The sequence below is a fragment of the Humiphilus diazotrophicus genome (assembly GCF_059726315.1).
In genome coordinates, this window is the sequence record NZ_AP040870.1 from 1,772,475 (window position 1) to 1,830,145 (window position 57,671).

41 protein-coding genes and 1 tRNA gene are annotated in these 57,671 nt (G+C 51.9%); 24 read left to right on the forward strand and 18 right to left on the reverse strand.

Translation table 11 applies throughout. The features are described 5' to 3' along the window. Positions 1-15 precede the first annotated feature (15 nt). Positions 16-2,415, reverse strand: a complete 2,400-nt coding sequence (locus tag AC6I7T_RS08530; RefSeq protein ID WP_497792935.1) for a lytic transglycosylase domain-containing protein — start codon at positions 2,413-2,415, stop codon at positions 16-18. Between the two features lie 261 nt (positions 2,416-2,676). On the opposite strand from AC6I7T_RS08530, the gene AC6I7T_RS08535 reads away from it, so the two are divergent. The 3 genes from AC6I7T_RS08535 (at position 2,677) to AC6I7T_RS08545 (ending at position 5,515) form a co-directional block, all read left to right on the forward strand. After that, positions 2,677-3,303 (forward strand): sigma-70 family RNA polymerase sigma factor, encoded by a 627-nt coding sequence (locus AC6I7T_RS08535; RefSeq protein ID WP_497792936.1) that lies wholly within the window; start codon positions 2,677-2,679, stop codon positions 3,301-3,303. Next, entirely contained in the window at positions 3,300-3,536 is a 237-nt protein-coding gene (locus AC6I7T_RS08540; RefSeq protein ID WP_497792937.1) for an anti-sigma factor family protein, read from the forward strand. Before AC6I7T_RS08535 ends, AC6I7T_RS08540 begins: the two co-directional genes overlap by 4 nt. A gap of 113 nt (positions 3,537-3,649) precedes the next feature. After that, a complete protein-coding gene (locus AC6I7T_RS08545; protein ID WP_497792938.1) occupies positions 3,650-5,515 on the forward strand; it encodes a glycoside hydrolase family 35 protein in 1,866 nt (621 codons plus the stop codon). 132 nt (positions 5,516-5,647) lie between these two features. Here AC6I7T_RS08545 and AC6I7T_RS08550 read toward each other — a convergent pair whose 3' ends face one another. Continuing rightward, positions 5,648-6,724 (reverse strand): M48 family metallopeptidase, encoded by a 1,077-nt coding sequence (locus AC6I7T_RS08550; RefSeq protein WP_497792939.1) that lies wholly within the window; start codon positions 6,722-6,724, stop codon positions 5,648-5,650. Between the two features lie 539 nt (positions 6,725-7,263). Here AC6I7T_RS08550 and AC6I7T_RS08555 point away from each other — a divergent pair. Together AC6I7T_RS08555 and AC6I7T_RS08560 are read left to right on the forward strand one after the other, a co-directional pair. Further along, positions 7,264-7,710, forward strand: a complete 447-nt coding sequence (locus tag AC6I7T_RS08555) for a Fur family transcriptional regulator (protein ID WP_497792940.1) — start codon at positions 7,264-7,266, stop codon at positions 7,708-7,710. Between the two features lie 44 nt (positions 7,711-7,754). Next, complete coding sequence (locus AC6I7T_RS08560) at positions 7,755-8,690, forward strand: arginase family protein (protein WP_497794576.1); 936 nt, start codon at positions 7,755-7,757, stop codon at positions 8,688-8,690. Positions 8,691-8,712: 22 nt separating this feature from the next. Here the strand turns inward: AC6I7T_RS08560 and AC6I7T_RS08565 are convergent, their stop codons facing one another. Together AC6I7T_RS08565 and AC6I7T_RS08570 are read right to left on the reverse strand one after the other, a co-directional pair. After that, on the reverse strand, positions 8,713-10,128 hold the full coding sequence (locus AC6I7T_RS08565) for an ATP-binding protein (RefSeq protein ID WP_497792941.1): 1,416 nt from the start codon (positions 10,126-10,128) through the stop codon (positions 8,713-8,715). Between the two features lie 2 nt (positions 10,129-10,130). Further along, complete coding sequence (locus AC6I7T_RS08570; protein ID WP_497792942.1) at positions 10,131-10,841, reverse strand: response regulator transcription factor; 711 nt, start codon at positions 10,839-10,841, stop codon at positions 10,131-10,133. Positions 10,842-11,031: 190 nt separating this feature from the next. On the opposite strand from AC6I7T_RS08570, the gene AC6I7T_RS08575 reads away from it, so the two are divergent. Further along, complete coding sequence (locus AC6I7T_RS08575; protein ID WP_497792943.1) at positions 11,032-13,932, forward strand: TonB-dependent receptor; 2,901 nt, start codon at positions 11,032-11,034, stop codon at positions 13,930-13,932. A 71-nt stretch (positions 13,933-14,003) separates the two neighbouring features. Here AC6I7T_RS08575 and pelA read toward each other — a convergent pair whose 3' ends face one another. The 3 genes from pelA to AC6I7T_RS08590 all read right to left on the reverse strand — a co-directional run bounded on the left by pelA (position 14,004) and on the right by AC6I7T_RS08590 (position 17,641). Then, on the reverse strand, positions 14,004-15,326 hold the full coding sequence (gene pelA / locus AC6I7T_RS08580; RefSeq protein ID WP_497792944.1) for a pectate lyase: 1,323 nt from the start codon (positions 15,324-15,326) through the stop codon (positions 14,004-14,006). 194 nt (positions 15,327-15,520) lie between these two features. After that, on the reverse strand, positions 15,521-16,867 hold the full coding sequence (locus AC6I7T_RS08585; protein ID WP_497792945.1) for an inositol-3-phosphate synthase: 1,347 nt from the start codon (positions 16,865-16,867) through the stop codon (positions 15,521-15,523). A 135-nt stretch (positions 16,868-17,002) separates the two neighbouring features. Next, positions 17,003-17,641 carry a DedA family protein gene (locus AC6I7T_RS08590; RefSeq protein ID WP_497792946.1) on the reverse strand — a complete coding sequence of 213 codons (639 nt, stop codon included), beginning with the start codon at positions 17,639-17,641 and terminating at the stop codon, positions 17,003-17,005. 232 nt (positions 17,642-17,873) lie between these two features. Between AC6I7T_RS08590 and AC6I7T_RS08595 the strand changes: the two genes are divergently transcribed. The 4 genes from AC6I7T_RS08595 (at position 17,874) to AC6I7T_RS08610 (ending at position 25,035) form a co-directional block, all read left to right on the forward strand. Beyond that, positions 17,874-20,063 carry a hypothetical protein gene (locus AC6I7T_RS08595; protein WP_497794577.1) on the forward strand — a complete coding sequence of 730 codons (2,190 nt, stop codon included), beginning with the start codon at positions 17,874-17,876 and terminating at the stop codon, positions 20,061-20,063. A gap of 4 nt (positions 20,064-20,067) precedes the next feature. Continuing rightward, positions 20,068-21,300, forward strand: coding sequence for an FtsX-like permease family protein (locus AC6I7T_RS08600; RefSeq protein WP_497792947.1), 1,233 nt, complete (start codon positions 20,068-20,070; stop codon positions 21,298-21,300). A 160-nt stretch (positions 21,301-21,460) separates the two neighbouring features. After that, positions 21,461-22,288: an ABC transporter ATP-binding protein gene (locus AC6I7T_RS08605; protein ID WP_497792948.1), complete on the forward strand. Its 828-nt coding sequence runs from the start codon at positions 21,461-21,463 to the stop codon at positions 22,286-22,288. 290 nt (positions 22,289-22,578) lie between these two features. Next, positions 22,579-25,035, forward strand: a complete 2,457-nt coding sequence (locus AC6I7T_RS08610; protein WP_497792949.1) for an ATP-dependent Clp protease ATP-binding subunit — start codon at positions 22,579-22,581, stop codon at positions 25,033-25,035. A 201-nt stretch (positions 25,036-25,236) separates the two neighbouring features. On the opposite strand, the gene AC6I7T_RS08615 is transcribed toward AC6I7T_RS08610, so the two are convergent. After that, entirely contained in the window at positions 25,237-25,497 is a 261-nt protein-coding gene (locus AC6I7T_RS08615; RefSeq protein ID WP_497792951.1) for a YtxH domain-containing protein, read from the reverse strand. An 815-nt stretch (positions 25,498-26,312) separates the two neighbouring features. Here AC6I7T_RS08615 and AC6I7T_RS08620 point away from each other — a divergent pair. After that, a complete protein-coding gene (locus AC6I7T_RS08620) occupies positions 26,313-27,428 on the forward strand; it encodes an ATP-binding protein (RefSeq protein WP_497792952.1) in 1,116 nt (371 codons plus the stop codon). Between the two features lie 154 nt (positions 27,429-27,582). Here AC6I7T_RS08620 and AC6I7T_RS08625 read toward each other — a convergent pair whose 3' ends face one another. From AC6I7T_RS08625 to eat, 7 genes are all read right to left on the reverse strand, one after another. Continuing rightward, positions 27,583-29,835: a M28 family metallopeptidase gene (locus tag AC6I7T_RS08625; protein WP_497792953.1), complete on the reverse strand. Its 2,253-nt coding sequence runs from the start codon at positions 29,833-29,835 to the stop codon at positions 27,583-27,585. 110 nt (positions 29,836-29,945) lie between these two features. Next, complete coding sequence (locus AC6I7T_RS08630) at positions 29,946-31,928, reverse strand: hypothetical protein (RefSeq protein ID WP_497792954.1); 1,983 nt, start codon at positions 31,926-31,928, stop codon at positions 29,946-29,948. A gap of 189 nt (positions 31,929-32,117) precedes the next feature. Next, complete coding sequence (gene rhaT / locus AC6I7T_RS08635) at positions 32,118-33,149, reverse strand: L-rhamnose/proton symporter RhaT (RefSeq protein ID WP_497792955.1); 1,032 nt, start codon at positions 33,147-33,149, stop codon at positions 32,118-32,120. A gap of 208 nt (positions 33,150-33,357) precedes the next feature. Then, positions 33,358-34,620 carry an L-rhamnose isomerase gene (locus tag AC6I7T_RS08640; protein ID WP_497792956.1) on the reverse strand — a complete coding sequence of 421 codons (1,263 nt, stop codon included), beginning with the start codon at positions 34,618-34,620 and terminating at the stop codon, positions 33,358-33,360. Positions 34,621-35,267: 647 nt separating this feature from the next. Next, positions 35,268-36,032: an ethanolamine ammonia-lyase subunit EutC gene (eutC, locus tag AC6I7T_RS08645; protein WP_497792957.1), complete on the reverse strand. Its 765-nt coding sequence runs from the start codon at positions 36,030-36,032 to the stop codon at positions 35,268-35,270. Beyond that, positions 36,029-37,423, reverse strand: coding sequence for an ethanolamine ammonia-lyase subunit EutB (locus tag AC6I7T_RS08650; RefSeq protein ID WP_497792959.1), 1,395 nt, complete (start codon positions 37,421-37,423; stop codon positions 36,029-36,031). Before AC6I7T_RS08650 ends, eutC begins: the two co-directional genes overlap by 4 nt. A 5-nt stretch (positions 37,424-37,428) precedes the next feature. Next, positions 37,429-38,796, reverse strand: a complete 1,368-nt coding sequence (eat, locus tag AC6I7T_RS08655) for an ethanolamine permease (protein WP_497792960.1) — start codon at positions 38,794-38,796, stop codon at positions 37,429-37,431. A gap of 375 nt (positions 38,797-39,171) precedes the next feature. Between eat and AC6I7T_RS08660 the strand changes: the two genes are divergently transcribed. Together AC6I7T_RS08660 and AC6I7T_RS08665 are read left to right on the forward strand one after the other, a co-directional pair. Next, positions 39,172-39,246, forward strand: a tRNA-Gly gene (locus tag AC6I7T_RS08660). A 186-nt stretch (positions 39,247-39,432) separates the two neighbouring features. Next, positions 39,433-39,954: a hypothetical protein gene (locus AC6I7T_RS08665; protein WP_497792961.1), complete on the forward strand. Its 522-nt coding sequence runs from the start codon at positions 39,433-39,435 to the stop codon at positions 39,952-39,954. A gap of 203 nt (positions 39,955-40,157) precedes the next feature. Here AC6I7T_RS08665 and AC6I7T_RS08670 read toward each other — a convergent pair whose 3' ends face one another. From AC6I7T_RS08670 to AC6I7T_RS08680, 3 genes are all read right to left on the reverse strand, one after another. Continuing rightward, positions 40,158-40,499 carry a DnaJ family domain-containing protein gene (locus tag AC6I7T_RS08670; RefSeq protein WP_497792962.1) on the reverse strand — a complete coding sequence of 114 codons (342 nt, stop codon included), beginning with the start codon at positions 40,497-40,499 and terminating at the stop codon, positions 40,158-40,160. Between the two features lie 190 nt (positions 40,500-40,689). Continuing rightward, positions 40,690-40,845 (reverse strand): DUF3309 family protein, encoded by a 156-nt coding sequence (locus AC6I7T_RS08675; protein ID WP_497792963.1) that lies wholly within the window; start codon positions 40,843-40,845, stop codon positions 40,690-40,692. Positions 40,846-40,951: 106 nt separating this feature from the next. Next, positions 40,952-41,659, reverse strand: coding sequence for a uracil-DNA glycosylase (locus AC6I7T_RS08680; RefSeq protein ID WP_497792964.1), 708 nt, complete (start codon positions 41,657-41,659; stop codon positions 40,952-40,954). A gap of 162 nt (positions 41,660-41,821) precedes the next feature. On the opposite strand from AC6I7T_RS08680, the gene AC6I7T_RS08685 reads away from it, so the two are divergent. The 11 genes from AC6I7T_RS08685 (at position 41,822) to AC6I7T_RS08735 (ending at position 57,479) form a co-directional block, all read left to right on the forward strand. Then, positions 41,822-43,021, forward strand: a complete 1,200-nt coding sequence (locus AC6I7T_RS08685) for an aldose 1-epimerase (RefSeq protein WP_497792965.1) — start codon at positions 41,822-41,824, stop codon at positions 43,019-43,021. A 310-nt stretch (positions 43,022-43,331) separates the two neighbouring features. Next, a complete protein-coding gene (tig, locus tag AC6I7T_RS08690) occupies positions 43,332-44,720 on the forward strand; it encodes a trigger factor (protein WP_497792966.1) in 1,389 nt (462 codons plus the stop codon). A 110-nt stretch (positions 44,721-44,830) separates the two neighbouring features. Further along, positions 44,831-45,421: an ATP-dependent Clp endopeptidase proteolytic subunit ClpP gene (clpP, locus tag AC6I7T_RS08695; protein WP_497792968.1), complete on the forward strand. Its 591-nt coding sequence runs from the start codon at positions 44,831-44,833 to the stop codon at positions 45,419-45,421. Between the two features lie 29 nt (positions 45,422-45,450). Then, positions 45,451-46,725, forward strand: a complete 1,275-nt coding sequence (gene clpX / locus AC6I7T_RS08700) for an ATP-dependent Clp protease ATP-binding subunit ClpX (protein ID WP_497792969.1) — start codon at positions 45,451-45,453, stop codon at positions 46,723-46,725. A gap of 652 nt (positions 46,726-47,377) precedes the next feature. After that, positions 47,378-49,786, forward strand: coding sequence for an endopeptidase La (gene lon / locus AC6I7T_RS08705; protein WP_497792970.1), 2,409 nt, complete (start codon positions 47,378-47,380; stop codon positions 49,784-49,786). 132 nt (positions 49,787-49,918) lie between these two features. Continuing rightward, positions 49,919-50,512 carry a ribosome biogenesis GTP-binding protein YihA/YsxC gene (gene yihA, locus AC6I7T_RS08710; protein ID WP_497792971.1) on the forward strand — a complete coding sequence of 198 codons (594 nt, stop codon included), beginning with the start codon at positions 49,919-49,921 and terminating at the stop codon, positions 50,510-50,512. A 194-nt stretch (positions 50,513-50,706) separates the two neighbouring features. Next, positions 50,707-51,009, forward strand: coding sequence for a DUF3303 domain-containing protein (locus AC6I7T_RS08715; RefSeq protein ID WP_497792972.1), 303 nt, complete (start codon positions 50,707-50,709; stop codon positions 51,007-51,009). 169 nt (positions 51,010-51,178) lie between these two features. Then, positions 51,179-51,628, forward strand: coding sequence for a hypothetical protein (locus AC6I7T_RS08720; protein ID WP_497792973.1), 450 nt, complete (start codon positions 51,179-51,181; stop codon positions 51,626-51,628). Positions 51,629-51,812: 184 nt separating this feature from the next. After that, positions 51,813-53,048, forward strand: a complete 1,236-nt coding sequence (locus AC6I7T_RS08725) for a hypothetical protein (RefSeq protein ID WP_497792974.1) — start codon at positions 51,813-51,815, stop codon at positions 53,046-53,048. 376 nt (positions 53,049-53,424) lie between these two features. Further along, positions 53,425-55,785: a beta-glucosidase BglX gene (bglX, locus tag AC6I7T_RS08730; RefSeq protein ID WP_497792975.1), complete on the forward strand. Its 2,361-nt coding sequence runs from the start codon at positions 53,425-53,427 to the stop codon at positions 55,783-55,785. A gap of 128 nt (positions 55,786-55,913) precedes the next feature. Next, complete coding sequence (locus AC6I7T_RS08735) at positions 55,914-57,479, forward strand: carboxylesterase/lipase family protein (protein ID WP_497792976.1); 1,566 nt, start codon at positions 55,914-55,916, stop codon at positions 57,477-57,479. Positions 57,480-57,671 lie beyond the last annotated feature (192 nt).

Consider the following 57,671-nt stretch of genomic DNA (forward strand, 5'->3'; position numbering starts at 1 on the left):
AGACACCACTTTCATTTACTTTCTAGATTCTTGGTTCGAGGTTTGGGTTGGCAAACTCGACCTGGCGCTCTGCAGGTGATCCAAAGCTCTGTAGATTTCTTCATTCCGTAAAATCGCCTGCACATACTCCCGAGTCTCGGTAAACGGAATCGACTCTACAAATTCGTCAATACCGTGATAGCCACCTATCGATCGCCAGTCCGTAACGCGGTCGTCACCAGCGTTGTAGGCCGCAAAGGTATACTCCGGTACCCCGCCAAACCTGTCCAAGGTCTGTCGCAGGTAGCGGGTTCCGAGCTTGATATTGGTCGCCGGATCTAGCAGCTGATTCGTGTTGAACCGGGACAGGCCTTCCTGTTTAGCCATCGACTTCCCGACAGATGGGAGCAACTGCATTAGCCCGTACGCACTTCTATTCGAAACTGCCGAAGGATTGAATTCTGTCTCCTGTCGAATCAGAGACGCCACCATATAGGGATCCAGGCCGTTCTTTCCTGCCTCTTCCTTGATGATGTTCCAATACGCTTGAGGAAAGAGAATTCTCCAGTATCCCAAGGGGATGCTATCGATGGACGCCGAGGTATAAAACGGAATGGCGCGCTTCATCATTCTCATCGCGCGGAAGTTTTCGCCATAGGATGCATAAATTTCCGCCTCCGCGAAGGCTCCCCATTCCTTACTTCCGTCACCAGCTGCTATTTCCGAAGCGATATACTCGTTCAACCCCGCGTTAGCCAGCAGCTTGGCTTTCACAACATGAGGATCGTCTTCCGGAACGTCATCACTCAACGTCGGAATCTCTTCAGCCTTAATGTGAGCGAGTTGAGGAGCATCAGCAGGAGTTACATTTCCTAAAGTTGCCAGCCTTTGCCGTGCCAACTGGCTGTAATAGTAGTGATCGTAAGCAGCCAGGAGTGTGCGGTAGTATGCCGCTGCCATATCCGGGCGGTTTTCCTGTTCGGCATAGACCTTGGCTCTCCAGTAGAGAGCAGCGGAAGTCTCCTTCCCTCCGGCATAAAGACTCAATTGTTCATCGAAATACTTTGCGGCTTCGGAGTAGTGCCCCAAACGATAGTTCAACCACCCCGCACGCCAGTGAGCACTGGGAGCATACCTGTGGCGTGGGAGCCGCCGGGCCAGATCCCCATAATATTGGATTGCGTACGGATAATCCTTGCGCAGCAAATACATATTGCCACTTGAGTAGAGAGCCTCAGCCAACCACGGACTCTGCGGGAATCGCGTCTGCATTTGCTCAACGATCTTCCGCTGGCCTTCTCCGTCATCTCTATTCCGGGCCAACTCCATCAGGATATACAGACGCTCCGCTCCAGCCTCGTCATTGGTATCAGCCAGTGCTTCGGCCTCTCGCTGTGAAAGGCGCTTGGTCTTCAGGTCACAGACCGCCGCTTTCGCGAGTAAGAGGTTGCGAGTATCAGGGTCCAGAATTCCAGCCAATGAGCGATATTCTTCGGCCGCATCGTTGTAGCGCCCAGCGTTATAGAGAGCATCGGCATGAGCCCGTCGCTCGGCAGGAGACAGTGAGGCAAGGACTCCAAGTACTCCCATCTGGGTTTTGGCCTGCTGGGCCTCTCCACTCAAAGGAAAACCAAGAAACACGTGTTTAAAGATCCGCCCCGCTTCTTCAGACTGCCCCGACATCTGCTTGGCCTTGCCAAGGGCCAACTGGTAGTCGACGTGATTGGCAAGAGGTTCGCTGGAGTGAGCCGTCAGGACTTTGAGGGCCATCTGGGGGTTGTTCTCCTGCAACCACAGATTCGCTTCCAGAACGGGCACGGTATTCACGAAAATGCTGTCCGGATAACGCTGCACAAAACCATTCAGGAAGGTCTCGGCCTCCGGAAGCCGAGACGACTGGAGCGCTGCCTGGGCAGCCAGATAATCGGAGTAATCGTCTAGCAACTTTCCTTGAGTCTTGGCATGGGAGAAGCTCTCAATGGCCTCAGTAAAGCGACGATCAACAAGATAGGCATGGCCCAAAGCAAGGTAGGCTGTTGCACTCGCATCCCCGGTATGAGAATGAGCATAGGCTGACACTGCCTGGTAGGCCTCGGCGCTTCGGAATTGGATCAGCTGCTGCGCCATAGGTCGCAACTGAGAGGAGGCTACAAAGGCACGATGCAGCTTTAGACTGTTGGCTTTAGCTTTGGCCGAAAGAGGACGCCGCTTCTGCTTCTTCCCTGACTTCTTCGAAGTGGCAGCCCGTCGGCTTTTGCTCGTTGATCCTGACTTATGGGCTATACGACCTGAAGAAGAAGCCTTATGCGTCTTGTGTGCCGAAGTTTTGCTCTTTGCAGACTGGCCTGTTGAAACAGTCGGACTCCCGACCCATAGCGCTGCAGCCAAAATGGCAGCAGCCAATCCCATCTCTCGAATGGCCCTCGACACCTTCATCTGTACTCACAACTCCCTATGTATGACTCTAAGCGGAAAATGGGCGTCTTTGTTGCCCAAGAACGCAATTGCCGAACCCTATCCGTCAAGGGAGTCACGTATCAGGAAAAACCCTTTCTGGGAAGAAAAGCTGTGTTTGCCAGGCCCTGAAGAACAATTTTTGCCGGAACTGAGGCTTCCAGTTACACTTACAAGAGAAGCTGGGGTTGATTGCCTTCGCTTTTTACTTTAAAGAGAGCAATATTTCTGAAGCCTCACACCATGTCTACCATCCAAACACCAGAGACACAGGAGATTCACCCCGACGTAGCACTGGTGGCACGGGCTCGGGAAGGTGATGTACAGGCCTTCGAAAAGCTCGTCAAGCAGTACGATCGTCAGGTTTTTCGAATCGCCCAACATATCACGCAGAATCGGGAGGATGCCGAGGACGTCGTTCAAGACGCGTTCCTTAAGGCATACGAGAAACTTGATCAGTTCCAGGGCAACTCGAAATTCTATACATGGCTGGTCCGTATCGCGGTCAACGAATCGCTTATGCGACTCCGTCGCCGCCGCACCGGCAAAATGGTTTCCATTGATGAAGATGTCGAGACAGACGAAGGCTCGATGCCTCGTGACCTTGCCGACTGGAGCCCCGATCCGGAGCAGCTTTACGGCCAATCCGAACTCGCCGATATCCTCCGAAAGACAATCCAGGGTCTACCCCCCGGATTCAGGATCGTCTTTGTATTGCGAGATGTGGAAGGACTCTCAACAGAGGAAACAGCAGAGACACTCGGTCTTAGCGTTCCTGCAGTCAAGTCCCGCTTATTGCGAGCCCGGCTGCAGCTTCGTGAACGGCTCAGCCGCTATTTCCGGAAGCAGAATAAGGGTGGTGTAAAGTGACCTGCTCGGAATTTCTCGCTCAGCTCGATGACCTCATCGACGATCAAGTAACCACTCAGTTGCGAGCGGATTTGGAAGCACATTTGCGTGACTGTGAACACTGCGTCATAACGCTGAATACAACACGCAAAACCATTGAGATTTACAGGAGCCATGAGCTGTACCAGCTCCCGGACACTCTCCGTGAACGGCTTCACTCGGCAATTTTGGCTAAGTGCAAGAAAGGCTGCTGATTCCTCAGCAGCCTTTTTATTGATGTGCTACTTTGCCGCAACAGGCTGGCAGCTCGCCAGCCCTAATGCATTTATGATGACTTCACGTCCTTTCTATCGGAGTCATCAGCACCATGCGCAAGACCATTTCTTTCCTTTTGTGTTTCTCATTCCTTTTCCTTTCGGGGCTGCAGCTCTCCGCAATAGCCTCCAGCACCCTCGCTGACCATAAACCGCATACATTCCGGACCGAGGGAAATCATTTTGCACTGGATGGCAAGCCGTTTCAGATCATCTCCGGCGAGCTGCATTATCCCCGTATCCCTCGGGCATATTGGCGCGACCGACTTCGCAAAGCTCATGCGATGGGGCTGAACACAATATCGACCTATATTTTCTGGAACGTCCATGAGCGCCAGCCAGGGACTTTCGACTTCTCAGGAGATAACGATGTTGCCGAGTTCATCCGCGAAGCGCAGCAAGAGGGGCTTTATGTAATTCTTCGCCCCGGTCCATATTCCTGTGCGGAGTGGGAACTGGGTGGATATCCCGCATGGCTTTTCAAAGAACGAGATATTGTTTTGCGCAGCTCCGACCCAAAGTTCATGGCTCCAGCGGCTCGTTGGATCAAGCGGCTGGGTCAAGAGCTAGCACCTCTCCAGATCGGTAATGGCGGACCGATCATCGCAATTCAGGTCGAAAACGAGTATGGCTCTTTCGATAAAGATCACGCCTACATGGAGCAGATCCATCATCTGCTCGTGGACAGCGGCTTCAATAAGGCCCTGCTCTATACAGCCGATGGGGCCGATGTTCTTGCAAACGGAACGCTTCCAGAGCTGCCGGCAGCGATCAACTTCGGACAGGGAGACGCCAAGCGCTCTTTTGGCCTGATGGATAAGTTTCGCCCCAACACCCCGCGGATGTGTGGCGAATACTGGGCAGGATGGTTTGACCATTGGGGAGAAAAGCACCAGACGACTGATGCAAAGATCCAGACGGATGAGCTTGCCTGGATGCTAAGCCAGGGATACTCGGTCAACTTCTACATGGTCCATGGCGGAACCAGTTTTGGCTGGATGAATGGAGCCAACATCAGCGATGGGAAATATCAGCCAGACGTCACCAGCTACGACTATGACGCTCCCATAGATGAAAGCGGACGCCCAACGGCGAAATACTACAGTTTCAGGGACGTCATCGCCAAAGTAACCGGGATTCAGCCACCACCAGTGCCCGAAACACCTGCAGCATCAGCAGTACAGACAATCGCATTGCAGAGTTCGGCTTCTCTCTGGAAGTCGCTTCCGAAACCCGTGCTGTCCCAAGTGCCCCTCTCCATGGAAGATGTTGACCAGTCCTACGGATACATCCTCTACCGGACAACGACGCAATCGTCGGGAGACGGTCAATTAGTCATCGAAGACCTGCATGATTATGCTCGGGTATATCTGGACGGAGTACTAGTAGGCAGTTTGGATCGCAGGCTCAAACAGAATCAGCTGCAACTGCACATTGCCCATCCAGGACAGCGGCTGGATATCCTCGTCGAAAATTCAGGCCGAATCAATTTCACCAAAACCATTCTCGGGGAACGTGCCGGCATCACGAAGCAGGTCCTCTTTAGCGGAGTACCGTTGGCCAATTGGGAAATCTACCCCCTTCCAATGTCCCAAACAGAGAGCTTTGCTTATCAGGCCTCGCCTTGCGAGGGCCCCTGCTTCTACCGCGCCACATTCTCTCTGGCAAAGCCTGCAGATACGTTTCTCGATACTCGCAAGCTAAGTAAGGGCACAGTGTGGATTAATGGAAAGGCTCTGGGCAGGTTCTGGAATATTGGTCCCCAAGCGACACTGTATCTCCCTGGCTCCTGGCTGAAGCAGGGAACAAATGAGGTAGTTGTCTTCGATCTTGACGGCAAAGAAGGATTAACACTGGAAGGACTGAAGAACCCAATTCTCGATCAACCCGTCAAACCGGAACCAACAGACAAGCAATAAGCAAACATTCTGCCTGCAGAACATTACCGCAAAAGAAGAAAGCCGGAAGCGGGACAACAGCCCTCACGCTTCCGGCTTTTTTACTCGCACTCCGTGCCCAACAATCTATCACTGTTGAGCAAATATTCCGACTTAATTATCTCGACGATGCAAGGTCGGACGATCATCCGAATTATTCCCATTACCCTGATCGCCACTGTTTCCCGAACTTCCAGAGTCAGGATTCGAACTGGCCCTGCGTAGTGTCGGCTTCTTTTCCTTCGAGTCTGTCAGACGACGTTTATTCTGAATTCGAGCCAAACGTGCCTTAACATCGTCAAACTCTGAAGTCGTGACAATGTACTCGGGACGAGGTGGCAGTATTTTCGCAATCTCTTCCTGAGAATGTCCAATGCGATCCGGAGTCTGAGGATGCGTAGAGAACGCCTTAGATAGCGATCCGGGTTTACGCTTCTCTAATGCCTGAATCTTCTCAAAGAAGGAGATAAAAGACTGCGGATCATATCCGGCACGGTAAAGATACTGCACACCGAGGTAATCAGCCTGAGATTCAAACTCGCGAGAAAAGTGCAAGAAGGCTAGAGGAATGCCGATCTGTGCTCCCTGGTAGACGCCGTATCCGGTCCAACCACCGATGAAGATCATCGCCGGAATCGTCCCGATCTGAGCCCAATTCATTCGCGTCTGCTCGCGAACTGCATGGTGCGCCGCCACATGTGCAATTTCATGTGCCATAACACCAGCTAATTCAGCCTCTTCATCCGCCGCCAGGATAAGACCGGAATTGACATAGAAGAAACCGGGAACTTTGGCATCGGAGTTCTTCACCAGATTCTGACCGATACGATTCACATATTCAGTAACAACCGGATCCGTGATGAACTTTGTACTTCGCTCCAACTCAGCCGCGTATTGCTTACCAATCTTGATTTCGCCTTCGGTGGAGTACCAGTTCCCCAAGCCTCGGCCGCCGATATCGCGGGTTCCCACAGCACTTACGTCGTCAACGCTGCCGGGCTTAACACCCTTCGGAACTCCCCCTTCTGCGGGTGCGGGCGTTCCATTGGCATCAGGACCATTCGTAGCAGCCGGCGCGCTTTGAGCTGGAGAAGTCTGGTTCGAAGCTGGATTATTCTGTCCCCAGGCCACGGCAGATGCCATTAGCATTCCGGCCAGAACCATTTCGTTAATCTTGGTTATTTTCCTCATATCGCCGCCTTGTCTCGCCCCGCTGGCGAGCACACTCTCGCTGACTATTTGACGCTTGTATGCAAGGTTTCGCTAGTTTTCTCTACAAGCTTCTGAGAAAAATCTTACCCTTCCTGCTCCACAACAAAAATAGAACAGTAGCAAAAGTTAGCCGATCTCCCTCTTTTTCATATACTTTTAGCTCTCACGCCGGTTGGAGCACCAAAATCTCCCCAGAGGGATAAATCAGGGAGTAAACCTGCGCCCCTCCAACTCATGCAATTGCTGCCAAAAGGTCAACCTCCATTCCGATGAACAATGACCGGTCCGCTCTGACAGTTAAAGTGTGTCCCCTTTTCCTCGCGTGGACCACACTCTTTTGCTTTAATATAGCTAAATATTTATTCAATAATAAGTTATCATTATTATTGCAACAGTGTTGCAATGCACTCCAATGACGAACTAGAATAGTTCTCGATATTAGACAAGACTTTTCTCCTTGCGCGTGAAGATTTTGTTGCAAGTTAATTGCATAGAATTGCAATAGGAGCTAGGACGACATGCCTTTACCCCAAACAGAGACCCCGGGACATCTACAGCTAGAGCTATTGAAGAGAGGGGTCCGTCTGACCCGTCAGCGTCGCGCTATTCTCGGCGTAATCGAAACCGCCTCCCGGCACCTGGATGCCGCGCAAATCCTGCGGAAGGCGCAGAAGATTGAGCCTTCGGTCGATCGCGTTACCGTTTATCGGACTCTTTCTCTGTTGAAGCGTCAGGGCCTGATCGACGAACTAGACCTCATGCATGTCGGTGGTGAAGGGCATTATTATGAACGGCGCACCGGCAGAGACCACGTCCATATGACCTGCCTTCGTTGCGGAGCTGTACAGGAGTTTGAATCTCAATACCTGGAGGACATCAAGAACCAGGTCACGAGTGAATGCCGCTTCCACATTGAAGTCGCACGTCTTGAAATTGGCGGCTACTGCGCCAAATGCCGAAAGTAACACTCCTGCTCAGTTACAAATCGAACGACTGAGGATTCGCTGTGATGACCACCCGGCTGGCAGACGCGATATCGGAAACAGTTGGCGGCCGCAGATTGGCAGTCCTCGACGCACCCTCCAATCTGGGGCTTAGGCCTCCGGCACCGGGGGAAGAGCCGGGGGTAAAAGAGATGGCTCGCGTACTCAGGTCCCATGGCTTGCTGCGTCATCTGCATGCTGCCGATGCAGGTACTGTCGTCCCGCCCCAATACTTTGGCAAAATAGACCCGGCCACCAGAGCGCGGAATGTAGCAGAAATTCGAAAATATAACTTACAGCTCGCGGAAAAAATACAGGAACAACTCGCTCAAAGCTTCTTCCCTATTGTCATCGGCGGTGATTGCAGCATTCTGCTTGGAATAGCTCAAGCTCTCCACCGAAGAGGAAGATACGGTTTACTTTTCATCGATGGGCACTCCGACCTGTTAACGCCGGAAACCTCCCAAACAGGAGGAGTCGCAGGAATGGATCTGGCAATTGTCACCGGAATGGTAGCCAATCTAGCGTCAGAACTTGGCATCGAGCAGAATTGCATCAAACCTCAAGATACAGTCGTCTTTGGCTATCGCTGGCCTGAACCAGGAGAGCAAAGTTCCGCCACACCGACTCCGCCATTCACCTCATTGCCATTAGACCGGATTCGCCAACAGGAAATAGCAGCAGCAGCGAAGAATGCAATCACCTATCTGGAAAAATGCGGAGAAGGATTCTGGCTCCATCTAGATGCCGATGTGCTGTCTCCGGAGTGGATGCCGGCAGTTGATTCTCCCGACCCGGGCGGAATGACCCCGGAGGAGTTGCTTATCACTCTTAAAATCGCATTGAGCTCCACACACTGTGTAGGCATGAACGTAACAATCTACGATCCTACGCTCGATCCGGAAGGAAAAGGAGCAAAGCTCCTCGTCAATCTTTTGACAGACAGCTTTGCTCAACTTTAGAACGGTACCCGCAAAATTATCTTCAACTCATCTTTCCCACCAACCTGAGGGCTGGTTTCTTCCCTCCGTTGTCTGCAAGAGGCAAGCGCACTTGAATGGTGGCTCCTCCTCCGGAACGATTGAACGCATGCAGCTCTCCGTTATGTAGTTTCACGGCTCGTTCGGCAATCGCGAGTCCGACGCCGAAGCCTCCGGTATGCGAACTGCGTGCGGGATCGATGCGATAGAACGGACGGAAGATCGCATTGAGTTCACTCTCCGGAATACCAGGGCCATGATCGCTCACTTCGATAATCGCCGAGCGCTTCCCTTGCTCCTGCAAAGTTTTGAGCTTGATTTCAATGGCGGTACCCGTTGCGGTGTATCGAATGGCATTGCGCACAATGTTCTCGATGGCCCGATGCAGCAGTTCCTTATTTCCTAGAATTGTGCATTCCTCATTTGCGGAAAAGACAACAGAACTCTCCCTTTGTTGAGCCTCGTACTTGGCATCGGGAATCATTCGTTCTACTAACTGATTCAGCGAAACAGGAGCAAAATTCTTGATATTCTCAATCGCTTCGAGTGAGGAGAGAGTCAGCAATTGACCAATCAATTGATTCAGCTTCTCCGCTTCCCTTTCAATTCGTTCCAGATGTGACTGCATGGAAGGATTGGCATCTTCTCTGGCCAACTCCAAGGCCACACTAAGTCTCGCTAATGGGGAACGGAGCTCATGCGAAACATCGCGAAGCAAAAGTTGCTGAGCACCGACCAAAGACTCGAGTCTTTCGGCCATATGATTGAAATCCTGAACAAGAGCCTGGATCTCATCCCCTTCAAAGAGGCGGACACGGGAAGCAGGATCAACGACTCTTGTGCTCAAATCTCCCTGAGCTAACGCCCGTGCGGCCGTCCGCAGCCTCACCACCGGACGGGTTACCACAAGCACCAGAACAAAGGTAGTGATTCCACCTACTACAATCGCAACTGGTAATTGGGGTGTGGAGAAATGTAAGAGGTCACGATACCAATTCACTCTTTCCTGTATGTGTGACCGGCTTATCTGAAAAACATACTGCCGTCCATTCGAAGAAACTACTGGCACGCTCCAGACATACTGCAGCCCCACTTGCCGCCCCATAATATGCGAAGGAACCTTACCATCCGGTAACGCCCCCAAGTCGCTTCCGGAATTACATAGATACCCGCCAGAGGCATCCCGCAAAGCAATTGATTGTTCAACCGTGTCGCCGTACTTTCGAAAGGCTTCACAACCACCAGTTTCAAAAGCCTTCAGGGCGTTCTTTGCTTCGTTACGAAAGGTACTATGCAGAGCATCGAAGACAGCCCCGGGACCCTCAAACCGGTGCCGGATAATCAATGCCGTCGAGACCACAAAGATGACACTCTGCGCGATCCAGAAGATGATGAAGACCTTGAAAAATAAGCCACGCATCGTTAGTCCTTTGCTCCCGAATGACCCCGATGAATCACCAGCTGATATCCGATTCCACGAATCGTCTTCACCAAGTCGTCAGAACAGTCATTTTCACTGAGCTTTCGACGCATGCGGCTTACATGCATATCCAAGCTTCGATCAAAGGGATGGAACTTTCTGCCAAGCACATTTTCGGCCAACTCTTCGCGAGTTACGACCTTTCCCGGAGAATGCATCAAGGCTTCCAGTAAGCCGAACTCAACATCGGTCAATTCGACCTTATTGCCATTCTGCAGAACCGTTCTAGCCGCAGGATCAAGCTCCAACCCTTCTACCCGCAGAACGGAGCTCTCACTCTTCGCCTCGGGAGTCCCAGCTCTTCGCAATACTGCCCGCATCCGAGCCAATAGTTCTCGAGGGTTGAATGGCTTAGGGAGATAATCGTCGGCTCCGATTTCCAGACCAACAATGCGATCAACATCCTCACCCCGGGCAGTAAGCAAAAGAACATTTATCGACGAAACCGCCCTGATCCGTTTCAAGACCTCAAATCCGTCCAGTCCGGGGAGCATTACATCCAGAAGAACCAGTGCATAAGGTTTCGCCAGTGCCACCTCCAGGCCTGTATCCCCCCGATGCACAGAGGTAATGCGAAATCCATAGCGGCCCAGATAATCGGTCAGCATCGAGCAAAGCTCAACATCATCGTCAATGAGCAGAATGTCGTCCATTGGTCTATTTCCAGCGTTTCTCTCGCATTTTTGAGCCTACGCTTTCCCCCACAAGAAAGGACCAGCAGAAATGTAACAAATCGTCACGAATGATGCGACACCCCGTTACAAACCTTTACCCAATGTGACCGCATGGATGCCCGAAGTGCAGTCTCCTGAATATGGCTGTTTTGTCAAAGCGAGTGAATTTATGACTAAACGATTCTTTTTCGGGAGCCTATGGATATTGCTCCTCTATTTTGCTTCTGCCGCTACTCTCTTCGCAGAGGTGCAGACAGGTAGCATCCACGGAACGGTTGCCGATCCTACAGGCGCAGTCATTCCCTCGGTTGAGATCGTGGTTTCCAACCATGACGGCTTTTCAAAGACGATCACCAGCGATGCGAGTGGAATCTATTCGACAGATCGCCTGGTTCCGGGCCGGTATTCCATCTCCGTCACAAAAGACGGTTTTGCCACCTTCCAACTGGACAATGTAATGGTCTATGGCGGCAAAACAACGTCTCAAAATATCTCTCTGAAATTGGCTGTCGAGCAGCAACAGGTTACGGTAAATGACCAAGGTTTAAGTCTGGATACAAGCTCCGACAATAACGCCAGTTCTATCGTCATTAAAGGAAAGGCTCTGGATGCTCTCTCCGATGATCCGGACGAGTTGCAGAACGAGCTGAACGCTCTGGCTGGCCCCGCGGCCGGACCAAGTGGCGGGCAAATCTACATCGACGGATTTACCGGGGGACAACTGCCCCCGAAATCGTCAATTCGCGAGATCCGCATCAATCAGAACCCTTTCTCCTCGCAATACGACAAGCTGGGCTACGGGCGTATTGAGATCTTCACCAAACCAGGAACAGACAAATTCCACGGCATGATCATGACCAGTGGAAACGACTCGTCCTTCAATTCGCTGAATCCCTTCGTAACCAATGAACCGCCGTACTACAGCACATTTTTCGCTGGAAACGTAAGCGGAGCACTCACGCAAAAAGCCTCTTGGTTTGCCAACATCTTTCGTCGTGACAACCAGACAAACTCGATTGTGAATGCAGAGCTTCTCGATAGCAATAACAAGTCCTATAACTACACCTTAGCCGTTTCCAATCCGCAGTCACGCCTTAATTTCAGCCCGCGATTCGACTTCCAACTCGCCCCCAACAATACGTTGAGCGTGCGCTATATGTTTGACCGCAGTAAAGCAACAAACAGCGGAGTCTCGCAGTTTGCGTTGCAGAGCCAGGCTTACGACACGCTCAACAAGGAAAACACGATCCAGATAAGCGATACACAGTCTTTCGGCTCGAACGTTGTCAATGAAACACGATTCCAGTACAGCCGCCAAAGAGACAGCCAAGTATCGCGAAGCTCCGCCCCTACTATCACCGTGCAGGAATCATTTACAGACGGTGGAAACAGTATCGGGACAGTTCGAGACAATCAGGATCGCTACGAACTCCAAAACTACACCACCTGGATAAAAGGAAACCATTCTCTAAACTTCGGAACCCGTCTGCGCCTCACTCATGCCTCGAGCTATTCGACTTCCGGATTCAATGGCACCTATACCTATTCTTCGCTAACAGTTCCGAAATCTTCTACAAGCACAGCCACTGAAGTGACGGATAACAGCTACGAATCCAAGAAGCCCGCGCAGTATAGCGTGACAACGGGAAATCCGAGTGCGAGTTTGAATTCTTTCGACGCAGGCTTTTTCCTGCAAGACGATTACAAGCTTAGCTCGAACTTTACAGTTGGCTATGGTCTGCGCTTCGAATCGCAGAACCGGATCAACGACCAGGCGGACTGGGCACCTCGTATTTACTTTGCCTATGCTCCACACTTCGGCGGAAGCACCACGAACAAGACAGTTATTCGTGGCGGCTATGGCTGGTTCTATGACCGGTTTGGATCGTCCTATCTACTCGAAGCGATTCGTTATAACGGAACGAACCAACAGCAATACGTGATCAAGAATCCATCGTTTTATCAAAACGCTCCGTCAGCTTCTGAACTCGCTACGCTCAGCAATGTCGCTCCCACTCTCTACCAGATATCGCCGAAGCTGAAAGCATCTGTGAATATGCAGGCAGCGATCGGGGTTGAACATCAGTTTGGGAAGGTAGCAACGATTGCTGCTACCTACATCAATTCTCACGGAGTCCACCAATACTTCACCAATAACATCAACGCCTACTTGCCAGGGACCTACAACTCAACGACCCAAACAGGTACGAGACCGAATGGCATCAACGAGAATATTTATCAATTCCAATCCGGCGGGATCTATAACCAAAACCAGCTGATGATCAATTACACGATCAGAGCGAAGAAGGTTTCTCTCTTTGGCTTCTATATGTTGAATTACGCCAATGCGAATACCTCCGGGGCAACATACTTCCCCTCCGATCCATACAACCCTAAGGGGGACTATGGCCGTGCCAGCTTCGACGTTCGTAATCGTTTCCTGCTCGGCGGAAACATCCAAGCGCCCTATGGTATCTCCTTCAGTCCGATGATCGTGACGAACTCGGGAACACCCTTCAACATCACGATCGGGCAAGATCTGAATGGCGATAATCAGTTCAATGATCGTCCTGCATTTGCGACTGCATCTACTAGCGACCCGGTCACTACAAAATACGGCACCTTTGATGCGAATCCCGCATGGAACCAGAGCCGCATTCCCTATAACTATGGCAACGGTCCGGGACAATTCAGCACAAACCTTCGCATCAGCAAATCATTCGGTATTGGACCGAGAGTAACAGCGGGATCGAGTGGCTTTGGAATGGGTCCGGGAGGACCGCCTCCAGGAGGTGGTCCTGGTGGTGGCGGACCGGGTGGCGGAGGACTTGGCCCTGGGGGACTGAGCAGAAGTGGTGGACCGCCGAAGCTCGATCAGGAATTGCCCCGTCGCTACACAATGACCTTTGCTGCTATGGGAAGGAATGTCTTTAATAGCGTCAATCTTGCTCAACCGGTTGGCACTCTTAACTCGCCACTATTCGGCAAGTCCAATGCACTCTCAGGAGGATTCTTCTCTTCATCCTCCGCAAATCGCAGTATCGACTTGCAAGTAACATTTAGCTTCTGAAGATACGAAAAAGGCCGCGGCTCTCATGAACCGCAGCCTTTTTCTATGCCTTACAGGTTAGCTACTATCGCTTATTTATTCCGGTCTTCTTTACCCGCTACAGGAAGATTCGCAATAACCGCGCGCTGCCACTTAGCATAGCGATCAAGTGCGCTCTCCGGCTGATTGCTGTACCACGCATAGCCATTCCGACGTTCTTGCGAGAGGTCCTGCACAGCATCATGAATCGTTCGATCCCTGTCTCCAAAGATTGGACGATCCGTTCCGATCTCGTAGTAACGAGCCCACAGAGGCATAGCTCCGGAGACAGGGACGAGAGTGCGTACTCCATTCTGAGGCTTCCAGGCATGATCCCGAATCTCCGTCTTTCTCAACCATGCAGCACCAGCGTTGATGGCCTCTACAATGGAAGCCTTTGGATGACTCAGTCCCATGAGAAATTCCAGGAGGCGAGCACTTTCCGCAGCACTCTCAGCAGGCGGTTCGAAATTTCTTGCCGAGGTCGCCTGCAGGGTTAAAGCGTCATGCTGTTGTGCCCAGGCTGTCTTGTGGCCATTCACGACAATTTGAGTCGACAGGATGCAATCGATTCCCTTCCCGACGCCTTCAGCAGCCTTAGTCCGCAGATCCGCTTCTACGAATCTGTACTGACCACGAGCAATTTGCTGCAACAATTCCAGTACCTGGACCATGGCATCATCGTTATAAGTAATTGCGTCATGGTATCCGCCCTCCAGAGGCCACACCTGAGGCCAACCACCATTCGGGAATTGGGCTTCCAGTAAATACTGCACTCCACGCTCGAAAGAAGCCCGATATCGATCTCCATCCTTCCCTTTCAGCCGGTCTCCCATCCTGCCTAGAAATGCAATCTCCGTAGTCGTCGCATCATTATCGATGGTTGCAATGTAGTGCCACGAAGGCTCCTGAGGACGGTCATAATCCACCCCGCTCAGGAAATTGGAGCCATTCTCGGAAGCCCACAATTCTCCCGGTTTCCGGGCGTGATCTCTCAGGTTGATGTTCTTGCTCCATCCTCCCGATGGCGTCTGAAATGAAACGACAATATCGGCGAGTCGGCGAGCTTCGGCGCTCTCATACCAGATGTCGGGTTCTTCATCTCCTGGAAGACTACGGGCGTTATGCCCAAGAGGAGGAATCAGGGGAGTCTTCTGCCCAGCAGCCTTCAGTTCGGTCTGAAAAGCCGCTTTATCTTCGGCTTTTCGTCTTTCCGACCTTTCCAGATATGCTCCCCAGGCGGCTTGCTGCGCTTGAGGCAAAGTGGCAATTCGAGCTTCGGTTACGGGATAGGAAGGAGTGTTATTTCCGATGACGGATGCTCCAACTGGAATCCCCATCAGCAAGGCAGAAAACAAAAGGCCGGTAATTTTCATATGGTCTGACCAATTTCCAGATCGACTTCTCTGATATCCGGTCCGGATAACGGCTGTCAACGGAGAAATCACCATTCGATATGGCAGAACCATTTTGGCGCTGGCTGCATTTCTTTAGCAGCTACAGGCCAGAAAGAATGATGAAGCCCCGCCAAGGCGGGGCTTCGGACAGCATCCATTGAAGGTCAGACGAACTAGTCGTAGTACTCGAGGCCAAGGTGAGTGATCAGATCCTCGCCCTTGATATGGCGCAGAGTGTTCTTCAACTTCATGGACTGAATAAAGAGGTCGTGCTCTGGATAGAGCCCTTCTGGAGTCATTGGAGACTTCAGGTAGAAGCTCAGCCATTCCTGAATGCCAAGAGTGGACAATTCCGGAGTCCGCTTCGCCAGATCCATGAACAGAACGAGATCCAGGGCGATAGGTGCAGCCAGAATCGAATCGCGGCAGAGGAAGTCAACCTTGATCTGCATGGGGTAACCCAACCATCCGAAGATGTCGATGTTGTCCCAGCCTTCCTTATTGTCTCCACGCGGCGGATAGTAGTTGATCCGAACCTTGTGGAAGATGTCGCCATAGAGATCGGGATAAAGATCAGGCTGCAGGATGTACTCCAGCACGCCCAGCTTGGACTCTTCCTTCGTCTTGAAGGATTCAGGATCGTCCAGAACCTCGCCGTCACGGTTGCCCAGGATGTTAGTGGAGTACCATCCGGAGACACCCAACAGACGAGCCTTGAAGGCCGGAGAAAGAACGGTCTTCATCAGAGTCTGACCGGTCTTGAAGTCCTTGCCGCAGATCGGAGCCGCATTCTGCTTCGAAAGCTCGATCATGGCGGGGATATCGACCGTCAAATTCGGTGCACCGTTTGCGAAAGGAACGCCTTCCTTCAGAGCCGCATAAGCATAGATCATGGAAGGAGCAATGTTGATGTCGTTCTCTTCGAGACCCTTCTCAAAAGCGGCGATCGTCTGGTGCACAGGAGCCTGTTCCAGGAAGATCTCGGTCGAACCACACCAGATCACTACAACGCGTTCCACCGTCTTCTTAAAGGCCTGAATGTCAGCACGAACCTGGTCAGCCAGATCCTTCTTATTCTTGCCCTTCTTGACGTTGGTACCATGCAGGCGCTTCACATAATACTGATCGAAGACAGCGGGCATCGGCTTAATGGTTTCGAGGAAGGGCTTGATCTTCTCAAGTAAATCCTTCTCCAGAACCTTGGCGTTGCTGGCAGCTTCGTAGACGTTGTCCTCATAGATGTCCCAGCCGGTAAAGACCATGTCATCCAGAGAGGCCAGCGAGACGAAGTCCTTAACGAGTGGGGCATTGTTATCGGTTCTCTTGCCGAGCCGAATGGTTCCCATCTGGGTCAGGGAGCCAATCGGTTTGGCTAACCCTTTGCGCACGGCTTCTACGCCGGCGATAAATGTAGTGGCTACGGCCCCCAGGCCTACCACCATCACTCCAAGTTTGCCCTTTGCGGGCGCAATCTGTGATCCGGCAGCTACCTTCTGGCCGCCGTCCTTGGAATTTGCCATTGCTTACTGATCCGTCCTCTCTCGCTATGTAAATAGTTAAAACTTAAGGTCAATGCAATTGCATAGTCTCTTCTCTTTGTCTCGACTTGGCAAACCAGCTGAGCCCAACCGCAAGAAAGTGACCTTTAACGGTCGCTACGCTTCACTCGACCGTTGGCGATTCTTCAAATGAGACCACAGGAAAAATGCAAATCCGGCCACAAGTAGGACGACAATCACCATATGAAACCGGTGGAAAATCTCCTGAAACCGGGGATCTGTATGCCATCTCTCTCCCAGTTTTTGTCCTGCATAAGCCAGCGCGTAGCACCAGGGCCAGGAACCCAGGAACGTATAGAGGTGGAAACGCCACTGCGGCATCTTGGCAATACCGGCGGGTAGAGCAATGAATGTACGAACCACGGGAAGTAAACGTCCGAGAAATACCGTAACTGAGCCGTATTTTTCGAAGAATTTGGTTGTGCGATCCAAATCGTGGTTGCTCAAAAGAACATAACGTCCGAAGCGTTCCACCAGCGGTCGGCCGCCATAAGCTCCAATCCAGTACGCAATCCAGGAGCCCAGGTTGCAGCCAATTGCTCCGGCGGTAGCGGCCCATACAAGATTGAACCGGCCGGTGAAGACCAAGTAGCCGGAAAACGGCATGATGATTTCCGAGGGGAGCGGAATACACGCCGATTCAATCCCCATCAGCAATGCGATCCCGAAATAACCAGAGGTTGAAATCACATTTGTGATGAATACGAAGAGAATTGCTAATATTTTTTCCGTCATTCAGCTTTCGAGTATAAACGGCAGCTAAGAAGCGGGTAGCAGAACTCCGGTCACGGAATAATGGATTCTGCTGACCAGTTCATAGCCGACCGGAGTTTAGCTACCCGCTTTATCAGCTGCCCGCCTCTTGGCTGCTTTTCCGTATCAACAAGTGAAACAGAAACTCTCGACCTGCCAATTTCAACCATTTGAACGAAATATGGGGTCATCTGCTAGTAGACTCATTGGCAGCATGATCGTGCGTACCCTTCTCTTGATATCTACTCTTTCTCTTCTCCCCAGTGTGGGAGTCGCCCAAGGCACTCACCTATGGACACAGTCGCATTTTGACGATCTCGAAAAGGGTCAGCCCAAGCAGATAGCCATCTCCAGCGACGGACATTTGCTCCCTGGACCAGATCTCAAGGAAGTGCTGACGACTCCATCGACCTATGTCTGGAGCGTGGCAGCTGGCTCCAATGGCACAGCGTTTCTAGGTACGGGCTCGCCTGCAACCTTGCTTCGCGTCCAGGCGGATGGAAAATCCACCACTCTTTTCGAAACGAAGGATCTGAGCGTACAGGTCGTTCGCACCAGCAAGGATGGCTGGGTATACGCTGCTACGCTTCCCAGTGCCAAGGTTTACCGCTTCCGCGCGGATGCCAGCGACAAAAAGACCGATGAGACGGCACAACTGATCTTCGATCCATCCAAGACCGACGAAAAGCCGAAGTACATCTGGGACATGACCTTCGACTCAGAAGGAAGGCTCTATCTGGCAGCCGGAGGCCCGGGCGGCGTCTATCGCATCAACCCTGCCCAAACTGCTGCAAAAGCTGAATTGTTCTTCAAAAGCGATGAGCCCCACATCCGTTCTTTGGCCTTCGATCCTCAGGGAAATCTGATTGCAGGATCGGAAGGAAGCGGCCTGATTTATCGGATCGACAAGAAGGGAGAGGGCTTCGTTCTCTTTGATGCCCCCAAACGTGAGATCACAACCGTAGCAGTCGATACGGACGGCACAATCTATGCTGCCAACGTTGGGGACAAAACACGCAATCCCTTACCGCCATTGCCCGTCCAGGGAGTGGCAGTCGGTACTGTCACCATTCTCCAGCCGGGGTCGATTCACAACTTCACCAGCACGGGAATCATTGCAGATGGCTCCGAGATTTATGTCATCAAGCCCGATGCGGCTCCACGGCAACTATGGTCGAACCATGAAGACATCGTCTATGGACTCAAGCCGACGAAGAATGGCCTGCTCGCCGTCACAGGCAATCACGGACACATCTTTCAGATTCAGCCTAACGGCGATTTCACCGATATCGCTCATATGGAAGCCTCTCAGGGCGTCGCATTCGTAGAAGAGCCCACCGGCTACCTCATCGGAACAGCCAATACCGGCAAGCTATACCGCATGAGTGCTGCCCCTGCAGCAGAGGGCACCTACCAGAGCGACATCTTCGACGCGCATGTTTACTCGCACTGGGGAAGAATTGAGGCAGAAACCAACGGACAGCCTGGCAGCTTCCAACTCTATGCCCGTAGCGGCAATGTGGAAAATGCCAATCGGGGCTGGAGCGACTGGAAGCTGGTCGAAAACGGTCAAATCACTGCTCCTTCCGCCCGCTTCGTTCAGTGGAAGGCTGTTCTGCACGCTGGAGCATCCTTAGGGGAAATCGGCATTAATTTCCTGCCTGTCAATGTAGCGCCATCTCTCGATGAAGTCGTAGTTGTCCCGGGAGCCCGCATCAACTCACAGGCAGCATTAGCTGTTACACAACCCAATACGGTTACCATCAGCCTGCAGCAAACAGAGCGGAACACCATCAATTTCCCCTCCAATCCTGCAAACCAACCGCTTACCGGTGTTAAGGATAAGACCGCTGTCACGGCCCGCTGGGCAGCACACGATGACAATGGAGATGAACTGACCTTCGATCTCTACGTCCGTGGCGATAAAGAACAGAATTGGCAGGTACTCAAGAAAAAGGTCTCCGAACGCTTCTACAGCTTCGATGCCGCGCAGATTCCAGACGGAGGATACCGGTTGAAGGTAGTTGTCAGCGATGCTCCGTCGCACACCCCGGGTGAAAATCTGACTGATGAGAAGACCAGTGACCGCTTTATCGTGGACACTACACCTCCAGCATTAGGAACTCTCGCAGCCAGAATGGAAAACGGAAAGATTCACGCAACCTTGACTGCGACCGATGCCACCTCACCTATTGCACATGCAGAGTATTCTGTCGATGCGGGACCATGGCAATATCTGGAACCGGTAGGCAAAATCTCGGACAACCTACAAGAGCACTATGATTTCTCGGCCCCTTTATCTCAAGAACAGGGAAAGGAGCCCCCTCAGTCGGAACACTTGCTGACCGTCCGCGTCTACGATCGGTATGAAAACATGGCCGCGGCCAAAACAACGGTGAAGTAAGTTCATGCGATTTGAGCTTTTCCTGGCAGCACGATATCTGAAGGCTAAGCGGCGGCAGGCAGTCGTCGGCATCATTACGGTTATTTCCATCATAGGAGTTGCGGCAGGCGTCGCCTCCCTCATCATCGCCCTAGCCATTACCAATGGCATGAGGCGGGATCTTCAAGCACGATTGCTTGGCTCCACCGCTCACGTGGAACTGATGAGAGTAAAGAGCGATGGAATACAGAACTGGCGACCGTTGACCGAGAGGCTGCGTCACTTACCCCATGTAACGGCCAATGCTCCAGGCCTCTATGGGCAGGTTCTGGTCTCCCGCGGACCACGCTCAGGTGGTGCTCTCATCAAGGGAATCGTTCCGGCTCAGGAGCAGACTGTAAGCGACCTGCTTAAAACCGTCACCATGGGAAACATCGCGCCTTTGGAGAAGGAGGAAGACTTCGGAGGCGAGCCTCCTATTCTTATTGGCAGCGATCTGGCCGACACCATAGATGCACAGGTTGGATCTACCGTTCTGATAAGCAGCCCGCAGGGCGAACTCACCCCTCTCGGACTCATTCCGAAATATCAATCGTTTCGAGTGGCAGGAATATTCCACTCCGGCTTTTATCAGTACGACTCGGCCTGGGCTTTTACCCGGCTGAAAGACATGCAGACGCTTTTCGGCGAACCTGACCTGATCTCTATTATCAGCTTCAAAGTAGACGACTTATATCATGCTGACCGCATCGGAAAAGAGATCGAGGAGGCTGCAGGTCCAGGCTTCATGACTACCAACTGGATGGAGCAAAACCGGGAGTTGTTTCGCGCTCTGAAGTTGGAACAGGTAGTCACATTTATCGTAATTGCCCTAATCGTCTGTGTAGCGGCGCTGAATATTCTGATTGCCCTGACCATGATGGTTATGGAAAAGACCCGGGATATCGCCGTGCTGATGAGCTTTGGAGTCCACCCCAGGCAGATACGACGAATCTTTCTCCTCCAGGGATTTCTTATCAGTAGTTTAGGAACAATCATCGGCTTGGCTCTGGGATACGCGCTCTCCTGGGCAGGTGCTCATTACCGCTTCCCACTGTCGGCAGCCATCTATTCCATCGACTACCTGCCATTTGCGCCACGACTCATAGATGGAGTCATAGTGACGGCAGTGTCCCTCGGTGTATCACTATTGGCAACTCTTTACCCATCCACCTCCGCAGCACGCGTCCTGCCTGCTGAGGCTCTGCGATACGAATAGGGCGGACTTTCGACGGGAAAACGGCCGAAACAAACAAAGATAATGACTTCCGGCCCGAACAAAGATTGGAAGGGTAATTGCTTCTTTCTTGCTCTAAAGATGTGCAGCAGCAGGAAAAATCGTTCCGGTGTTCCCATTTTGTGGGATAGTGTTCAAACGCGTGGACAACTACACTTCTCTTCTCGACTCTAAAATGATAGAGGTAGATATGGAAACCTCTTCAACCTCGTCTTTGCCGGATCCACTGGCCGCTGCTGCGGCAACGGGAGCCTGCGTGAGTCCTTCCGGCGAGGTAACGCATCCATTACTCAGAGTCGTTTCGCTGCGCAAGGAATATTCCACTGGACGCGGTAAGCTTCTTCTCTTTGATGATTTAAGCTTTTCGGTCGCAGAAGGCGAAATGCTGGCTATTGTTGGCCAGTCGGGATCGGGAAAAAGCACACTTTTGCACATGCTTGGCGCCCTTGATACCCCTTCCGGCGGTGCCGTATACTGCGCCTCAACTTACTTAGGTTCGCTGACATCAACACAAGCAGCCGCCTTTCGTAATCGCGAAGTCGGCTACGTCTGGCAATTTCACTATTTGCTGCCAGAATTCAGCGCTTTAGAGAACGTGGCCATGCCGTTATTGGCTAGAGGCGAAAGTAAGAAAACCGCCTTCCGCGAAGCGGCCAAGTGGCTGGAGGAAGTGGAATTGAGCGACCGGGCAGATCACAGGTCGGGAGAACTTTCCGGAGGCGAACAGCAGAGAGTTTCGCTGGCACGAGCATTGGTTACTGGCCCGCGCATCCTGCTTGCCGATGAACCTACTGGAGATCTGGACGGTCACACCGCAGACGTGGTATTTAGCCTGATCGAACGGCTACATTGCACGCACAAGCTGACATCATTGATCGTGACGCATAATCTCGAATTGGCTCGTCGATGTATGCGAGTTTTGCGGCTGGTGAAGGGCCGAGTGGAAGAAGTTTCTCCGCAGGAAGTCTAGGGCGGAAAAACAGATGAATCTTTTGGCTCGACCAACGTCTCAATTAGAGACGCTGGAAGGTGAGGGTGGACACGTTCGCAGGTTTCGATAAAGCGAACAAGCGGATAACAGGCCAACCAGCTGGTTATCCGATTTCCAACCTCCAAATTGTCGCTCCAAGAAAAAGCCGTTTTTAGGAAGGCTGGAGCGATGACGATGGAACGGAGCTGTGGCAACTGCAGTCAAGCCTCGGAACCGAGGCCCGGCCAGACCGGAGGCTGACAGAAGTAACAGCTTACCGAAGGGGGAACATGTTCGAACGTTATACAGAAAAGGCGAGGCGCGTAATATTCTTCGCGCGGTATGAGGCTAGCCAGTTCGGCTCCCCGTATATAGAGACCGAGCACTTACTGCTAGGACTTTTGCGGGAAGACAAAGCGCTGACCAATCGCTTTCTCCGCTCGCATGCCTCTGTCGAGTCGATCCGTAAGCAGATCGAAGGGCACACTACTATCCGGGAGAAGGTTTCGACTTCCGTAGATCTGCCGTTATCTAATGAATGCAAGCGTGTGTTGGCCTACGCTGCTGAGGAAGCAGAGCGGCTATCGCACAAGCATATCGGCACCGAGCATCTATTGTTGGGTCTGTTGCGCGAAGAGAAGTGCTTCGCAGCAGAGATCCTGCACGAGCGCGGACTCAAGCTTTTACAGATCCGCGAAGAGCTCGCCCGGGTGACACAAGAGAAAGCACCGCCGTCGCAACGCAATCGTGAATCCAGTCTGCTCGCCGAGTTCTCTCGCGATCTGACCCAGGCAGCACTGGACAGTCAGCTAGACCCGCTCGTGGGCCGCGATCAGGAGTTGGAACGCGTGATCCAAATCCTCTGCCGCCGCACGAAGAACAATCCCGTGCTGATCGGCGAGCCCGGAGTAGGTAAGACAGCGATTGTCGAAGGACTGGCACAACGCATTGCCGATGGCGAAGTACCAAGTTTTCTGGCAGACAAGCGTGTACTGGCGTTGGACCTGTCGCTGATTGTTGCCGGAACTAAGTATCGTGGCCAATTCGAAGAGCGCTTGAAGACCATCATGAAGGAGTTGATGGAAAATCAGAACTCCATCATCTTCATCGATGAGCTTCACACACTCGTGGGCGCAGGCTCGGCCGAGGGATCGCTCGACGCAGCGAACATCCTCAAGCCAGCACTCTCTCGTGGAGAAATTCAGTGCATAGGAGCCACGACGCCCGGCGAGTATCGCAAGTCGATTGAGAAGGACCGGTCACTCGAACGCCGCTTCCAGGCCGTGAAGGTCCCGCCGCCGAACGAAGAAGATGCCATCAAGATCATCATGGGTATCAAAGACCGTTACGAGAAGTTCCATGCGGTCAGCTATACGGACGAGTCCATTGAATTCGCCGTGTCGCACTCCAATCGCTATATTCCGGATCGTTTCCTTCCGGATAAGGCGATCGATCTCATCGATGAAGCCGGCGCTCGCGTAAAGCTGCGGCAGACATCGCTGCCGGAAGAAATCACCGAGGTCCAGAAGCGGATCAAGTTCATCGTGCATCGCATGGAGAATGCCATCGCGAATCACGAATTTGAAAAAGCACGCTTCTACTCCGATGAAGAACGTAAAGAGCGCGAGAACCTGCGCGCCCTGCGTGACAAGTATCATCTCGACGATTCGACGGCTGGCATCGTAGGCCGCGAAGACATCGAGGACGTCGTTAGCCGTTGGACCGGCGTACCGATTACTTCGATTAAGGAAGAAGAGACCCAGAAGCTGTTGCGTGTAGAGGAAGAACTGCACAAACGCGTGATCTCGCAGGATAAGGCGATCTCCGCCTTGGCCCGCGCTATCCGCCGCTCGCGTGCAGGACTGAAATCTCCGCACCGTCCGATTGGCTCGTTCCTCTTCCTGGGACCGACCGGCGTCGGAAAAACGGAAATGGCACGTACCCTTGCTCAATTCCTCTTTGGAAGCGAGAAGGCACTGATACGCTTCGATATGTCCGAGTTCATGGAGAAACACTCCGTATCGAAACTAATCGGTTCACCTCCGGGATACGTGGGCTACGAGGAAGGCGGACAGCTCACCGAACGGGTGAAGCGTTCTCCATACTCCGTAGTCCTGCTCGATGAGATCGAAAAGGCGCATCCGGATGTCTTTAATATCCTGTTGCAGGTTTTTGAAGATGGACAGTTGACCGATGGCCTCGGCAACACCGTTGACTTCAAGAACACGATCATCATCATGACGTCGAATATCGGAGCGCGGCATCTGCAAAAGAAGCAGGGGCTTGGCTTCCAATCCGACCGGGAAGATCTGGTAATGGAAAAGATCGAAGACCTTGTAAAGAATGAGGTCAAGCGTACCTTCAATCCAGAATTCCTCAATCGTCTGGACGAGATCATTCTCTTCCAGTCTCTGTCGGATTCGGATCTGATCCAGATTCTCGAACTGCTGGTACAGCAGCTCAATACGAACCTAGCGCAGAAGGCTATTACGCTCTCCGTTACCGAAGAGGCCAAGAAGTGGATCTTGGAGAAGACCATGGTCGACCGCAGCTACGGTGCTCGTCCGCTACGTCGTGCACTGCAGCGTTACGTCGAAGATCCACTCTCCGAAGCACTTATCGGGGGCGGGATTCAGGAACGCCCTGCATTCCTCGAGGTTTACCTCGACAACAACCAGCTCTTCTATCGTCCGGTTGGAGAGTTGGGTGCGGAACGCGCAGAAGGTGTCCTGCTCTACAACGACTAGTCAAGATCAACGGCTGTTACGAAAACGCCTCGGAAAATTCCGAGGCGTTTTCTTTTTGCCAAGCTTCTTGTCGAAACATCGATATCGCACAGAAAGAGGTTCCGCCGTAGCGGAACCTCTTCTGCTTAGCTGCCATATTCAAAAAGCAATCGACAATGCGATGCTGAAAGGCAGCCCGAACGGGCGCACGGCCCGTAAGCTCTAGAACTCGACGACACGCTTTACAGCGCTGTTTGCCGTAGATATTGCATCGTCAACGACATCCCGGCTGCGGCGGACAACCTTTTCTGCCCGGTCTCCCAGGGCTTCCGCCGCATCACGAAGATACTCGTCGGCATCTTCAATCTTCCGCCTGATCTGCTTTCTGGTCTTAGCGCCGCTTTGCGGCGCACATAGCAGAGCAACCGTAGTTCCTGCCAAAATTCCGATGGTGAAGCCCACCCAAAACTTGGTTGAATCCATGACCACGCTCCTCCAGCTTTAAAGGGAGTGGTCCTCCTTTCGGGAAGACCGCACCTTACGTCTAGCTATTGGACGGCAGCTATCATACCCAAGGTTGTCGCAAATGGAAATCTTTAATTGTGGGGATTTTCGATAAGTTTTCCGCCTAGAGCAACCGGCTTCCCGGGAAATGAATTGGGTGTATCATCTCAAGGCAATGAGATGATAGAGGAGTTCCAGCTCGTTTTCGCCGGCTGATGTCGACATGAATAATTGACTTTTTCTCAACGTTGCTACGAGATGTTGTTTATGCCTGCTTCTTACCTTGAACCGGAACCTTCCCAAAGAACTTCTGGAATAGTCCTTCGCACTTTCATCTCGATCATTATTTCAACGTATGTAGCTCCCGATGAGCGGAGCACGCTGTCCCACCTTCGATAGAGCAACAAACGATACAGTTGCGAATAGCCTAAGGCCAAGATAGCAAACACAATCAGCAGGACATGCAAAGACGCCAACATAAGCGTCAGAGTATCCCCCTCTGCGGGAGACGCTCCAGAACTTATTTGAGTAAACAGATGTTATACATTCTAACTTTATTGGAATGACCACCGACCCACCTAACCGATGAACAGGTCGGTTCAAAGCAGATAAAACAGGCCAAGAAGCCTCATCACCGCAAAATGGGGCTATAGTATCTGCACCTGTTTATTCTAGGCAGCTCTTTGCCCGCAACGACCAGACAGCGAGCTATGATAAATCGGCAAAAAAGAAATTTGATGTTAGCTATTCAATCTTAAAGTTAGACCGATAAAGACACAGAGAAGGAAAAGCTCATGTCAACTCAGCCTTCCGGGAAGCTCTTGATCGTCGACGATGAACTAGCGCAAGTACAAACCCTCTGCAACACACTTCAGCAAACGGGCTATCATACCGTCGGGTTCTCCTCCGCACATGAAGCACTAAAAGCGTTGCTCGACGCAAAGTTCGATTTGATTCTTACCGATCTCTCCATGCCGGAAATGGATGGGATCTCCTTCTTGAAGACGGCTCTTCATATCGACCCGGAACTTGTCGGCGTTGTAATGACCAATCGAGGTACGGTCGATTCCGCTGTCCAGGCAATACAAACGGGAGCCCTCGACTACATCCTTAAGCCCGTAAAGCCGAGCACAATTCTTCCGGTATTGTCGCGCGCTCTGGAGGTTCGGAAAGTTCGCCTCGAAAACGCGGAACTGCAGGAAAAAATTCGCCAGAGAACAGCTGAATGCGATCTTGCCCACAAAGATCTTGAAGCGCTCACCTATGCTATTTCGCATGACCTGCGTGCACCGCTACGCCACGTCAGCGGTTTTGCACAAATCCTCGTCGAAGATCACGGACCGGAACTCTCTCCTGAGACACAGGAATTACTGACCATCGTTAATGCCAGCGCCCAGCATTTGAGTCAGCTTGTCGAAGACCTGCTTCGCTTCTCCCGCATAGGTCATCAATCGCTCTCGTTGCAGCTCGTCAATCTGGCGGAGCTCGTTCGTGAAGTCCTTGGGCTCATGCGCGGAGAACAACGTGAAAGAGAAATCGAAGTTCAACTAGGCGATCTCCCCGACTGTATCGGCGATCCTGCCTTGTTGAAACAGACCTTCGTCAATCTTCTATCCAATGCCTTCAAATTCACGAGACCCGTAAAGCGTCCAGTGATCCAAATAGGCTGCAAGCAGAATGGAGAAAACATCTATTTTGTGCGGGACAACGGAGTTGGATTCGATCTTGAACACGCACAAAAGCTTTTCGGAATCTTCCAGCGAATGCACTCCGACGATCAATTCGAGGGCACAGGCATAGGACTAGCCATTGCGAAGAAAATCGTTCACCGTCTCGGAGGGAAGATATGGGCTGAAGCCGAGGTACATAAGGGAGCTACGATCTATTTCACGCTGGGCAACAAGATCTAATCTAGAGACCAGGTCTTTCAAGCAAAGCCAACCACAGACAAGCGCTCCAGAGCTTTGCTGTCCCATCCCTCAGGCACACACCGGGCCTGACGAATGGGACAGTCTAATTGTGTCACTACCGATTATCGAAGATTGAAAGGCAATGCGTCATTTCTCATCTACCGGCAGCCATCACAGAACTTCTGCCGGAGAACGATTCCACGGCACGCCGAATAGTAACGGCATACTGTTCGATGACCGCGGCCGTACGTGCTATCTCAGCATCCACACTCTTCCACTGCTTCTGTTCAATAGCCTCGCGCACGGCAGGAAGTGTTTTTACGCCATATCCGGTATAAAGGCCGGGAGCATAGATCATGTTTTGGAACCAGGGCCGATTGGGCAATCCCATCGGATCCAGAAAAGCTCTTTCCGACCGGATCAACTCCTCATTGAGTTCTGGCGATGCCTTTCCTCCATGTTCCGCGAGAGCTTTTTCATATTTTGCTGCAGCTGCAGACAAGTCATCGGACGCCTGTTCAAGAGGAGCAAAATTGAGATACGGAGGAAGATCTTCGGGTGATGGCGGCACGAACTTCTTCTTGGGATCGGCAAGGGCCTGATACACGCCCTCGTTGATCTCCTCATTCTGCTCTATCACTTGTTCTCTCATGCTCGATGCGAGTCTTTTCACTTCGCTCACATACGAGTGAATCGTGTCGGCCAGATCGGTGAACTGAAAAGGAAGAACATCTGCATCGGCCATTCTCATCACCATCGTGCCAGCCGTCTGGGATAGCGCGCGGCCATAGACAAAATCAGTGTCCTGAAAATGCGTATACCAATAGAAGTCATCGTAAATGGAGTGGTACTGTCCGCCAGCATCTTCGCCACCATATCCGAGGTTGATACTTGCAACACCCAGATGATCAATAAAGACGCTGTAATCAGATCCAGAGCCCAAAGCCCCAATACGAAGATCGGGCCTCGTTTTGATCTCCGCCTTCTTATCGGAACTGGCCTCAGCCAAAGTCACTAGCTTCTGCCGTTTCCAGACAGACATCTGGGTTTCAGGATCTTCGATATCTTTCGCAACGCTGTTCACGAAGTTCTCAAGCGAATGAGATCCCTCGGCATAGAGATATCCTCGGCCGTTCGTATCGGAATTGATATACGCGACTGCGTGTCTCGTCAACTCCGCCGCATGAGTCTCAGCCCATTCCGTAGAACCTAGCAGGGCTGGTTCCTCTCCATCCCAGAATGCATAAATAATCGTACGTTCGGGCTTCCAGCCTTGTTTCAGCAGTTCACCCAGCGCGCGAGCTTCCTCTAACTCAGGACTGGTTCCAGAGATTGGATCTTCGGCCCCATTGACCCAGGCGTCATGATGATTTCCGCGAATAACCCATTGATTCGGATACTTGGTCCCGGGAATCTTTGCTATCACGTTATAGAGGGGTTTCCGGCTCCAGTCGAACTTCAGTGCCAGATGGACCATTGCGGTACTCGGACCCACTTTATAGACAATTGGCAAACCGCCTCTCCAATTTCTAGGTACCAACTGGCCATCGAGCGATTTCAAAAACGGCAAAGCATCTTCGTACGAAATCGGCAGAACCGGAATCTTGGTAATCGTTTGTACTTGATCGAGAGGAATCTTCTTTGCTCCTGCAACGGCGCCGATTCCGGGAGTCTGCGGGTCGCCGGGATAGACCGGCATATCCATCACGCTTCCCCGCTGCGCACCCTCGGCTGGACGCGTCGGGCCGTTGGGAAACTGATCGCCCTGGAAATAGCCATCCTCATGCGGGTCGGAATAGATGATGCAACCAACAGCTCCATGTTCAGCTGCAACCTTAGGCTTAATGCCTCTCCAGGTCATTCCATACCGGGCAATAACAATTGCCCCCTTAACCGAAATGCCCATCCGTTCCAGATGCTCATAATCGTCCGGCGCACCATAATTCACATACACCAGAGGCGCTGTCACGTCTCCGTCGCGTGAAAAGGCATTGTAGGTAGGAAGCTGTTCCTGCTTTTGACCGGAGGTTGGATCGACCTTCAAAGTCGGCTCTTCCAGTTTGGCAACGTACTTCTTTTCCCCCAACAGCTCGAGAACACGTGACTGCGGCGTTGGGAAAAGAGCGTCAAATACTTCAATCTGGGCATCCAGCCCATAAGACTTTAGCTGGGCCAGCAGCCACTCGGCATTCTCTTTGTCGTAAGCAGAACCGACGTGATGCGGCCGTGCCGTTAAGCGGCGCATGTTCTCGCGCAACCGACCGGTATCGGGGATCTGTCGAAACTTTTGCTCCCACTGAATCTCAGTCTTTGATGTTTCCGGCGTATAGCCGCGCAAGAGTTGCGTGGAATCAAGTGCATGTGCTGTGCATGCCAGTAATCCAAGAGAGAGTATGAGATTACGCATAATTTGCCTTGTCTGGAAATTCAGGACAGCAGAGATGACTTAAAGACTAACAGCAAGAACCCCACCCGAATACGCGAATCGTGTGGGGTCTATGTAACGTCCATGAAAGCTTAGTGAAGAGTCACGGCAAGATTATCGAATTGCACTCGGTTCCACCCGCTTCCGATTCCAAACATGCCATGGGAGTGTTCGGAATCAGTTACAGAAGCAAGAACCTTACCACCAACAGAAGCGGTAATTTGGTTCCCTTTGAATGCAAGCTCCAAATGTAGCCACTTTCCATTCAAAGAAGCAAATTTCCCTTTTGCCAGACTACGCGTAGGGCTCTTGTATACCGAAGAGAGCAATTCCCAGCCCCCATCACTGGAGATTCTGAAGACGTAGCCACTAGGCAAAGGTGCTTTGCTGTCTTTGAAGGCGTCCGCCGAGTCAATGCGCCCAAGAAGCATCGCACTTCCCTGCTCCTGGAGATCAATATCCAAATTCACCCGGTAATCTGCCCATCCGACGTCTCCGGCTAAGGTCCAAGGTTCGGGCAGTGGGATCCAAGGAATCGGCTTCTGCGTGATGACCTGTTCTAGGCACCTGCCTGCACGGTGATTGCACGACGTAATCTCAAAAGCTCCATTCTGATCGGAAAGGTATCGAGGGATGTTGTTCATCCCAGCCTTCTCAAAATCGTCTTTGTATGGAAAGGGAAAAGCCGTTTTCGAGGGATGGACGGCATCGCCTTTGGCTTGTCCGGTCGTCGTAGTCAGCGAATAAAGAGAATCGGGCTCGAAGGTATAGTGAAATTCCCCATTTTCTACGGGAATATCCCCAACATGTTCGAAGGTCCGCTGGCTATTGGTCTCCCAGACATGAACAGTAGTCGACAAAAGGCCACCCTGTATTGCGAAATCCACCTCTTGCGGCCTTTTGGCATCAATCGTCTGGAGAATTACGCTCCAATTTTGATTATCAGGCGACTTGAGAGCGACATAGTTGCCCTTCTCCGGCAGATCCCCCGATGAGCTGTCCAGGTATTGCCAGCCAGGCTCTGCAAACTGAGTCGTATGCGCGGTAGCCCAAATCGCTCCTTGAACGTCGTAGAAGCCAGACCAGGGAGTATTGGCATACATCAGCCCGGAATTCGGGGCAGGCAGAATGTCATAGTACGAGGTTACGGGGCTCCAGATTTCAGTCGCAGTCATGCCGCCCTTGAGGTAATTCTCGTTGTACAACTGCGCCAATAAACGACCGCCGATCTTCCAATCTCGCGACAGAATATCCGATGAACTGGAAGCAGGCTGATCTTCACTGGACCAAAGAGGCTTTCCAATCCGCAACGCAGCTTCTGACGTTGTGAGCTTGCCCTCTACACGCGGATAGTGAACACCCACTACAGCAACGGCATCGCGCAGCTGAGGATCCTTCTCCATTGCCGACACGATGCTCCACTGGTCAACATCCTTCTTTGGATATTCATCGCAGCAGACAATTTTTGTCCCAAGATGATGAGCATCCAGAACACGACGCAACGTCTTTATATAATCCGGGTCGAAGTGCACTTCATTCCAAACACCTGTGTAGGCAATGTCCAGGCCATAGGTCTTCCTAGCACCTTCCAGAAAGTCGGCAACATAATTCGCCATGTCTTCCGAGTAAAAGTGCCCCTTCCCGATCCATCCGGGAGCCCCCCAGGCCAAAGTATCGAGCACAATCTTCGGATTCCTCTTTCTCGCCTCCTGCATAAGCCACCATTCGTAACCACGGGAGTAGTTATGATCTGTCGGCGTTCGCATGTGACTAGGCTCCGAGCCATCCGTCGAATTTACATCTCCGCCAATCTCGACCTTCAAATGCTGTAGCGACGCTCCATAGTGAGGTTTGAAAAGATAATCGAGAATTTGACTGCGATAGGGTTCGGGATAGTCGATCAGTAGACGGGAGGAAGCTCCGGCACTCGCAGCACCGATACCATCGAATATCCGTCCAGAACTGGCACCATTCAAAACAACCGTCTTTACCGGATGTTGTTCAGCAACAGTGAAGCTTGATTGCAGGTTCAAAGCCAAGATTGCAGCAGGAAGCCAGCTCCATATTTCTCTCATTTTCATTTACCGGGTACGTTAACGTTAAGTGCTGAAACGAGTTGATGCTATGTTTCGAAGCCTTGGAGTGTCAAGGATTTCTACCGGGAGACCTGGACGGAAAAGAAAATGGCGACCAACGCAATCAACGTTAGCCGCCGTTTTCAATGTCAATAATTACTGCGAATTCTCAAGCTGCAGGTCGCAAACTCAGGAAGCCATCCCGAGGCCAACCAGATTGGCCGCCGCAATGATCACAACCATTCCAGCCCACAACCACCGAACCGGTTTTGGTCCCACTTCCTGCCACTCGCCTAGCGCAAGGCCCACGATTGCACCGCACAGAACATACCCGCTCATGTGTAGCATCCAGTTCACGTACGAAAGACTTGCCGGAATACTGGCTGCGCCCCAGGCATAGAAGAAGAATTGCAGATACCACATAGTCCCGCCTGCAGCAGCCATACAACTATTCTTCATGAGAACCGGACTCGGTTGAGAAAGATCAGCCTTGAGGGAAAGCTCCTTCTTAAATGCCAGCCGAATAAAGCAATAGCTCAGATTGATTAGAGCTCCACCGCCCATGATAATCACGTAGCTCGGAAGGGCCGAGTACAACGGTTTCACCCCAACTTGCAGGGCAGCAGCCTGAATTGGCTTAGCGGCATCCATGGCAAACGACATGCCGGAAGAGAAGATTCCGCACATCACCGCCAGAAGTAGCCCGATCTTCAGATTGAACTGCTCGGTACTTACCCCGAGTTGCTGCTCTTTCTGATGACCGGCAAACGAGACAATAGCCACACCAATCAGGGCAATAATAATTCCAGCCATGGTGAAAATGCCGCTCCTGGTTGTGAAGAGGTAGAGGAATTGTCCGTGCAGAAGAGGCGGAATCAGGGTTCCGACAACAAGCGTAACTCCGATTGCCACGCCGATGCCGAGTGACATCCCCAGGTACCGCATCGTCAGACCGTAATTCACATTACCGATGCCCCACATGCACCCGAAGAGAAATGTCTTCCAAAAGACAGTTGCGTCGAGAGCCGAATAGAAGGCTCGAAAATCAGGAAGAAGTACAAGACTGACGCAGATGGGAAGCAGTATCCAGGAGAAGAGGCCAGCTACGGCCCAAGTGGTTTCCCACGACCATCTTTTTACTTTTTCAATTGGAGCGTAGAACGAAGCGGCAGATGCCGCGCCGACCATGTGCCATCCTATCCCAGAAATAATTGCCGACACTCAATCTCCTTCTTACTAGAACACTATCTGGGTAGTGCGAGGCGTTAAACATGGTTCAGTGCGGCCATCTATATCAGACAGCCGCACTGAGTTCAGCTTCCCTCATCTACACCTATACCGAGAAAGGCTCTATCAACCTCTGTTGACCCTGCCTGATGCTCTGCCACTCGTCAAGAACAAACTTGTAGACAAGAGCATCCACGTCTCGTTAACGCTTGCTGAGGACCTTCGATTCATAGGACCTGACATTATCCAGCCAGCCAATCCCGGCAGGAACATCCTTAGAAGCGCAGTAATACTCCCAAACCGACGACCAGGGAAGAGACTTCAGTTCTTCCAGAAGAGCCATCCTGGTCGTGCCATCAAACTTGGCCTCAGCTTCACGCAGCTTGGCCTTGGGCTCAAGCAGAGCACGCAGCAGAGCCTTGCGCATGCTGCGAGTCCCCACAACCCATGCGGCCACTCGATTGATGCTGGCGTCGAAGAAATCCAGACCAATGTTCACGCGTGACAAAGCGTCGCAACGAACGATCTCCTGAGCAATCTCCAGAGTCGGATCGTCGAGCAAAACGACATGATCGCTATCCCAGCGAACTGGACGGGAAACGTGAAGAAGAATCTCATCGAGATAGCAAAGAGCGGTTGAAATCTTATCGGCAACGCTCTCTGTCGGATGGAAATGGCCAGCATCGAGGCAAAGAAGAACTTTACGGCTGGCGGCATAGGCCAGATAGAAATCGTTCGATCCTACCGTGTAACTCTCTGCTCCAATCCCGAAGAGTTTCCCCTCCACCGCAACCTTATGATTGCCGGTCGAAGAAGCAGCCATGATCTCGTCCAAAGCTTCCATCAAACGCTGACGTGGTGAGAGGCGATCGGCAGGAAGATCCTTATAGCCGTCTGGAATCCAGACATTCATCACCGCGGGAGTACCAAGCTCTTTGCCAAAGTAGTCACTGACGCGGCGGCTGGCGATGCAATGATCGATCCAGAACTTCCGGATCTTGGCGTCAGGATGGCTCAGGGTCATGCCCTGTTCACTGAAGGGGTGCGAGAAACAGGTCGGATTGAAATCCAGCCCGAGATCGTTCTTTTTCGCCCATTCGACCCACCGCTGGAAGTGCTCTGGCTGGATAGCATCCCGCTCGACCACCTTCCCTGCTTCCAGATAGATCGCGTGGAGATTGACGCGCTTCTTGCCCGGGATCTGAGCCATTGCCAGCTCCAGATCAGCCCGTAATTCCTCTGCGCTACGAGCTCTCCCTGGATAGTTTCCACTTGCCTGAATTCCGCCCGTGAGACTCCCTGTAGGATTCTCAAAACCACGGACGTCGTCTCCCTGCCAGCACTGAATAGATATGGGAATTAAATCCAGCTTGCGAAGAACACTGTCGGTATCGACCCCGATTTCGGCGAAACGTTCTTTCGCCAGATCATAAGCGGCCTGTATTTTATCTGCGGTCTCAATCATTCGAACACACCCTCTCGCCCCTACCGCCACGCAACTGCCTAAACGCATAAACCTCTGCGTGAAGAAAAGGAATTCGTCAGTCATCATACCGACTTTCAACTCGTATATAAAAGAGTTTTTCTATTGACATGAAAGTTTTCCTTGGCGACCCAGCCACCGCATGCAGAGGATTCCAACCGCAGCACTCTTCCCGCCCTTACTCCTGCAGATCCTTCGGCTTAGAAGTGGAATGACCAAAGGCGCCTTTTCCCGGAGTGCAAGCATAAGATGTCTGATCTCAAACGGGTCTGCGCCTGATCAAAGACCCCTGGATTGAAGAATTTCGATTCTCAATTGAAACCAAATATTTTTGTTATGAAACTGAGATTTAGAGATGAGAAGTAAACCTATAGGAATCAATGCTGGTCGATCATGCTCACAGGACGAAAAATCTAGTTTTCGCCTGTCCGTCCAAGAACTCAAATCGCAGCTGGAAGAGTGTGCCGCATCATCCGGAGGGTAGGGGAATTGCGACATTCCAGTCCAGGCATATGGTCAGCAGAAATTGAGGTCGAACCAGTTTCCCTCTTCAACCCCGATCCTACCGGCAGGGATAGACAATCTGCTATTTGTCCCGTTTTAAAACCATCATTTGAGATGCAATGCTCTCAGGGCAAGCGCTCAACCTCGGATCGGTCACTGTCATCCTTCAAGGCAACTCCAGTGCATCCGAGTTTTCTGGCTTTTCCGAGCAGGTGGAGCAACCGGAAGACAGCTTCGTCATAGGACAGCCCACCGGCCCGGATATTGGAGATGCAGTTTCTTTCTGCATCTGTGCATCCCGGATGCGGCCGGTAGGTCAGATAAGCTCCCAAGCTATCTGCCGATTTGAGGCCAGGTCGTTCGCCTATCAGGGCAAGAACCGCTTCGGCACCGCGAAGTCTTCCAATCTCATCCCCCAGCGCGACGCGTGCTTGTGTCGCCACGATAACGCTGTCCAGATTCCAATCCACCAGTCCCGCACGCAATCTCTCCAATATTGGTATTGCATGAGACGCAGGAGCCAGGGAAGAAAGCCCATCGGCAACAACGACGGTGAGCATTGCGGGAGGAGCGACATTCAGGCCCTCGAATATTTTGGTACAAGCTGAATCCAGAACACGTCCGAGATCAGGACGGCGTAGATACTCAGCTCTGTCTCGTGCCTGACTCCATACATGCGTTGAGTGAAAACCAGCCTGCTGAAACTGCACCTGTAATGTATTTACATCGAGGGGAACGTGAATCGTGTCACGTGCGCGTGCGTGATCGAGTGAAAACTCAAGCACGGCTTGCGTAGGCAAACTGGCCCCCACTCGTCCCATAGCGATGCGGGCCGAAGTCCATCGGGATAAAGAGCGCCAGGATTCTACTTGAACCAATTCATCTTTCACGCGAAATCTCGAATCCCCATTTCAGGCAGAAGTCGCTGAACGACACCGCCCGACAAGGTAAACTTGCCCCGCTCGTCAGTAACTTGCATTGCCCGAAGCCACTCTTCGAATTCCGGTGCCCTCTTCAGTCCAAGAACACTGCGAATATAAAGCGCATCGTGAAAAGACACGCTCTGGTAGTTCAGCATGATGTCGTCAGCACCCGGAACAGCGATGATGAAATTCACTCCCGCCACTGCGAGCAGAGTAAGCAAGGAGTCCATATCGTCCTGATCGGCTTCGGCGTGGTTGGTGTAGCAAACATCGCAACCCATCGGTAGGCCTAGAAGCTTGCCGCAGAAGTGATCCTCCAGGCCAGCGCGGATGATCTGCTTGCTGTCGTATAGGTACTCAGGACCAATAAAGCCTACCACCGTATTCACGAGCAATGGATGATATCTACGGGCAACGGCATAAGCACGTGCTTCGCAGGTTTGTTGATCTACTCCGAAGTTGGCCGCTGCGGAGAGAGCGGTTCCCTGCCCGGTTTCAAAATACATGCAATGATTGCCTACCGTTCCGCGCCGTAGGCTCAAGGCTGCCTCTTCTGCTTCCCGAAGCATTTCGAGGTTAACCCCAAAGCTTTCATTTGCCTTTTGCGTTCCAGCAATCGATTGAAAGACCAGATCGACCGGAGCTCCTTGTGCAATGGCTTGCATTGTGTTTGTCACATGCATCAGAACGCAACTTTGCACTGGAGCTTCGAAACGGACTCGAAACTCATCCAGCAGATGAAGCAGCTTAATAGAAGAAGCAATGCTGTCGGTCGCGGGATTGATACCAATCACCGCGTCGCCACACCCATACAGGATTCCGTCGATAACGGAAGCCATCGCCCCTCGCGGATCGTCGGTGGGATGATTGGGTTGCAGACGAACAGACATGGTTCCGGGAAGACCGATAGTAGAACGGAAGCGGGTCACAACACGGCAGCGGCTTGCCGCGAGAATAAGATCTTGATTGCGCATTAGCTTTGAAACCGCCGCAACCATCTCCGGGGTAAGTCCGGCACTGACGGCATTGAGCGTAGCCGGGGTCTGGGTATCCTGCAGCAGCCACTCCCTGAATTGTCCAACGGTTAAATGGGCAATTGGGGCAAACGCTTCGGCATCATGAGTGTCATAAATCAGGCGCGTAACATCGTCGTCTTCATACGGAATAACGGCTTCGTTAAGAAAGTGCTTCAGGGGAACGTCGGCCAGTGCGAATTTGGCAGCAGCGCGCTCTAGCTCCGACTCTGCTGCCAATCCTGCCAGACAGTCTCCAGAGCGTTCAGGAGTAGCCTTGGCAAGCAGAGTCTTTAGATCTCCAAAGCGATACTTAGAACCGCGAATTATGTGAGAAAACTCCATATCAGCTATACCTTGGCAAAAACTTCGTCAGGCTCAACCGAGCGACGACGGACAACCCGGAACAGCAGATATCCAAGAGCCACAAGGGAAAAGAAGATCGCAGAAACGATTTTGTTCGAATAGAGAATACTAGCCAGACAAATCGCAACCCCGAGTAAAGTCCAGATGGGAGAGAAAGGGTACATCCTCGCACGAAAGGGGCGTTTGAGATCGGGCTCACTCTTTCTCAATCGGAAAAGAGCAAGCATGCTAACCGCATACATCAGTAGTGCTCCCAATACTGACATAGTGACGACATTCGCAGTAAGAGGTTGGCCTGCAATGGTAACCCAGGAATCGCTGTAAATCGCCGCTATTCCCACAACGCCACCCGCCAGAATTGCCACCCACGGAGTCTTCAACCGGGGATGAATTCGGCCCAGGACCTCTGGAAGATATCCTGCACGTGCAAGAGCAAAGATCTGGCGTGAGTATCCAAAAATGATGCCGTGCAGCGATGCGATCAGTCCAAAGAGGCCCAGCCATACCAACATATGCAGCCAGCCACTCGAGGAACCAACAATCATCTTCATCGCTTGGGGTAATGGATCATTGATATTCGCCAGCAACTGCCAATTGCCGACGGCCCCGGCAAACAGCATGACACCAATTGCAAGCGATAGCAGAGTCCCGATACCCGCGATATAAGCAATTGGGATCGAGCGGGAAGGGTCCTTTGCCTCCTCTGCAGCCATGGCTACTCCTTCAATCGCAAGAAAGAACCAGATTGCGAAAGGAACAGCCGTAAACATGCCATGGAGTGTTGCGAACGAGAAATGTGTCTGCCCAGCCCATCCGTTTGCGAGGAAATTCTTCACATGAAACCCTGGCGCAACCACCGCCATGAAGACAATCAGCTCAAGAATAGCGAGTGTCGTAATGAAGAGTTCAAAGCTCGCCGCAATCTTCACCCCGAGAATATTGATCGCCATAAAGAAGAGATAGGACAGTACTGCCGCATGCCTGGGGTCGAGTCCAGGGTATTGCACATTGAGGTATGCACCGATAGCAAGCGCTATGGCCGGAGGGGCAAAAACAAATTCGATAAGAGTTGCAGCTCCGGCAATATATCCACCCAATTCACCAAAGGCTCTCTGCGCATAAGCAAACGGACCACCGGCATTGGGAATAGCAGTGGTTAGCTCGGTAAAGCTAAAGATGAAAGCCGTATACATGGTCGCCACAAGAATTGTGGTTATGAGAAAACCCAACGTCCCGGCACTCGCCCAACCGTAGCTCCAGCCAAAATACTCACCCGAAATCACCAGCCCAACGGCGATCCCCCAGAGCTGCCATGTGGTCAATGTTGCCTTCAGATGCGGATGTGCGTCCATGCGGCTCCTATTCGCTTGTTGTGAACATGTCCTACCCGAATCAGTTATCAAAAAACTGCAGAAGAAAGGGACTCGACCAACGATTGAACGAATCGTATTGCGAGCTCGTAGAGAAGCTTTCTCCGCATCATCTCAGATTTGCATTTACAAGAAAACTTGAAATATCAGGGCGTGGGAATAACGAGCACAGCAGGACGCACAAACAAAGCAGTCCTGCAAACTAAACTTCGGCAGATTGGGGCTACCTCGAACACATGAGGTTTTGATATATACTGACTCTGCGCCAAGTCTTTGGTTTTCCAAAACATCCAGTACAACTGGACAGCGTGGAAAGCAGCGACGTAATCGACACTGCATAAGTGATTGATTCTAAAGGCGGGAGTAGTTCAGTGGTAGAACGTCAGCTTCCCAAGCTGAATGTCGCCGGTTCGATCCCGGTCTCCCGCTCCATATTCATCCCTCTCCCAAAGCTCAGTTCAATAATCAGTTGCCATATCCTCGATACTCTTGCTGTTGTGCGCCTTCGGTACACTAAGTTCCTGTTTGATAACTACTCGGACGCGGCCAGTTCCGTATGACCGGTTCACCGACAACTCAACTGTGACATTGGGGTGGACTGAATTATTCTGTGATCGAATGCGTTTTCAGCCGACTATCACCTTTGAACAGTACAGGGACACCTGTCAGACCGTTATTGCTGCCAAACCCAAACGGGTTCGGCAGCGTTCGAAGATGGAGTACTTAGTCTTGGCTATTGTTTGTCTGGGGCTGGGACTAGCACCGCATTTGCCAGCCGCCCGCGTGCCGACTTTCACACTTTATGCCATGATGGCTCTGCTCTGGGTCTTTTACAAGCCGCTAGCGAAGTGGTCTCAGGAGAGATGCTTGAGGAAGATCTACGCCGAAGAACAAACGATGCTCAATGGGCAGGTCCTCACTGTGGATGAATCAGGAATCTTCTGCGAGCAGGTCAATGGCCAGGCCACATCGCATCAAACGTGGCAAGCCTTTATCAAGCGCATAGACATGCCCGACGCTTTCGTCTTCTTGTCATCACCCAACAGTTTTGTCCGCCTTCCAAAGGAGTTGCTTTCGCCGTCCGACCGTGATCGTATCTGGCAGTGGAGTTCAATAGTTCCGACGGCTGGTGATCGTTGAATTTGTCAAAAGGGTTCCGATGCCGGAACCGATAGCTCTGAGCATCCAATCATCGCAGCTTTTCTGTCGCGCATTTTTAACTACTGGTTCTGCCCCGACATAAGCTAGCCACTTTAATAGATACAGATGCTTCAAAAAAGAACTACATGTCGAACTACCCAAAAGATGCTTGTAGTGAAACGAAGAGACTTTCTATTAGGAGCTTATTCGAACTGCCGCTTGTGAAAATTAGATGTTGGCGCTTTCAGATTGAATGCTTCTATTCTTCGATTTAACTCGGCGACGCGGCGTTGGAAATCCCTCTTCGAAGTTGCACCCTTATCTCGCAGGCGACGAGCTTCCATTTCAATCTCCTTCGCCTCTTCGATCCAATCGGGAGCAAATCCGTTGTTCTTTAACAAGCGATGCGCCATCCGATCGGCGGGATCTTCAAATGGATTTTCACTGAGGTCGAGCGGCTCACCTTCGCCCTCTAGATGGTCGAAAGCACCTTCCTCTATTCCCTCACGAATCTTGCGCTCCGCGATAAGCTGCCATACATCCATTTCCTGAGTTTACCGTGACGACGACTAAGGGACAACGATTTCATCTCCAAGCATTCACGGTAGTACCGAAGCTCACGGAGAAATAGAACAAGGCCGGAGAGACTGCTTGCTCTCCGGCCTTTAACTACCTACCGGATGGCTTATTCCATCCGGAATTTTTAAGCTTTGGCAAGCCCCGAGGAGGCAGGACCTAGACGACGTGTAATAGAAGAAGAACGATTACGATCAGCAATACCAAGCCGATCCCGCTGCTCGGGTAATAGCCCCAGCTCCGGCTGTACGGCCAGGAGGGAAAGACCCCAATCAACATCAGGACAAGCAGTACGATCAGAACATCAATAATCATAAGTTAGAACCCTCCGGGGTTCAGATTTCACTCCCTCAGTTCATAGCCCACAAAAAGGAGATGCGATCATTCGCGCTCAAAGATGTCCTCTGGACAGGTTGTTATCCTAACTGTCGGCTAGTTCCCGAGCTCGATCGAAAATTGCAGAAAACATCTCCATCGTTAATCTTCCAGTATTTGTATTTTGCAGGGATGGGTGATAGCTGGCTAAAAGATACTTTCTCGAGGCAACCTCCCACTCCCCACCATGAGCAAAAGCAAAGCCACTGCGATTGGCACGTTGACCGGTTCTTACCAAGTGACTCACATATCCATCGAGAGCAATTTTTCCTAAACAGACAACCACCCGCAGGCGCTTCAGTAACGACAATTCTTCATCCAGATAGGGAGCACAATTACGCAGCTCTTCAGGCAACGGTTTGTTATCGGGAGGAGCGCAGCGGACTACCGAAGTAATCCACAGATCACGTAACTTCAGACCATCATCCATAGCCCAGGCTTTCGGCTGCGAAGCAAACCCCGTTGCATGTAGCACGGGATACAGAAAATCTCCGGAACCGTCGCCGGTGAAAGGCCTGCCGGTACGATTCGATCCGTGCGCACCGGGAGCCAATCCTACAATTGCTACACGTGCCTTAGGATCTCCGAACGAAGGCACGGGAAGGCCCCAGTACTTCCAGTCTTGATAGGCTCTGCGCTTTTGTTCAGCAATCAGCGTGCAGTGATGTCGCAAACGCGGACACAATTGGCACTGAACCACACGTTCGTTGAAAGACTTGAGATCGTTCTTCTTGGGGATATCTTTGGGGAACACAGAGGAAATTCTATAGGGTTTTCCACCCTGTGCCTCGTTTCTACCGCAAAGCGTAAAATGGCTCCGCTCACTGAAAGGCTCCAGCAGAAGCACCTCAGTGTCTATTGAGGGCTCCCTCGGAAGCCTCCGTAGCTCAATATGACCAAGGATGAGGTTCTTCGAATGAGGATAGGCAGACAGGCAGTCATTGCAGTCGCCGTAGGGGTACTGTTCATGTCGGGTTGCAAAAAGGCGCCACAGCCTGAAGCGCAACCTTCTGCTTCTACCGCGCAAAGCACGCCAAAAATTGGCGGACAGGATGTCGTTACGCTGACGCGTAAAGCAACCACCAATGGAGCTAAGCCAGAGTTCTTGAGCGCCACCATTCTCCCCGGACGAGGCATGAATCTCTTCCAGATCACGGCCTACCTCCCAGGAAAAGGAGAAGTAAAGCTTTTTGCATCTCCGACTCTTGAGGAAGCAGCCAGCAGGATGAATGGCGGTCCGGATGATTTCAATGGCAACCAGAGCTTCAAGTTCGGAGGAGCTTTCCTCGTTCCCTACCCCAACCGCATCCGTGGAAAACTTTCGGATGACAAGAAAACAATTACAACGGAGTGGCAGGGCAAGACCCTGACCTTACCGGCAAACTGGAAGGATGCCAATAATCCGAATGGAGAATGGCATGCGATGCATGGTCTGATCATGAACCGGCAGACTGACAGCGTCAGCACCCAAACTTCAGCCGACGGACAGACCATTACCGGAGTAATTCATGCTGGCAATTTTGGCGGACACTGGCCTTCCAGCACAGATTTGAATTTCACCATCAGCCTCAGCGGCGACGCGGTGGAGAGCACCATTACGGCCAAGAACGTAGGCAACGAGCCCGAGCCGATGGCTATTGGCTGGCATCCATACTTTTCCTTCCCCAGCGGCGATCGTAAGCAGGCGAAGCTTTATATCCCCGGAGACAAGCGCGCCGAAGTCAACAATTATGGAGACGTCTTCCCGACCGGGAAAGTCCTGCCTGTCAAAGGGACACCCTATGACTTCACCGCTTCTGAGGGCAAAGCGCTGGACGACATCTTTCTCGATGACAATTTCATGAACCTCAAGAAAGAAAATGACAAGGTAATCGTCAATGTTGCGGATCCCGCGGCAAACTATGGAATCCACATCATTGGCCTCTCTCCCGAAATTAAATCGATCCAGGTGTACGCTCCGAAGGACAAAGCTTTTGCTGCCGTCGAGGAGCAGTTCAACTATGGCGACCCCTTCGGGAAGGTATGGAAGGGTACCGATACGGGCATGGTCACGCTCAAACCCGGCCAATCCGTTACCTGGAAGGTTCGTCTGGAACTCTTCACCCCGAACAAATAAATCTATTGATGGGGCAGCAAACCATAGCTGTCCCATCAAAAAACCTCTTTCCAAACCATCTTTCGGTACCCGCGCTAAAAACCGTTCCAGCAGGACCTCAAAAATCGTTCTAGTGGAATCAGCAGCTTACGAGCGATTTGCCCGGGAGTTTCCAGGATTCCTTCCGTATTTTCAAAGGACTGAGGCCACGGTTTGACCCCTCCATGAAAGCCTCTTACCATTGATAATGACGCCCGATTCCGCGCTTTATCCCTGCTGTGCGCTTTAGCGGATCCTGCATGAAGGGCGAACATATCTGGAAGGCATTACGTTGAGTTCTACAGACACCGTCGAAACTACTCCGACTGCGCAAGATGCGGCATCGGCCGAGCACGATCACGCAGGTCATTCACACGAAGGACACGAGCACCATCATCATGGTCCGGTATTGAATCCGGAATGCACGCGGGACGTAGAATTTACCATCCCGGCTGAAGAGGTCTCAAAGAGCTTTCGTCAGGTCGTAAAACGGTATCAGAAGCTTGCCAAGATTCCTGGATTCCGCGCTGGAAAGGTGCCGGAAACTTTGATTCGTGGCCGCTTTGCTGATTCCATTCGCCAGGATGTAATGGAATCGCTGCTTCCTGAGCATTTCCGCAAAGTCATTGAAGCTCAGGACGTCAAACCGGTTTCGCAGCCACAGGTCACCGAGCTGACGGTAGAGGACGGACAGCCGCTTCATTGCAAAGCCAGCTTTGAAATCATGCCCACCTTTACCATCGACGGATACAAAGACGTCAAAGTGGAAAAGCCCTCTACCGAACTGACCGAAGAAGAGTATCAGGCGGAGTTGGAGCGTATTCGCGATTCTCGCGGCACCATCGAGCCTGTCGAAGAGGATCGTGCTCTGGTCGATGGCGACTGGGCTCAAATCTCCTTCAAGGGCGAGTTCAAGGGTGAAACCGAGGAAGCTGACTCTGTCGAGCCGATGGAAGGCGAAGACGTCAATGTCGAAGTCGGCGGCAAGTACACCTTGGAATCCTTCACCAATGCTCTGCGCGGCTCCAAGCCCGGGCAAGAATTGAAATTTGAAGTCGTGTACCCGGCGGACTTCTCAGACAAGCGTCTGGCTGGCAAGACTGTGGCCTACGACATCCAGGTCAAGGCAATCAAGAAGCGCAATCTTCCCGAATTGAATGATGAATTCGCGAAGGAACTGGGCGATTATGAATCCTTGGCAGACTTCGAGACGAAGTTCCGCGAGCACATGGCAGAGGACAAGCGCCGTCGCGTTGAGTCCGATACGAAGAGTCAGTTGATTGAAGCCTTGGCAAATCACTTCCAATTCCCGGTTCCGGAATCGCTGGTACAACAGCAGATCGATTACCGCCTGGATCGCGGACTCCGTGCTTTAGCAGCACAGGGAATGAGTCCCGAAGACATGCGGAAGATGGATTTCGACCGCTTGCGCTCAGCCCAGCATGAATCGGCTGCAGGCGAAGTGAAGGGCATCATCGTACTCGACAAGATCGCCGACGAAGAAAAGGTTGAAATCTCTGACGAAGAAGTAGAGCAGGAACTACAACTTATCGCACTTCAGAGCCGTGAACCAGTCGAACAACTCCGCAATCGTTTGACGCAGGACGGAAGCCTCGCTAGAATCCGTGAACAATTGCGGCGTGAGAAGACCGGGACATTGCTCTACGAGCGTTTAGCATAGAGTTCCCTGTCTTGATCCTGAGCCGGAGAGTTGTACCTCCGGCTTTCCCATTCACGAAACTCTAGACGGAGCCTCAAAAACTCCCAATTTACGAGCGAGAGCGGGAAAACATGGCATTGGTACCCATGGTGATTGAACAGACGAGTCGGGGCGAACGTGCCTACGACATTTATTCACGTCTGTTGCGCGATAACATCATCTTCCTTGGAACACCGATCGACGATCAGATTGCCAACTTAGTTATTGCACAGATGCTTTTCCTCTCTGGCGAAGACCCAGAAAAGGACATCCAGCTCTATATCAACTCCCCGGGTGGTTCAATTACTGCGGGCCTGGCAATCTATGACACAATGCAATTCATCAAAAATGATGTGGTTACGTATTGCATTGGACAAGCAGCCAGTATGGGAGCATTCCTGTTGATGTCGGGTACGAAGGGGAAACGCTTCGCATTACCGAATTCGCGTATCTTGATCCATCAGCCGTCAATGGGCGGGGTGAGCGGTCAGGCTACTGACATCGATATCCATGCTCGGGAAATTTTGCGTATACGTGAAATCACTAATACGCTGATGGCTAAACATACGGGCCAAACACTCGATAAAATTGAACGTGATGTCGAACGCGATTTCATCATGAATGCTCCACAGGCGAAAGAATATGGGATCATTGATGAAATCATCGATCGCCCACGTACTTGATTTGGACTTCGCTGTAAAGGAGTAAGAAGATGAAAACGCGCACGGGATCGGACGATACACTCCGCTGTTCGTTTTGCCACAAGTCACAAGATGCCGTGGCCAAATTGATCTCTTCGCCCAGCGACTACCCGCGCGCGTATATCTGCGATGAGTGCGTAGCCGTCTGTAATTCCATTCTTGAGGATGATCGCGGGGAGACCCAACCAGGTGCTGCCCCCGCTCATCTCCCCAAACCACAGGAAGTAAAGGCCTTCCTGGACGAGTACGTAATCGGGCAGGAGCAAACCAAGAAGAAGCTTGCCGTCGCCGTTTACAACCACTACAAACGAATCCAGATGAATCGTACGCGTGGGAATGATGTCGAGCTTGCAAAGTCGAACATTCTGCTCGTAGGTCCAACTGGTAGCGGCAAGACCTTACTGGCTCATACCCTGGCAAAAATGCTGGACGTTCCCTTTGCCATCGTGGATGCGACAACGCTGACAGAAGCGGGATACGTCGGTGAGGATGTGGAAAACATCATTCTGAAGCTGCTTCAATCAGCCGACGGGGATGTCGCCCGCACCCAAACAGGCATTATCTATATTGATGAGATCGACAAAATCGGCCGCAAGGACGAAAACCCCTCGATCACCCGTGACGTTTCAGGTGAGGGCGTACAGCAGGCTCTGCTGAAGATCCTTGAAGGCACCGTCGCGAACGTTCCTCCGCAAGGCGGCCGCAAGCATCCCCACCAGGAATTCACCCCGGTTGACACGACAAACATCCTGTTCATCTGCGGTGGAGCCTTTGTAGGACTGGAGCGTGTGATCGGACGCCGCATCGGCAAAAAGGCTCTGGGTTTCAAAGCCCTCACTGAAAGCGAAGCAGAGGCAGAAACGCCTCGGAATCAGCGGGATGCGGAGTTGCTACGTCAGGCAGAACCTCAGGACTTGATCAAGTTTGGTCTGATCCCTGAGTTTGTCGGACGTCTGCCAGTGATCGGTGTTCTCGACGAATTGGATGAAGTAGCGTTAGTAGAAATCCTAACCAAGCCGCGCAATGCAATTCTGAAGCAGTACCAGAAACTCTTTGAATATGAGAATGTTCGGCTCACCTTCACTCAGGACGCGACAGCGGCAGTTGCCCGCGAGGCGCTCAACAGGAAGGTCGGAGCTCGCGGACTTCGCATGATTCTGGAAGAGTTGATGCTAGACCTGATGTATCACCTGCCCAGCAATAAGAAGGTCAAGGAACTCGACATTACAGCCGAGATGGTCCAGAAACGCGACCTCTCTATGACACTTCTTGAGAAGGCTGGATAATACCCGGGATCAAGCTTCGCATAAAGAAAAGACTATGGCGGCTCACATAAGCCGCCATAGTCTTTTCTAACATCCTAAAAACCCGGATAAATCTCTCGCTGTACCAATTCAGAACCGACCCGCACCAGATGATGCAGTTAACAGCTGACGAGTCAGCGTGTATTCTGGAAACCTATACGTGATTTGCCTTACATTGGATCCAGAAGAATTTTTGAAGAAATAAACCAGATATTGGCGTCTTCATACTGCGGGGAGTTATGGTTCTTACGCTCTGCTCAGACCGATTGACGCTCCCCAAAACGCAAGAAACACGGAGATGATGTCGTTAACAGGCTTCTCCGGTGTATCGGGGCCCCTAGAGAGATGGTTGATAACCTTCCAAAGATCCCTCCCCGCGTACCGGAAACCGCCGACATTTCATCTTGCCGACAAGCAGGGTTGTTCCGTTACGGGAAGCCGAGCAAATTGCTGTAAGGGAAAAACTCGAAATTAGCATCTGAATGAATAAAGAACGACATCAGATTCGTCCGTTGTTTTCCACGTGAGAATCGTCGGTAACGGTAGTCGTCGCAGTACAATCAAGCCTACGCCGGAAACTCTTGGAGTGCATCAGGCAGGCTTGCCGCACATCTAATGGCTGGGAGATTAGGTAATGACACAGAGCAAAGAAAAGAGCGAGCTAAGAAAGCTTCCCATGATGCCCATCCGGGACATGGTGATCTTTCCCTTCATGATGACTCCGTTCGTGGTAGGGCGAGAGTCCAGCGTACGCGCGCTCGAAGAAGCTCTTAACGGCGACCGTAAGATCTTTCTTGCCACACAGCACGATGCAGGAATCGACGAACCTCGCCCCGAAGACATCTACAGCGTTGGCACGATCGGCAATATCGTGCAAAGCGTCAAGATGCCGGATGGCAATATCAAGGTCCTGGTCGAAGGCTTGGAACGCGGCAAGGCCGTCGAAGTTACCGACGCCGACGGATTCTTTGTAGCGACCGTCCGCACCACTACAGTTCAATTGGAAGTCACCCCGCAGCTTGAACCCCTGATGCAAAAGGTCACTTCCCTTTTTGAACAATATGTCAAGCTGCAGCAGTCGCTCAATTACGAAACCATGATTGCCGCCGTCCGTATGGACGAGCCGGCGAAGCTCTCCGATACCATCGCACAAAACTTACAGCTCTCTATCGAAGAGAAGCAGGCGTTGCTCGACATCTTCGATCCTGCGGAGCGGTTGTCGCGTTTGGCGGATGTTCTCGATATCGAGATCGAGAAGCTCAACATGGATCGCAGTATTCAATCCCGCGTAAAGCGGCAGATGGAGCGGGCGCAGAAAGAGTACTACCTCAACGAAAAGATCAAGGCGATCCAGAAGGAATTAGGCCGTGGCGAAAAGAGCGAGTTTGATGAACTCAAGCAGAAGCTCGAAAGCGCGGGAATGCCTAAGGACGTCTTTGAAAAGGCTATTCAGGAGCTGAAGAAGCTCGAAGCAATGCCTCCGATGTCGGCCGAGTCAACCGTATCGCGCAATTATCTCGACTGGTTGCTCGCTGTGCCGTGGAAGAAGCGCTCAAAGGAAACTCGCAGCATCGATCATGCGGAAAAGGTATTGAACGAAGATCACTACGGACTGGAAAAGATCAAGGAGCGCATCCTGGAGTTCCTGGCCGTTCGTCAACTCGTCAAGAATCCCAAAGGATCGATTCTCTGTTTCGTTGGACCTCCGGGCGTGGGCAAAACTTCACTCGGCATGTCGATTGCCAAGGCGACAGGACGGAAGTTCGTCCGTATGTCGTTAGGTGGAGTCCGCGATGAGGCCGAAATTCGCGGCCATCGCCGTACCTATATAGGAGCTTTGCCAGGTCAGATTATTCAGTCCATGAAGAAGGCCGGCACAAAGAATCCCGTCTTCATGCTGGACGAGGTCGACAAGATGGCCTCCGACTTCCGTGGCGATCCGGCCTCTGCACTTCTGGAGGTATTGGATCCGGAGCAGAACACCTCCTTCCAGGATCACTACCTGGACGTGGAGTATGACCTCTCCCAAGTCCTCTTTGTAGCTACGGCCAATGTGCTACACACGATTCCAGCTCCGTTGCAGGATCGCATGGAGATCCTGCGTCTGCATGGATATACCGAGGACGAAAAGGTTGAGATTGCAAAGAACTATCTGATTCGCAAGCAGCGTGAGAATTGCGGCTTGAGCGAGAAAAACATCGTCATTAAAGATGACGCCGTACAGGAGATCATCCGCAGCTACACCCGTGAAGCGGGCGTCCGCAACCTGGAACGCGAAATCGGAAATGTATGCCGCAAAGTCGCACGCCGTGTTATCAAAAACGGTGCAAAGCACAAAGAGCAGATCACCGCAGCCAACGTAAATGAGTTTCTCGGTGTTCCGAAATTCCGCGATTCGCAGGTCAACGAGAAGAGCGAAGTTGGCCTGGTTACAGGCTTGGCGTGGACCGAAGTGGGTGGCAGCATTCTCTCCACTGAAGTTCAGGTTCTCGATGGTAAAGGCAAGCTAACGCTCACGGGACAGCTGGGCGACGTCATGCAGGAGTCGGCTCAAGCAGCCCTCTCCTATGTTCGTAGCCGCGCGCTGCACCTGGGTCTGCCACGAGACTTCTACCGCAATGTAGATATTCACGTGCATGTACCGGAAGGTGCAATTCCCAAGGATGGACCATCGGCGGGCATCACCTTAGCTACAGCACTCTCCAGCGCACTTGCCAAGATTCCGGTTCGCAAGGACGTAGCCATGACAGGGGAGATCACTCTCCGTGGCAAGGTACTTCCTATCGGAGGATTGAAGGAGAAGCTTCTGGCCGCACATCGCGCCGGAATCTTCGAGGCCATTCTGCCGCGTGAAAACGAAAAGGACTTGGCTGATCTTCCGGAAAATCTGAAGAGTGCAATGAAGCTGCACTTTGTCGACCAGATGGATGAGGTCCTGAAGCTTGCTCTGGAGGGACCATTGCCTGAGTTCAAGGAGGATTCGCCGGAGGTGCTTTCTACGGTTCCTGCTACGATTCCGCCTGAACAGCGTCCACATCAGTAGTCATCACAGAGGGCCGCGGTATCTATAGTGCCGCGGCCTTCGTGTGTCAGCCCTCAAACGCATCTGCTCCACTCCAACGAAAGCGGTAAAGGTTAGGCTTTGTGATACCTTCTCGCTTACAATTTCTCTTTCATGCGCATTTTTACGCGATTCCTTTTGTCTGCCACTTCTGCCGCTCAATTCCCTGCGCCTACAGCGCCGGAATTCGCTTTTCTTGGTCGGTCGAATGTTGGCAAGTCTAGCTTGATTAATGCACTCCTGGGCTCAAAAGCAGCAAAAGTATCCTCTACCCCAGGGCGAACCCGAGCCATCAACTTCTTTGCTCTGACGGATACGCCACAGTCACAGCAGGCACGCTTCGTCTTTGCCGACTTGCCGGGATATGGCTACGCCAAAATTTCAAAGTCTATCTCTGCTGAATGGCCCAAATTCATCGAGCCCTATCTGGCCGAGCGCGAATCGCTGGCTCTCTGCATCTGCCTGATAGACAGCAATATTCCTGCACAGGCAAGCGATAAGCAACTGATCGATTACCTCAAGGCAAGCGGACGAAACTTCCTTGTCGTAGCTACCAAATGCGATCGCTTGTCAGGAAATCAGCGCACAAAGAACGCCATGGAGTTGAAGCGTAACCTCGGAATCGAGGACCTGCTTATGTGCTCTTCAAAGACAGACAGCGGAATGAAGGAGCTTTGGAACATCATCGACACAGCAGCAAATAGTTAGGCCATTTCGCAATACTCTCTCGGGACAGGAGCTTGCTAAACGCAGCACTTTTGATGGGAAAGCTGTGCTCGGATCGTTTCTTGCTGATACACCTCTGTGGAAACGGTCCAGAGCGGAGAAAATGCACCTGAACCGCTACTATCTCCATTCCCATATTTGTGTGCAAATAAAGAAGTTCTGCTATCTTTCTATCCATGTTCTTCCTGGTCATCGAGAACTTCAAAAATCGGGACCCGAAGCCAATTCGAGAGCGATTTCTCAGCGACGGCCGCATGATGCCGGTTGATCTTGTCTATCACTCCAGCTGGATCGATCCCGTCAATGCACGCTGCTTTCAGATCATGGAGACAGGCGACCCCGAATTCCTTCGCCAATGGATGAGCCACTGGGAAGACATTGTTGACTTTGAAATCATCCCCGTAATGCCCTCCAATGAGTATTGGCCTCTAGTGGACAAGAAGCATAAAGGCAAAGCTAAAGCAAAGAGCAAAAAATAGCTCGGTCAGCCAGGATGTAAACAGGACCACAAGCAAAAATCCGCGAAAGCGACTGGTTTTCTCGTCCTCGACTCCCAAGAAAACTATCATTGATAACTATCGGCCCACGAGCATTCAACATGGCGATCAAGAGACGCTCTCTCGATCGTTATGGTACAACGAAGTCAATATGAAACTGACACGGTTTCTAAAACCCGCACTTCTGATTTTGCTTTCCGCAACAATCTGTACTTCTTATGCTGTAGCACAGGGAAATTCGCACGGACACGGCAAAGGAAACAAACACGACCGCGATGATGCTCCGGAGCAACAGGAGATGAAGCATACGGGTCAAGGCCATTACTTCCGTGATTCCGACTACGGGCTGATCAGGCAATACTATTCCGGTCCCACGAACCTGCCTCCCGGGTTGCGTAAGAAATATGCCCGCACAGGAACTCTGCCTCCAGGATGGCAAAAGCGCTTTCAGCCCATGCCACCAGTCCTGATACAGCAGCTTCCACCAATTCCCGCATATTGTGAACGTGGTTATCTCGACGGACAAGCCATCGTCTATGACCGTAGAACACGTGTAATTCTCGACTCAGTGGATTTAGTCAGTGCTCTCTCGGGAAGATAGCCATTCAAGACGAAGGGCATGATTCACTCCAAACCAGGCAGTCTACATCCCGGTCGGGACTGACTCTATTTACCTGTTTCCTATTGCCGCTCCAAATACGTTTCAGTCCCAGATCACCTCCCTGGCCCCTCCCCGCTATCCCTTTTATTGCCAATATTCCCCGGGATAAGGGACAATCAATTCCGTGGTCGTGGTAAAAGCAGCCCGCTCCTCTCTCATGCAGAATTCGCTTAACCAGGACGATCGAAGGACGATACTGCAACAGCTTGACCGGCTTTTGGCAGACCCGCTTTTCAGCAACAGCAAGCGCTATCCCGCGTTCCTAAAACATGTCGTTCATAAAGCACTCGATGGACAGACAGACCAACTCAAAGAGAGGGCCCTTGGCATCGAAGTTTTCAACCGAGCGGCTGACTATGATACAAACGCCGATCCCGTAGTCCGCGTAACTGCGGGCGAAATCCGGAAACATCTGGCACAGTACTATTACCATCCCGAACACAGCCAAGAGCTTCGCATCGAATTACCGCCACGAACATATGTTCCTGTTTTCCGCTTTGTACCCACGAATTCTGTTCAAGCAGCGGAAAGTCCAGTTCACGAAGAATCCCCTGCTGTTCAGGTTATTCCGATCGACTCTCCTACCGTCCCATCGAGAAAAGGATTAACCCCTACCCGGCGGATCATCCTGGCCTGCGTGTGTGTGACGATCGTATTCGCTATAGGAACAGGGATCTGGTTTCTCCGAGACAACTCTATCTCGCGATTTTGGGGACCAATTGTCGATACTCCCGGCACGATAGCGATTTGTTTGCCAGATCTTGACCAGTTTCACCCCCTAGGAACCGATCCCTCTCTTGGAGAAGTTCTCCAACATCGGAATCAGGCAAACCTGATCGATGTCATGACGTTGAACCACATTTCGACCTACCTGCACCGCAGAAACAGGGCATACCGCATCGCTTCTGCGAAAGAGCTTTCTCTAACCGACCTGATGTCGGGACCTATTATCCTGGTCGGAGCAATGGACAACGAGTGGACGATTAAGCTCTCAGAGTCCCTCAAGTTCCATTTTGTTCAGAAGCAAGGTATCGGAGCTATCGTCGATCAGTCCTCCCCTGACGACATACGGTGGTCAATTGACTTCAGTAAACCGGCCCGCCTTCTTAACAAGGATTTTGCTCTCATCGCGCGCTATCATGATCCCACCACGGATCGTCCAGTTCTGATCGCCGGTGGACTTGCCGCCCAAGGGACCACTGCTGCGGGAGAGGCTCTCGTCAATCGCCGAATCATGGATCAGATCTTTGCCCAGGCACCGAAAGGCTGGAAGGGAGAGAATCTGGAGGCGGTTCTGGAGACAGAAGTCATCGATGGTAAGTCGGGAGCTCCCCGCCTCCTGGCCATCTACTTCTGGTAGGCCCTTCTATGCATCTCTACTGAGCATCCACCCAAATCGAGAATGCGCTGACCGGCTCCCAAAAACGTAATATACGTTCCTATTTCCGCCCAGCAATCTTCCTCTAACTATCCTCTATTCATCAAGTTACAAAAAGTACAAAGGTTCACACCATAAAGACCTTGCCCTTTCGGCATGGAAATCCATAGCGTGACTGACGCTGCTTGATTCAATCGAAACCAGGTACGAATCTGCCGAATGAAAGCTGTTCCGAAGACGCCGCCATCCCCCATCCTCCCCCGTTCCAAAACATGACCCGAGAAAAGTCGTTCAAGCCCTGCAACTCCAGCCGGGTACTACAAAGACCCCAAGAATACACACACCACGAGGATTGAAAATGTCTCGAAGAAATAGACCCAGAAGAAAGAAAACCCATTCGAGAACGCTGTTAGCGATCACCGTCGCTGCACTTTTAGGCACTAGCCTTTACTGCCTGGCTGTTCCGAAGAAAACCTCGAAGGCTCAGACCGACTCAACATCGCCATCCAAGGAAGATGTCAACAAGCGGGTGCAAGCACTCCTGAAGCAGATGACATTGCAGGAGAAGATCGGACAGCTCAATCAGATCTCCGGAGGACTGGCCACCGCTGCTAATCAAGGGGCAAACACAAAACCGGAAGATCTCATTCGAAGGGGAGAAACCGGATCCATTCTCTGGCTTAATGACCCCAAAGAGATTGATCGTCTTCAGCACATAGCTGTCGAAGAATCACGCCTCCATATACCACTCCTGGTGGGACTCGATGTCATACACGGATATCAAACGGTCTTTCCCGACCCTCTAGGTTTGTCTGCAACATGGAATCCCGCACTGGTCGAAAAGGCCCAGTCCATGTCGGCTCGTGAGGCTAGAGCGGCAGGAATCAATTGGACCTTTGCCCCCATGCTGGATATCGCTCGCGATGCTCGCTGGGGCCGTATAACCGAAGGCGCAGGAGAAGACCCATTTCTGGGTGCAGCCATGGCACGCGCTCAGGTCCTAGGTTTTCAAGGCCCGGCCCTTGGCACCCAAGGACGAATCCTGGCCACGATGAAACATTTCGTCGGCTATGGCGCGGCAGAGGGAGGCAGAGATTACGACGCCGTCAATGTGCCAGATACTCAACTGCAAAATGTCTATCTTCCACCCTTCCGAGCGGCGGTCAAGGCAGGTGTTGGCAGTGCAATGAGTGCCTACATGGACTTTAACGATGTCCCGGTCTCAGGCAATGCTTACCTCTTAACTGAGGTCTTGCGCAAGCAGATGGATTTTCAAGGTTTTGTAGTCTCGGATGCCATGGCTGTCGGAGATCTGATTACCCATGGTTATGCCCGCGATGGAGCCGATGCAGCCTACAAAGCACTTACCGCGGGTCTAAATATGGAAATGGCCAGCGGCATGTATGCTCGTTATCTCCTTGGGGAAGTGAAAAGCGGTAAGGTCACGGAAGCTCAGATTGATCAGGCGGTAGCTCCCATCCTGGCTATCAAATTCCGCCTTGGCCTATTCGAACACCCATACGTAGAAGCAGATGGACCGGTCACAGCGGAAGAAGTTGCTGCACAGAGAGCTTTAGCTCGCAAGGCCTCTCAAGAATCCATTGTCCTGCTTCGAAATGAAGGAAATCTCTTACCACTGAAAAAGCAACTCTCTTCGATCGCAGTTCTTGGTCCGTTGGCCGATGCTTCCACCGATATGCTGGGCCTCTGGGGGTTGTTGAATACTCGTGATCCCCAAATCATCTCTGTATTGCAGGGCATAAAGAACAAAGTCGGTCCCGAAGTCCGCGTAGATTATGCTACAGGACCACATATTCAGAGGAAGTATCCCTCATTCTTTTCTAGTGTCTTCCATATGAATGAACAAACACCGCAGACACCGGAAGAAGAGAAACAGGCTATTGAACAAGCCGTTGCGATAGCAAAGAATGCAGATATCACGGTACTCGTCCTGGGAGAGGACTCCGTGATGGCTGGAGAATATGCTTCACGTAGTTCGATATCTTTGCCGGGCCGCCAACAGGAGTTGATGGAAGCAGTCCAGGCATTAGGGAAACCAGTTATCCTCGTCCTGGTCAACGGACGGCCCTTGGATATCTCCTGGGCATCGCAACATGTGCCTGCAATCCTCGAATCCTGGTATCCAGGAGTGGAGGGAGGCAATGCTATTGCAGACCTACTCTTCGGCGATGCAATGCCCAAAGGGAAACTGCCTGTCTCCTGGCCCCGTAACTCGGGACAATTACCTTTGTATTACGCGCACAATCTCACCCAGCGCCCTGAAACCGCTCCCGATTTCACCTCCAGATACTGGGATATCTCTTCGTTCCCCCTGTATCCCTTCGGATATGGATTGAGTTATACGAACTTCACCTACTCCAATCTGACCGTTACACCAACAACTTCCGCCAGCAATCCAGCCATTAATGTATCCGTAGATGTAACGAATGCAGGCTCCAGACCGGGCGATGAAACCGCGCAATTGTACATCCACCAGCATGCAGGATCTGCTTCACGTCCGATCCGGGAGCTGAAGGGCTTTCAGTGTATCGCCCTGCAGCCGGGAGAAAAGAAGACACTGCACTTTACCCTGACAAAAGACGAACTGCAGTATTGGAGTGCAGCTAAGCGAGATTGGACTGTAGATCCGGCTAAGTTCGATATCTGGGTAGGTGGAGATTCCGCTGCGACCCTTCATGCTGAAACTAACGTAGAGTAAGATTTGGCTCGAAAGGGTTTAGCTGGTACTCTCAGCTCCCTTTCGAATGCCATTCCATAAGGAGCCTCCCAATGTTGCATTTGCACGACCTGCGGCACTTTACTATGAGAAGCCGCCGCACTAACTGGATGAAATTCATATCAGCCAGTATCCTCTTTCTTTTTGTATCTGCTGCGGCTCTTGTTTGTGGAGAGCTCCAACTTTCTGCTGCAGAACTAGCGATAAAAACTCCGGCCGGTAGTCTTCATGGCAAAGAAATCAATCAAGGCAAGGTACATGCCTTTCTCGGTATCCCCTATGCAGCTCCGCCGGTAGGCGATTTGCGCTGGCGTGCCCCCCAGCCACTCAAGCAGTGGAAGGGAGTGCGTGAAGCCGACAATTTCGGAGCACATTGTGCACAAGGCAAAGTCTTCGACGACATGATCTTCCAGGATGCAGGAGCAAGCGAAGACTGCCTCTTTCTAAATGTCTATACTCCCGCCGAGGCTGCACCTAACAGTAATCTGCCTGTCATGGTCTGGATTCACGGCGGCGGATACGCTGGTGGCGGTAGCTCTGAACCGCGCCATAATGGAGACTTCCTGCCCACAAAAGGCGTCATTCTGGTTACGATCAATTACCGGCTAGGGGTCTTTGGCTTTCTCAGCACTTCCGATCTCGCAAAGGAGGCCGGAGGGAGTGCGGGCAACTACGGGCTGATGGATATGATCGCCGCGCTAAAGTGGGTAAAGAACAATATTCACCCCTTTGGCGGCAACCCGCAAAACATAACAATTTTCGGTGAGAGTGCAGGCTCCTTTGCGGTCAGTACCCTGATGGCCTCCCCTATGGCTCAAGGGTTATTTCATAAAGCAATCGGAGAAAGTGGAGCAGCTTTTAGCTCGGCTACATTAGGGTATCCGCCACTCTCGGTGCAGGCGAAAAAGGATGATGCCTGGGTGAGCACGCTTGGCGTCTCCACACTAGAACAGCTCAGAGCAATGCCTGCGGAAAAGTTGCTTGCAGGCGCAGCACAAAGTGGCATGGTCCGCTTCTCTCCGGTAATCGATGGCAAAGTTCTGACCGAAGCGGTAAATGCAACTTACGCTGCCGGAAGACAGGCCCATGTTCCACTGCTTGCAGGCTGGAATCACGACGAGGCTAGCTTCGTGGCACTCCAGGGAACGACTGCAGAAAAGTGGAAAGCACGTGCGACGGAGCTCTATGGAGCGAAATCTGCCGAATTTCTAAAGCTCTATCCGGGAGAAGACGACGCGCAAGCTTTACGTTCCATGATCGACTATGCCGGAGATCAGTTCATCGCGTTCTCTACATGGAAGTGGATCGAAGCACATCAGAAGACGGGGAAAGCTCCCGTCTACCGTTATCGTCTGGATCTGGCTGCACCAAAGAGCAAATTTCACGACGCAGCGGCATTTCACTCCGACGACATTGAGTATGTTTTCGGAACACTCGATACACGACCAGAAGCTGCTTGGCGCACAACGGACCGCACTCTCAGCGAGCAGATGATGGGTTACTGGACTAATTTTGCCAAGACAGGTGATCCCAATGGCCCAGGATTACCTACATGGCCTCTCTATGATCCCGACAAAACGGTTCTTCATCTAGACTCGCCAATTGCGGCAAAGCCGGATACCAATCGGCCTCGTTACCTCTTCCTACAGGAACAGGAATCGAATCCCACAAAATGAACTCCCGTAATCCCGGACCTCTTCTCCAGCGGTTCCGGGATTACGTTTTAGAACCATCTCTACGCCGGACCCAATCTAAAAATAGTTTTCACTTGAAAGAATCAATATCCGGTTTTATCGTTCGGCAAAACACATAAACAGGTTTTCTGTCATGCCGAAAAAGATCCTCCCAAAGTTGAGCTTTCCCCTTGG

Bases quoted from the DNA above. Each gene is read 5' to 3' on its own strand.
- AC6I7T_RS08530 (WP_497792935.1), bottom strand. From the start codon at position 2,415: ATGAAGGTGTCGAGGGCCATTCGAGAGATGGGATTGGCTGCTGCCATT.
- AC6I7T_RS08535 (WP_497792936.1), top strand. From the start codon at position 2,677: ATGTCTACCATCCAAACACCAGAGACACAGGAGATTCACCCCGACGTA.
- AC6I7T_RS08545 (WP_497792938.1), top strand. From the start codon at position 3,650: ATGCGCAAGACCATTTCTTTCCTTTTGTGTTTCTCATTCCTTTTCCTT.
- AC6I7T_RS08550 (WP_497792939.1), bottom strand. From the start codon at position 6,724: ATGAGGAAAATAACCAAGATTAACGAAATGGTTCTGGCCGGAATGCTA.
- AC6I7T_RS08555 (WP_497792940.1), top strand. From the start codon at position 7,264: ATGCCTTTACCCCAAACAGAGACCCCGGGACATCTACAGCTAGAGCTA.
- AC6I7T_RS08560 (WP_497794576.1), top strand. From the start codon at position 7,755: ATGACCACCCGGCTGGCAGACGCGATATCGGAAACAGTTGGCGGCCGC.
- AC6I7T_RS08565 (WP_497792941.1), bottom strand. From the start codon at position 10,128: ATGCGTGGCTTATTTTTCAAGGTCTTCATCATCTTCTGGATCGCGCAG.
- AC6I7T_RS08570 (WP_497792942.1), bottom strand. From the start codon at position 10,841: ATGGACGACATTCTGCTCATTGACGATGATGTTGAGCTTTGCTCGATG.
- AC6I7T_RS08575 (WP_497792943.1), top strand. From the start codon at position 11,032: ATGACTAAACGATTCTTTTTCGGGAGCCTATGGATATTGCTCCTCTAT.
- pelA (WP_497792944.1), bottom strand. From the start codon at position 15,326: ATGAAAATTACCGGCCTTTTGTTTTCTGCCTTGCTGATGGGGATTCCA.
- AC6I7T_RS08585 (WP_497792945.1), bottom strand. From the start codon at position 16,867: ATGGCAAATTCCAAGGACGGCGGCCAGAAGGTAGCTGCCGGATCACAG.
- AC6I7T_RS08590 (WP_497792946.1), bottom strand. From the start codon at position 17,641: ATGACGGAAAAAATATTAGCAATTCTCTTCGTATTCATCACAAATGTG.
- AC6I7T_RS08595 (WP_497794577.1), top strand. From the start codon at position 17,874: ATGATCGTGCGTACCCTTCTCTTGATATCTACTCTTTCTCTTCTCCCC.
- AC6I7T_RS08600 (WP_497792947.1), top strand. From the start codon at position 20,068: ATGCGATTTGAGCTTTTCCTGGCAGCACGATATCTGAAGGCTAAGCGG.
- AC6I7T_RS08610 (WP_497792949.1), top strand. From the start codon at position 22,579: ATGTTCGAACGTTATACAGAAAAGGCGAGGCGCGTAATATTCTTCGCG.
- AC6I7T_RS08615 (WP_497792951.1), bottom strand. From the start codon at position 25,497: ATGGATTCAACCAAGTTTTGGGTGGGCTTCACCATCGGAATTTTGGCA.
- AC6I7T_RS08620 (WP_497792952.1), top strand. From the start codon at position 26,313: ATGTCAACTCAGCCTTCCGGGAAGCTCTTGATCGTCGACGATGAACTA.
- AC6I7T_RS08625 (WP_497792953.1), bottom strand. From the start codon at position 29,835: ATGCGTAATCTCATACTCTCTCTTGGATTACTGGCATGCACAGCACAT.
- AC6I7T_RS08630 (WP_497792954.1), bottom strand. From the start codon at position 31,928: ATGAGAGAAATATGGAGCTGGCTTCCTGCTGCAATCTTGGCTTTGAAC.
- AC6I7T_RS08640 (WP_497792956.1), bottom strand. From the start codon at position 34,620: ATGATTGAGACCGCAGATAAAATACAGGCCGCTTATGATCTGGCGAAA.
- AC6I7T_RS08650 (WP_497792959.1), bottom strand. From the start codon at position 37,423: ATGGAGTTTTCTCACATAATTCGCGGTTCTAAGTATCGCTTTGGAGAT.
- eat (WP_497792960.1), bottom strand. From the start codon at position 38,796: ATGGACGCACATCCGCATCTGAAGGCAACATTGACCACATGGCAGCTC.
- AC6I7T_RS08665 (WP_497792961.1), top strand. From the start codon at position 39,433: ATGCGTTTTCAGCCGACTATCACCTTTGAACAGTACAGGGACACCTGT.
- AC6I7T_RS08670 (WP_497792962.1), bottom strand. From the start codon at position 40,499: ATGGATGTATGGCAGCTTATCGCGGAGCGCAAGATTCGTGAGGGAATA.
- AC6I7T_RS08675 (WP_497792963.1), bottom strand. From the start codon at position 40,845: ATGATTATTGATGTTCTGATCGTACTGCTTGTCCTGATGTTGATTGGG.
- AC6I7T_RS08685 (WP_497792965.1), top strand. From the start codon at position 41,822: ATGAGGATAGGCAGACAGGCAGTCATTGCAGTCGCCGTAGGGGTACTG.
- clpP (WP_497792968.1), top strand. From the start codon at position 44,831: ATGGCATTGGTACCCATGGTGATTGAACAGACGAGTCGGGGCGAACGT.
- clpX (WP_497792969.1), top strand. From the start codon at position 45,451: ATGAAAACGCGCACGGGATCGGACGATACACTCCGCTGTTCGTTTTGC.
- lon (WP_497792970.1), top strand. From the start codon at position 47,378: ATGACACAGAGCAAAGAAAAGAGCGAGCTAAGAAAGCTTCCCATGATG.
- yihA (WP_497792971.1), top strand. From the start codon at position 49,919: ATGCGCATTTTTACGCGATTCCTTTTGTCTGCCACTTCTGCCGCTCAA.
- AC6I7T_RS08715 (WP_497792972.1), top strand. From the start codon at position 50,707: ATGTTCTTCCTGGTCATCGAGAACTTCAAAAATCGGGACCCGAAGCCA.
- AC6I7T_RS08720 (WP_497792973.1), top strand. From the start codon at position 51,179: ATGAAACTGACACGGTTTCTAAAACCCGCACTTCTGATTTTGCTTTCC.
- bglX (WP_497792975.1), top strand. From the start codon at position 53,425: ATGTCTCGAAGAAATAGACCCAGAAGAAAGAAAACCCATTCGAGAACG.
- AC6I7T_RS08735 (WP_497792976.1), top strand. From the start codon at position 55,914: ATGAAATTCATATCAGCCAGTATCCTCTTTCTTTTTGTATCTGCTGCG.